Origin of the sequence: Actinoplanes awajinensis subsp. mycoplanecinus (assembly GCF_001509495.1) — a bacterium.
Classification (GTDB): domain Bacteria; phylum Actinomycetota; class Actinomycetes; order Mycobacteriales; family Micromonosporaceae; genus Actinoplanes; species Actinoplanes palleronii.
Genome location: NZ_LLZH01000278.1, coordinates 1 through 57077, shown reverse-complemented (window position 1 = coordinate 57077; position 57077 = coordinate 1). Strand labels below are relative to the sequence as shown.

Annotated in this window: 51 protein-coding genes (1 of these 51 running past the window's edge); 33 read left to right on the top strand and 18 right to left on the bottom strand. The window is 70.9% G+C overall.

Translation table 11 applies throughout. The annotated features are described in order from the left end of the window. A protein-coding gene (locus ADL15_RS27635; protein WP_083971814.1) for a tetratricopeptide repeat protein crosses the window boundary here: on the bottom strand, positions 1-1318 show its 5' portion. 158 nt of this gene lie to the left of the window's left edge; the window shows 1318 of its 1476 coding nt (coding positions 1-1318); the start codon lies at positions 1316-1318; its stop codon lies off the left edge, out of view. A gap of 227 nt (positions 1319-1545) precedes the next feature. On the opposite strand from ADL15_RS27635, the gene ADL15_RS27630 reads away from it, so the two are divergent. The 5 genes from ADL15_RS27630 (at position 1546) to ADL15_RS27610 (ending at position 7926) form a co-directional block, all read left to right on the top strand. Further along, complete coding sequence (locus tag ADL15_RS27630; RefSeq protein ID WP_067697277.1) at positions 1546-2580, top strand: SIS domain-containing protein; 1035 nt, start codon at positions 1546-1548, stop codon at positions 2578-2580. Positions 2581-2616: 36 nt separating this feature from the next. Then, a complete protein-coding gene (locus ADL15_RS27625; RefSeq protein WP_067697270.1) occupies positions 2617-4167 on the top strand; it encodes a sensor histidine kinase in 1551 nt (516 codons plus the stop codon). Between the two features lie 405 nt (positions 4168-4572). Further along, positions 4573-6264 carry a nitrite/sulfite reductase gene (locus tag ADL15_RS27620; protein WP_067697269.1) on the top strand — a complete coding sequence of 564 codons (1692 nt, stop codon included), beginning with the start codon at positions 4573-4575 and terminating at the stop codon, positions 6262-6264. A gap of 151 nt (positions 6265-6415) precedes the next feature. Further along, positions 6416-7180: a phosphoadenylyl-sulfate reductase gene (locus ADL15_RS27615; RefSeq protein ID WP_067697267.1), complete on the top strand. Its 765-nt coding sequence runs from the start codon at positions 6416-6418 to the stop codon at positions 7178-7180. Beyond that, positions 7162-7926 carry a sirohydrochlorin chelatase gene (locus ADL15_RS27610; protein ID WP_067697265.1) on the top strand — a complete coding sequence of 255 codons (765 nt, stop codon included), beginning with the start codon at positions 7162-7164 and terminating at the stop codon, positions 7924-7926. The genes ADL15_RS27615 and ADL15_RS27610 overlap by 19 nt, the downstream gene beginning before the upstream one ends. Before the next feature lie 405 nt (positions 7927-8331). Here the strand turns inward: ADL15_RS27610 and ADL15_RS27605 are convergent, their stop codons facing one another. Further along, positions 8332-8586, bottom strand: a complete 255-nt coding sequence (locus ADL15_RS27605) for a WhiB family transcriptional regulator (RefSeq protein WP_067697263.1) — start codon at positions 8584-8586, stop codon at positions 8332-8334. Positions 8587-8995: 409 nt separating this feature from the next. After that, on the bottom strand, positions 8996-9946 hold the full coding sequence (locus tag ADL15_RS27600; protein WP_067697261.1) for a diacylglycerol/lipid kinase family protein: 951 nt from the start codon (positions 9944-9946) through the stop codon (positions 8996-8998). 52 nt (positions 9947-9998) lie between these two features. Between ADL15_RS27600 and ADL15_RS27595 the strand changes: the two genes are divergently transcribed. Beyond that, a complete protein-coding gene (locus tag ADL15_RS27595) occupies positions 9999-10394 on the top strand; it encodes a hypothetical protein (protein WP_067697259.1) in 396 nt (131 codons plus the stop codon). A 38-nt stretch (positions 10395-10432) separates the two neighbouring features. Beyond that, positions 10433-11140: a FadR/GntR family transcriptional regulator gene (locus ADL15_RS27590; protein WP_067697258.1), complete on the top strand. Its 708-nt coding sequence runs from the start codon at positions 10433-10435 to the stop codon at positions 11138-11140. Here ADL15_RS27590 and ADL15_RS27585 read toward each other — a convergent pair. Together ADL15_RS27585 and sodN are read right to left on the bottom strand one after the other, a co-directional pair. After that, on the bottom strand, positions 11118-11525 hold the full coding sequence (locus tag ADL15_RS27585) for an ATP-binding protein (RefSeq protein ID WP_067697254.1): 408 nt from the start codon (positions 11523-11525) through the stop codon (positions 11118-11120). The genes ADL15_RS27590 and ADL15_RS27585 overlap by 23 nt on opposite strands. A gap of 113 nt (positions 11526-11638) precedes the next feature. Continuing rightward, a complete protein-coding gene (gene sodN / locus ADL15_RS27580) occupies positions 11639-12043 on the bottom strand; it encodes a superoxide dismutase, Ni (protein ID WP_067697252.1) in 405 nt (134 codons plus the stop codon). An 88-nt stretch (positions 12044-12131) separates the two neighbouring features. On the opposite strand from sodN, the gene ADL15_RS27575 reads away from it, so the two are divergent. The 4 genes from ADL15_RS27575 to ADL15_RS54480 all read left to right on the top strand — a co-directional run bounded on the left by ADL15_RS27575 (position 12132) and on the right by ADL15_RS54480 (position 15455). Next, complete coding sequence (locus ADL15_RS27575) at positions 12132-12440, top strand: S26 family signal peptidase (RefSeq protein WP_067697251.1); 309 nt, start codon at positions 12132-12134, stop codon at positions 12438-12440. Positions 12441-12578: 138 nt separating this feature from the next. Continuing rightward, positions 12579-13811 carry an NAD(P)-dependent malic enzyme gene (locus ADL15_RS27570; RefSeq protein WP_067697319.1) on the top strand — a complete coding sequence of 411 codons (1233 nt, stop codon included), beginning with the start codon at positions 12579-12581 and terminating at the stop codon, positions 13809-13811. Between the two features lie 290 nt (positions 13812-14101). Continuing rightward, positions 14102-15043 (top strand): zinc-binding dehydrogenase, encoded by a 942-nt coding sequence (locus tag ADL15_RS27565; protein ID WP_067697249.1) that lies wholly within the window; start codon positions 14102-14104, stop codon positions 15041-15043. 256 nt (positions 15044-15299) lie between these two features. Then, positions 15300-15455 carry a hypothetical protein gene (locus ADL15_RS54480; RefSeq protein WP_198171042.1) on the top strand — a complete coding sequence of 52 codons (156 nt, stop codon included), beginning with the start codon at positions 15300-15302 and terminating at the stop codon, positions 15453-15455. Positions 15456-15510: 55 nt separating this feature from the next. On the opposite strand, the gene ADL15_RS27560 is transcribed toward ADL15_RS54480, so the two are convergent. From ADL15_RS27560 to ADL15_RS27545, 5 genes are all read right to left on the bottom strand, one after another. Continuing rightward, positions 15511-16620 carry an acetate/propionate family kinase gene (locus ADL15_RS27560; RefSeq protein ID WP_067697247.1) on the bottom strand — a complete coding sequence of 370 codons (1110 nt, stop codon included), beginning with the start codon at positions 16618-16620 and terminating at the stop codon, positions 15511-15513. Next, the gene (gene pta / locus ADL15_RS27555) at positions 16617-18689 is read right to left on the bottom strand and encodes a phosphate acetyltransferase (protein WP_067697245.1); all 2073 of its coding nucleotides are present in this window, start codon (positions 18687-18689) and stop codon (positions 16617-16619) included. Before pta ends, ADL15_RS27560 begins: the two co-directional genes overlap by 4 nt. Before the next feature lie 234 nt (positions 18690-18923). Further along, positions 18924-19100, bottom strand: a complete 177-nt coding sequence (locus ADL15_RS54475; protein ID WP_198171041.1) for a DUF6104 family protein — start codon at positions 19098-19100, stop codon at positions 18924-18926. 58 nt (positions 19101-19158) lie between these two features. Next, positions 19159-22875 (bottom strand): multifunctional oxoglutarate decarboxylase/oxoglutarate dehydrogenase thiamine pyrophosphate-binding subunit/dihydrolipoyllysine-residue succinyltransferase subunit, encoded by a 3717-nt coding sequence (locus tag ADL15_RS27550; RefSeq protein WP_067697243.1) that lies wholly within the window; start codon positions 22873-22875, stop codon positions 19159-19161. Between the two features lie 140 nt (positions 22876-23015). Continuing rightward, entirely contained in the window at positions 23016-23669 is a 654-nt protein-coding gene (locus tag ADL15_RS27545) for a hypothetical protein (protein WP_067697241.1), read from the bottom strand. Positions 23670-23762: 93 nt separating this feature from the next. On the opposite strand from ADL15_RS27545, the gene ADL15_RS27540 reads away from it, so the two are divergent. From ADL15_RS27540 to ADL15_RS27500, 9 genes are all read left to right on the top strand, one after another. Beyond that, complete coding sequence (locus ADL15_RS27540) at positions 23763-24524, top strand: GNAT family N-acetyltransferase (protein WP_067697239.1); 762 nt, start codon at positions 23763-23765, stop codon at positions 24522-24524. After that, positions 24521-25300, top strand: a complete 780-nt coding sequence (locus ADL15_RS27535) for a lysophospholipid acyltransferase family protein (protein ID WP_067697237.1) — start codon at positions 24521-24523, stop codon at positions 25298-25300. Before ADL15_RS27540 ends, ADL15_RS27535 begins: the two co-directional genes overlap by 4 nt. 82 nt (positions 25301-25382) lie before the next feature. Then, positions 25383-26096 carry a response regulator transcription factor gene (locus ADL15_RS27530; protein ID WP_067697235.1) on the top strand — a complete coding sequence of 238 codons (714 nt, stop codon included), beginning with the start codon at positions 25383-25385 and terminating at the stop codon, positions 26094-26096. Positions 26097-26106: 10 nt separating this feature from the next. Further along, positions 26107-27651, top strand: a complete 1545-nt coding sequence (locus ADL15_RS27525; RefSeq protein WP_067697233.1) for a sensor histidine kinase — start codon at positions 26107-26109, stop codon at positions 27649-27651. A 186-nt stretch (positions 27652-27837) separates the two neighbouring features. Further along, on the top strand, positions 27838-29493 hold the full coding sequence (locus tag ADL15_RS27520) for a S1C family serine protease (protein ID WP_067697231.1): 1656 nt from the start codon (positions 27838-27840) through the stop codon (positions 29491-29493). Positions 29494-29714: 221 nt separating this feature from the next. Further along, the gene (locus ADL15_RS27515; RefSeq protein ID WP_067697229.1) at positions 29715-32873 is read left to right on the top strand and encodes a cyclic nucleotide-binding protein; all 3159 of its coding nucleotides are present in this window, start codon (positions 29715-29717) and stop codon (positions 32871-32873) included. An 87-nt stretch (positions 32874-32960) separates the two neighbouring features. After that, entirely contained in the window at positions 32961-33116 is a 156-nt protein-coding gene (locus ADL15_RS27510; RefSeq protein WP_232344362.1) for a hypothetical protein, read from the top strand. Positions 33117-33153: 37 nt separating this feature from the next. Further along, the gene (locus ADL15_RS27505; RefSeq protein WP_067697226.1) at positions 33154-34008 is read left to right on the top strand and encodes a patatin-like phospholipase family protein; all 855 of its coding nucleotides are present in this window, start codon (positions 33154-33156) and stop codon (positions 34006-34008) included. After that, complete coding sequence (locus tag ADL15_RS27500) at positions 34008-35051, top strand: 1-acyl-sn-glycerol-3-phosphate acyltransferase (RefSeq protein WP_067697224.1); 1044 nt, start codon at positions 34008-34010, stop codon at positions 35049-35051. Before ADL15_RS27505 ends, ADL15_RS27500 begins: the two co-directional genes overlap by 1 nt. 7 nt (positions 35052-35058) lie before the next feature. On the opposite strand, the gene ADL15_RS27495 is transcribed toward ADL15_RS27500, so the two are convergent. Beyond that, positions 35059-35868: an LppX_LprAFG lipoprotein gene (locus ADL15_RS27495; protein WP_067697222.1), complete on the bottom strand. Its 810-nt coding sequence runs from the start codon at positions 35866-35868 to the stop codon at positions 35059-35061. A gap of 188 nt (positions 35869-36056) precedes the next feature. Between ADL15_RS27495 and ADL15_RS27490 the strand changes: the two genes are divergently transcribed. Continuing rightward, on the top strand, positions 36057-37205 hold the full coding sequence (locus ADL15_RS27490; RefSeq protein WP_067697220.1) for an FHA domain-containing protein: 1149 nt from the start codon (positions 36057-36059) through the stop codon (positions 37203-37205). Positions 37206-37263: 58 nt separating this feature from the next. On the opposite strand, the gene rocD is transcribed toward ADL15_RS27490, so the two are convergent. The 4 genes from rocD to ADL15_RS27470 form a co-directional block, all read right to left on the bottom strand. Then, entirely contained in the window at positions 37264-38478 is a 1215-nt protein-coding gene (gene rocD / locus ADL15_RS27485) for an ornithine--oxo-acid transaminase (protein WP_067697218.1), read from the bottom strand. After that, positions 38475-39272 carry a dimethylargininase gene (gene ddaH, locus ADL15_RS27480; RefSeq protein WP_067697216.1) on the bottom strand — a complete coding sequence of 266 codons (798 nt, stop codon included), beginning with the start codon at positions 39270-39272 and terminating at the stop codon, positions 38475-38477. Before ddaH ends, rocD begins: the two co-directional genes overlap by 4 nt. 280 nt (positions 39273-39552) lie before the next feature. Next, positions 39553-40149 carry a hypothetical protein gene (locus ADL15_RS27475; RefSeq protein WP_157441637.1) on the bottom strand — a complete coding sequence of 199 codons (597 nt, stop codon included), beginning with the start codon at positions 40147-40149 and terminating at the stop codon, positions 39553-39555. A 116-nt stretch (positions 40150-40265) separates the two neighbouring features. Next, positions 40266-40871 carry an ATP-dependent Clp protease proteolytic subunit gene (locus ADL15_RS27470; RefSeq protein ID WP_067697212.1) on the bottom strand — a complete coding sequence of 202 codons (606 nt, stop codon included), beginning with the start codon at positions 40869-40871 and terminating at the stop codon, positions 40266-40268. 172 nt (positions 40872-41043) lie between these two features. Between ADL15_RS27470 and ADL15_RS27465 the strand changes: the two genes are divergently transcribed. Next, a complete protein-coding gene (locus ADL15_RS27465) occupies positions 41044-41859 on the top strand; it encodes an Fpg/Nei family DNA glycosylase (RefSeq protein ID WP_067697209.1) in 816 nt (271 codons plus the stop codon). Here ADL15_RS27465 and ADL15_RS27460 read toward each other — a convergent pair. Beyond that, positions 41849-43030 carry a polysaccharide deacetylase family protein gene (locus ADL15_RS27460; protein ID WP_067697207.1) on the bottom strand — a complete coding sequence of 394 codons (1182 nt, stop codon included), beginning with the start codon at positions 43028-43030 and terminating at the stop codon, positions 41849-41851. The genes ADL15_RS27465 and ADL15_RS27460 overlap by 11 nt on opposite strands. Before the next feature lie 466 nt (positions 43031-43496). Then, positions 43497-44657 carry a carboxylate-amine ligase gene (locus ADL15_RS27455; RefSeq protein WP_067697206.1) on the bottom strand — a complete coding sequence of 387 codons (1161 nt, stop codon included), beginning with the start codon at positions 44655-44657 and terminating at the stop codon, positions 43497-43499. A 165-nt stretch (positions 44658-44822) separates the two neighbouring features. Between ADL15_RS27455 and ADL15_RS27450 the strand changes: the two genes are divergently transcribed. The 3 genes from ADL15_RS27450 to ADL15_RS27440 all read left to right on the top strand — a co-directional run bounded on the left by ADL15_RS27450 (position 44823) and on the right by ADL15_RS27440 (position 48890). Next, on the top strand, positions 44823-46190 hold the full coding sequence (locus ADL15_RS27450) for a carbohydrate-binding protein (RefSeq protein ID WP_067697204.1): 1368 nt from the start codon (positions 44823-44825) through the stop codon (positions 46188-46190). 178 nt (positions 46191-46368) lie between these two features. Further along, positions 46369-47664, top strand: coding sequence for a chitinase (locus tag ADL15_RS27445; RefSeq protein ID WP_067697202.1), 1296 nt, complete (start codon positions 46369-46371; stop codon positions 47662-47664). A gap of 26 nt (positions 47665-47690) precedes the next feature. Then, the gene (locus ADL15_RS27440; protein ID WP_067697200.1) at positions 47691-48890 is read left to right on the top strand and encodes a glycosyl hydrolase family 18 protein; all 1200 of its coding nucleotides are present in this window, start codon (positions 47691-47693) and stop codon (positions 48888-48890) included. On the opposite strand, the gene ADL15_RS27435 is transcribed toward ADL15_RS27440, so the two are convergent. Further along, complete coding sequence (locus tag ADL15_RS27435; protein WP_067697317.1) at positions 48874-49566, bottom strand: DedA family protein; 693 nt, start codon at positions 49564-49566, stop codon at positions 48874-48876. The two genes, ADL15_RS27440 and ADL15_RS27435, sit on opposite strands and share 17 nt — an antisense overlap. Before the next feature lie 66 nt (positions 49567-49632). On the opposite strand from ADL15_RS27435, the gene ADL15_RS27430 reads away from it, so the two are divergent. The 8 genes from ADL15_RS27430 to ADL15_RS27395 are packed head-to-tail and all read left to right on the top strand — an operon-like array spanning position 49633 to position 56618. Beyond that, entirely contained in the window at positions 49633-49980 is a 348-nt protein-coding gene (locus tag ADL15_RS27430) for a PadR family transcriptional regulator (RefSeq protein WP_067697198.1), read from the top strand. After that, positions 49977-50900 carry a hypothetical protein gene (locus ADL15_RS27425; protein ID WP_067697196.1) on the top strand — a complete coding sequence of 308 codons (924 nt, stop codon included), beginning with the start codon at positions 49977-49979 and terminating at the stop codon, positions 50898-50900. Before ADL15_RS27430 ends, ADL15_RS27425 begins: the two co-directional genes overlap by 4 nt. Further along, positions 50897-51874 (top strand): hypothetical protein, encoded by a 978-nt coding sequence (locus tag ADL15_RS53285; protein ID WP_067697194.1) that lies wholly within the window; start codon positions 50897-50899, stop codon positions 51872-51874. Before ADL15_RS27425 ends, ADL15_RS53285 begins: the two co-directional genes overlap by 4 nt. Next, complete coding sequence (locus ADL15_RS27415; RefSeq protein WP_067697192.1) at positions 51867-53513, top strand: alpha-amylase family protein; 1647 nt, start codon at positions 51867-51869, stop codon at positions 53511-53513. The genes ADL15_RS53285 and ADL15_RS27415 overlap by 8 nt, the downstream gene beginning before the upstream one ends. Positions 53514-53567: 54 nt before the next feature. Beyond that, positions 53568-54332: a 3-oxoacyl-ACP reductase FabG gene (gene fabG, locus ADL15_RS27410; protein WP_067697190.1), complete on the top strand. Its 765-nt coding sequence runs from the start codon at positions 53568-53570 to the stop codon at positions 54330-54332. A gap of 49 nt (positions 54333-54381) precedes the next feature. After that, positions 54382-54780, top strand: coding sequence for a hypothetical protein (locus tag ADL15_RS27405; RefSeq protein WP_083971808.1), 399 nt, complete (start codon positions 54382-54384; stop codon positions 54778-54780). A gap of 7 nt (positions 54781-54787) precedes the next feature. Beyond that, positions 54788-55150 (top strand): hypothetical protein, encoded by a 363-nt coding sequence (locus tag ADL15_RS27400; protein WP_157441636.1) that lies wholly within the window; start codon positions 54788-54790, stop codon positions 55148-55150. Positions 55151-55154: 4 nt separating this feature from the next. Continuing rightward, the gene (locus ADL15_RS27395; protein ID WP_067697184.1) at positions 55155-56618 is read left to right on the top strand and encodes a glutathionylspermidine synthase family protein; all 1464 of its coding nucleotides are present in this window, start codon (positions 55155-55157) and stop codon (positions 56616-56618) included. Positions 56619-57077 lie beyond the last annotated feature (459 nt).

Here is a 57077-nt window from a genome sequence, read left to right as displayed (position 1 = left end):
CCTCGGTGAACCGCCCGGCCACCACGGCCGCCACGTCCGCGCGCGCGGCCGGATCCACCCAGGCGTACGTGACGAGTGCGAACAGGGCCGCCTGGGTGACCCGGTCGACGCCGCCGTCGAGCAGGCCGAGCAGCAGCCGCCGGCGGGCGGAGTCCAGCCACGGCTCGTCGGTGCCGTGGTGCAGCAGGCCCAGACAGGCCCAGATCTCCGCGGCGCCGGGCTGTTTCGCCCCGGTGACCGACGGGTGGCCGAGCAGGGCGAGCAACTCCCACGGCTCGACCAGGACCAGGCCGAGCGCCCGGTCGTAGGCGGCCGGCGGGTGCGGCCAGCCGGCCGAGGCGACCCGCAGCAGCCGGGCCACCGCGTCGTCGGACGGCTCCGCCTCGACCGTCGACCGGCCGGGCCGCAGCCGGGTCAGGCCGACCGGCACACCACCGAGCCACGCCGCGTTCCGGCAGCACTCGTCCAGGTCGGTGTGCTCGTGGGTGTCGTCCGGGTGGTCGCGGATGTAGTCGGCCAGCCCGATCAGGTGCGCCACGTCGCCGTCGGCGCGGTACCGCAGCCGGTGCGCGGTGTGCACCACGCAGTCGAACTTCGGGTCACGTTCCAGCGCCCGGGCGGTCCAGTCCAGCGCCTCGTCGAGCCGGCCGAGGTCGGCGAGGGTGGCCGCGACGTCGGCGTACACCGAGAGGTCGTCCGGGTCGTAGAGGACCGCGCGGCGCAGGGCCGCGAGCGCCTCCGGGATGCGGCCGGCGCTGCGGTACGCGTACCCGAGCCAGATCTCGCCGAGCTTCGACGGCCGGGAGCGGGCGCCGCGCTTGGCCCAGTCGACGGCCAGCCCGGCCTCGCCGAGCCGGCGGGCCAGCGCCGAGCCGGCGCCGAGCAGCATGGCGTGCTCGCCGTGCGCGTCGACGGCGTGCCGGACCACCGTCAGGTAGGGCCGCAGCGGGATCGCGGTGGCCTCCGGCGCCGGGTCGCCGACCGCGGTGCACAGGCGCATCACGGTGCGGGCCAGGGAGTCCGGGTCGATCCGGCCGCCGAGCACCGGGTCGCTGACCCAGGGGACACCGGCCCAGTCCACGCCGGGGGTGTGCCCGCTGGCCGCGGCGAGCAGGGTCAGCGCGTCCTCCTGGCGGCCGGCGGCGGCGAGCAGGTGGGCGTGCGCCGCCACCCGGCCGGCCGGCGCGTGCGCGTCCAGCGGGAACAGGTCGAGGCCGCCGTGCGAACCGGCGGCCAATCGGCTGAGCAGCTCGTGGATCTCCGGAAGGGTGGGTGCGTGGGCGAGTGCTCCGGCCAGGTGGCGGGCGGCCTGACTCATCTCCCCGCGGTCGAGGGCGGCGCGGGCGAGGGTGAGGTCGTGGTGGACCTGGGGGTGGGCATCCACGAGTGAAGACAGTACGGGCACCCGGACGATCTGTCAGTCCTCATGTTTGCGCAGTTGTGCTCGAAAGATTGACTTACCAAGCTTTTTCTTGCAAGACTGCGCATCTATTGCGCGAGAACTGCTCATCTCGGGAGGATGACGTGACACAGCGAGGCCACGGGATGGCGGCGGACATTGCGGAACAGCCGGAAGGTTTCGCCCGCCTGCTGGACGGACCGCACGCGGACGCGATCGCCGAGGTCGCGGCGCAGATCGCGGCCCGCCGTCCGCGGAACGTGCTCTTCGTCGGACGCGGCACGTCCGACCACGCCGCGCTGTACGGGGCGTACCTGACCGAGATCCGGCTGGGCCTGCCGGTGGCCAGCGCGTCACCGAGCGCGATCACGCTCTACGGCGCCCGCCCCGACTTCACCGACAGCCTGGTCATCGGGGTCAGCCAGAGCGGCGGCTCACCCGACCTGACCGGGGTGCTCTCCACCGCCCGGGAGACCGGCGCGCTCACCCTCGCGGTCACCAACAACCCGGAGTCGCCGCTGGCCCGGGCCGCCGAGCTGTCCGTGGACGTGGCGGCCGGGCACGAGCGGGCGGTCGCGGCGACCAAGTCGTACACCGCCGAGCTGCTCGCGCTGCTGGTGCTGATCGAGGGGATCCGGGCCGGCGACGGACGGCTGCCGGAGTCCGAGCGGGCCGCGCTCGCCGCCCTGCCCGGGCTGGCCGAGGCGGCGCTCGCCGACCGGACCGCTGACGACCTGGCCCAGCGCTACCGGTTCGCGCCGCACATGGTCACCACCGGCCGGGGGTTCGGCTACCCGACGGCCCGGGAGGCCGCGCTCAAGCTGATGGAGACGTCGTACGTGCCGACCCTGGCGTTCTCCGGCGCCGACCTGCTGCACGGCCCGCTCGCGATGACCGACGCCGACGTGCCGGTGCTGGCCGTGGTCGGCGAGGGCCCGGGCGGCCGGGCCATGCAGGACGTGATCACCCGGCTCGGTGAGCAGCGGGCCGACGTGGTCACCATCGGGGCCACCGACGTGCCCGGCGCGGCCGGCCGGCTGGCCGTCCCGGCGGTCGACGAGCGGTACAGCCCGCTGCTGGACATCCTGCCGCTGCAGAAGCTGGCGCTCGCGCTGGCGCTGGCCCGCGGCGAGGACCCGGACGCGCCCCGGGGTCTGAAAAAGGTCACCAGCACCCTTTAGAGAACTGACGAAACATCGGCGTGGCAGGCTTGGCGCGTGTCCACCCTGCGCGACCTCGTCGAGGAACACACCAACCTGGGTTCCGCCGACATCGACCACCTGCACCGGCTGGCCGGTGACTGGCAGCTGCTCTCCGACCTCTCCTTCGCCGACCTGCTCCTCTGGGTGCCGATCAAGGGGGAGCAGCCCCGGCAGTTCCTCTGCGTCGCCCAGGTGCGCCCGACCACGGCGCCCACGGCGTACCAGGACGACCAGGTGGGCAAGATCTTCGGCGGACCCGAGGTTGCCCACCTGGACGTGGCGTTCACCCAGGAGCGGATCTGGCGGGAGGGCGACCCGGTCTGGTACGGCGACACCCCGGCCCGGCACGAGGCGATCCCGGTGCGCCGCCGCGCCGAGAACGACCACGAGGAAGGCCGCAGCGAGGTGATCGCGGTGATCGGCCGGGACACCAACCTGAGTACCGCCCGGACACCCAGCCAGCTCGAGCTGAACTACCTGACCACCGCGGACGACCTGGCCCAGATGGTCGCCGACGGCACGTTCCCGCCGACCAAGCAGCCCGGCGAGGTGACCACCTCGGCGCCCCGGGTCGGCGACGGCCTGATCCGGCTGGACGCCTCCGGCAAGGTCACCTACGCCAGCCCGAACGCGCAGTCCGCGTACCGGCGGCTCGGTTTCAACGCGCACCTGGTCGGCGAGGAGCTGGCCGTGCTCTCCAGCCGGGTGGCCGCCGACCCCCTGGAGGGCAACGACGCCGCCGAGCGGATCCGGCTGGCGCTGCGCGGGATCACCCCGCCCCGGATGGAGTTCGAGGCGCGCGGCGCGACGGTGCTGACCCGCTCCCTGCCGCTGCTCCCGGCCGGTGTGCCGATCGGCGCGCTGGTGCTGGTCCGCGACGTCACCGAGGTGCGCCGCCGGGACCGCGCCCTGATGACCAAGGACGCCACCATCCGGGAGATCCATCACCGGGTGAAGAACAACCTGCAGACCGTGGCCGCGCTGCTGCGCCTGCAGGCCCGCCGGGTGGACGCGCCGGAGGCCCGGATGGCGCTGGAGGAGTCGGTGCGCCGGGTCGCGTCGATCGCCCTGGTCCACGAGACGCTCTCGATGTCCAGCGACGAGGCGGTCGAGTTCGACGGGATCGTCGACCGGGTGGCCACCGCGGCCACCGAGGTCGCCTCGACGAGCGTCTCGGTCCGGATGCGCCGGGAGGGCACGTTCGGCGTGCTGCCCGCGGAGATCGCCACCTCGCTGGTGATGGTGCTGAACGAACTGCTGATCAACGCGGTCGAGCACGGCTTCCCGGCGCCGGACGAGGACGTGCCGGAACCCGTGCCGGCCCCGGACGCGCCGGCCCCCGAGGTGGTGGTGGCCGCGCACCGGTTCCGCAAGCAGCTGCACGTGACGGTCGCCGACAACGGGCGGGGGCTGCCGGAGGGCTTCCGGCCGGACGCGGGCGGGCGGCTCGGGCTGCAGATCGTCCGGGCGCTGGCCACCGGCGAGCTGCGCGGCAGCATCGAGATGCGCAACCGGGCCGGCGGGGGCACCGAGGCCGTGCTGGTGGTCCCGCTCGGCAAGCGCTGACCCGGCGCCGGTCGATGCCCGAGGGTTGCCTGGTGGACCCGTACGTCTAGATCGTGATCGATGGGTCCACTGCCGCCACCTCCGATGTAACGACTTTGTAACGACAGTAGGAGAAGTCCGCCAAGTGCCGTGGACCACACTCCCGGATTGTGGACCTCGCTGGCCCACATTCGATTCGCGTGAGAGGCTTACCGGCATGACCGCTGCAATTGACCGCCGCTTCGTGGCCCGCCGCCACGTCGACTACGGCCGTGTCTTCAGCGCGATGTGTCCGGCTTCCTGACGCCGCCCCAAAGAGATTCGGGCGCGGAAGACAAGCCGGCCCTTCCCCGACGCTGATGTCGCGGAGCCTCCAGGTGGCCGCGAGTGTCCTCCGGTGCCCACGAAACCCGGAGGACCGCCGCCATGGCGCCCAGCAACACACCCGCAACACCCGCAGCTCGCCCCCGCAAGGCGCGCGGCGAGGGTCAGTGGGCGCTCGGACACCGCGAGCCGCTCAACCCCAACGAGCGCAGCAAGAAGGACGACAACCCGCTCAACGTCCGGGCGCGGATCGAGAACATCTACGCCCACGGTGGTTTCGCCTCGATCGACCCGGCTGACCTGCGTGGCCGGTTCCGCTGGTGGGGGCTCTACACCCAGCGCAAGGCCGGTATCGACGGTGGCCGCACCGCGGTGCTGGAGCCGGAGGAGCTCGAGGACGAGTTCTTCATGCTCCGGGTCCGGATCGACGGCGGCGCGCTGAGCCTGGCCCAGCTGCGGGTCATCGCCGGGATCGCCACCGAGTTCGCCCGCGGCACCGCCGACTTCACCGACCGGCAGAACATCCAGATGCACTGGATCCGGGTCGAGGACATGCCGGAGATCTGGCGCCGGCTCGAGTCGGTCGGCCTGCAGACCACCGAGGCCTGCGGCGACTGCCCGCGGATCGTGCTGGGCAGCCCGGTGGCCGGTGTCTCGGTCGACGAGGTGATCGACGCGACGCCGGCGATCGACGAGATCGTCAAGCGGTACGTCGGCGACCCGGCCTACTCCAACCTGCCGCGCAAGTTCAAATCGGTCATCTCCTGGCTGCCGGACGGGCCGTACCAGGCGAACGACATCTCGTTCGTCGGTGTCGAGCACCCGGAGCACGGCCCCGGCTTCGACCTCTGGGTCGGCGGCGGGCTCTCCACCAACCCGCGGCTGGCCGAGCGCCTCGGCGTCTGGGTGCCGCTGGAGGAGATCCCGGACGTCTGGGAGGGCGTCGTCGCGATCTTCCGGGACTACGGCTACCGCCGGCTGCGGCACCGCGCCCGCCTGAAGTTCCTGCTCGCCGACTGGGGTGTGGCGAAGTTCCGGGAGGTGCTGGAGAAGGAGTACCTCGAGCGCGCCCTGATCGACGGGCCGGCGCCGGTGCTGCCGGAGAAGCCGATCGACCACATCGGCGTGCACAAGCAGCGCGACGGGAAGAACTACGTCGGCGCCGCGCCGGTGGTCGGCCGCTCCTCCGGTGAGCAGCTGACCAAGCTGGCCGACCTGGTCGAGCAGCACGGCTCCGGCCGGGTGCGGCTCACCGCGTACCAAAAGCTCCTGGTCCTTGATGTTGCCGACGACCAGGTGGAATCCCTGATCAGCGGGCTCAGCGGGATCGGTCTGGAGGCGCGGCCGTCGGCCTGGCGCCGCGGCACCATGGCGTGCACCGGCATCGAGTACTGCAAGCTCGCGATCGTCGAGACCAAGGCGCGCGGCGCGGAGCTGGTCACCCGGCTCGAGGAGCGGCTCAAGGACTTCGACGCGGACATCTCGGTGCACATCAACGGCTGCCCGAACTCCTGCGCCCGCACCCAGGTCGCCGACATCGGCCTCAAGGGCCAGCTGGTGATGAACGCGCAGGGCGAGCAGGTCGAGGGGTTCCAGATCCACCTCGGCGGCGCGCTCGGCATGGCCAAGGGCGAGACCGCCGGGTTCGGCCGCAAGCTGCGCGGCCTGAAGGCCACGGCCGACGAACTTCCCGAGTACGTCGAGCGGGTCGCCCGCAACTACCTGGACGGGCGCTCCGAGTCGGAGACGTTCGCGACCTGGGTGATGCGGGCCGAAGAGGAGCTCCTGAAATGAGTGACGCCAGGTCAGCTCCGCTCTACTGCCCCTACTGCGGTGAAGAGGACCTCCGCCCCAACGAGTCCTCGCACGGTGCCTGGGAGTGCCACTCCTGCGCCCGCGTCTTCACGGTCAAGTTCAACGGGTTGCTGTCCAAGGGAGCTACATCATGAACCTCCTGAACGCCTCCGGCCTGGGCCTGATCGACCTGGGCGCACCTGTCGCCCCCGCCGACCCCGCCCGTCGCACCCCCGAGCAGCTGCGGGAGCTGGCCGTCGCGGCCGCCCGTGACCTCGAGGGGAGCTCCGCCGAAGAGATCGCCACGTGGGCGACCGACACCTTCGGCGCGCGGTTCTGCGTCACCAGCTCGATGGCCGACGCCGTCGTCGCGCACATCTTCTCCCGCGTCGCGCCCGGCGTGGACGTGGTCTTCCTGGACACCGGCCTGCACTTCCCGGAGACCCTCAAGGTCCGCGACACGGTGGCCCGCACGATGAACGTGAACGTCCGCTCGATCCGCCCGCGGATGACGGTCGGCCAGCAGGACGGCGAGTACGGCCCCCGGCTGTTCGCCCGCAGCCCCGACGAGTGCTGCTTCATCCGCAAGGTGGAGCCGCTGGAGCGGGCCCTGAGCGAGTACGACTCGTGGGCCACCGGTCTGCGCCGCGACGAGTCGCCGACCCGCGCCAACACGCCGGTCGTGGCGTTCGACGCGAAGAAGGGCAAGGTCAAGGTCAACCCGATCGCGGCCTGGACCGAGGCCGACGTGGACCGCTACATCAGCCGGTGGAACGTGCCGGTCAACGAGCTGTTCAAGAAGGGCTACGGCTCGATCGGCTGCTGGCCGTGCACCCGGCGCACCAAGGCCGGCGAGGACCCGCGCGCCGGCCGCTGGGCGATGTTCGAGAAGACCGAATGCGGTCTGCACGTCTGATCACGGCGGCTCGGCCCGCCGTGGTGCTGGTGGCACACGGCAGCCGGGATCCCCGGGCCGCCGCGTCGACCGAGGCGCTGGCCCGGGCGGTGCGCCGGGCCCGGCCGGAGTGGCTGGTCCGGGCGTCGTACCTGGACCACGCCGGGCCACGTCCGCTGGAGGTGCTGGGTTCGCTCGGCGCCCGGCGGGCGGTGCTGGTGCCGTTGCTGCTGACCGAGGCGTTCCACGGCCGGGTGGACCTGCCGGCGGTGCTGGCCGGAGCGGCCGGCCTGCCGGTCGACGTCACGCTCGCCGGTGTGCTCGGGCCGCGGTCGGCCGGTCCGGGGCGGACGCGGATGCCGCGGCTGCTGCTGGAGGCACTGGTGCGGCGACTGCCGGCCGGTGCTCCGGACGCGGTGGTGCTGGCCGCGGCCGGCACCCGGGATCCGGTGGCGCGCGGGACGGTGGAGCACGCCGCCGCGGTGCTGGGCGAGCGGCTCGGTGTCCCCTCGGCGGTGGCGTACTCGTCCGGGGTGGGACCGCGCGCCGGTGAGGCGGTGCTGGCGCTCCGGGAGGCCGGGGCGCGCCGGGTGATGGTGGCCGGGTACTTCCTGGCGCCCGGGCTGCTCTACGACCTCGCGGTGGCGTCGGCACTGGAGGCCGGTGCGGCCGGGGTGGCGGAGCCGCTCGGCGATGCGCCGGAACTCGTCGGGCTGATCGGCGAGCGGGTGGCGGCGGCCGGCGTGCGGATGCTCGCGGCGGCCTGAGCGCCCCTGTCCTTTTGTTTCACGTGTCAGAGCCCGCTCCAGCGGGCTTCTGGCGGCTCTGCAGGCCCGGCTGGTCGTCCGGGGTGTCTCCCGGCGCTCCGCGGATCAGCCGGCCTCTCCAGGGGCTCACGCATCGATGTATCGAGGAAGTGGGTAGCTCTCCGTGACGATCACTCTGCGCTATGCGACCGGGAAGTCGTCATTGGATCGTCCACAGCGGAGTGTGCGTGACTCGCGACAGAAACCGATCCGCGAGCCATTTCGAGATCATTTCGGGAGTACGGGTAAACGTACGGTGATCGAATTGACGCACTGCGGAATGGGAACGGGGGGTAAGCGACCCGAAACAGCAAGACGCCCCGGAGCCGAGAGGCCCGGGGCGCAAATGCTGTGTGGGGGATTGATTCAGGCGGTGGGAGCGGAGACCCGAAGGCCGCCGCGACGCTTGACCGCGCGCCGCTCGTCCTCGCTCATCCCGCCCCATACGCCGGCGTCCTGGCCGGACTCGAGTGCCCACTGGAGGCAAGACTCGGTCACAGGGCACCGCCGGCACACGGCCTTGGCCTGCTCGACCTGCAGGAGCGCGGGGCCAGACGTCCCGATCGGGAAGAACAGCTCCGGGTCCTCGTCGCGGCAGATCGCATCGTGACGCCAGTCCATGGCGGCAAACTCCTTGTTTCGGATGGGGTAATGAAAAAGTGCTGTTTACCTATATGCATGAGCAGTGGTGTCGACCGGGTGTACCCGTACACTCACCAGTGCGTCAGCAAGCCTTTGTGTTTGGTAGCCGTTCTGCGCTTCTAGATTAGGAACGCGCACAAGCGGCAACCGGTTACTTCTTATCGCTTGTGAATGCTTTCACGAACTCTCGCGATGTCAAGGGTAGCGCTGGAAGTTTCTTCCAGCGGGTGAGCTGCCTCACGCACCCTTATGTCCGATTCTCCCGCTCCTCTCGGAGCCGGTTCACGAACGCTCCCATCAATGTAGTACGGTCCGGGCCACTTCGCCGACCTTTTGCCCGTGTTTCTGTAACGGATCGTGAGCATGTCCCGAAAGACGTACCCACAAGTCAGCAGATCACACGCAGCGCTGATGGGACGGACACGAAGTGCACCTTCTGCCGCTCGCCGAGATAGTCGCCGTCCAGCTGGAACGCTTGGGGTCGGGACGAGACCACGGTGAACTCGGCAAGGTCATGAAGCCGAAACACATGTTTACCGTGTGGATCACCGGATCGCCACGCGAGTTGTGTCACCGTCCTCGCTGTTGCCGAAACCTTAAGTCGGCGTAACGCGAGGAGATCCAGCCCGAGATCGAAGGAAGCGTCCGGATTCGGATCCACCGGACGGTCACCCACATAGGTCCAGGGGGCGGTGTTCTGCACGATGACCGTGCCGAGACCGGGCTCCGAAGATTCACCCGGGCGTTCCAGGGTCAGCGGCGGATCCGCGCGGTCGGCGCCGGTGAAGACCTGGCCGGCCAGCGCGCGCAGGTAGAGACCCGGCGTCGACGTCCGGCCGCGCAGCCGGGCCTGCTCCACCCGGCGGACCACCGCGGCGTCCAGGCCCAGGCCGGCCGTGAAGGTGAAATAACGATCGTCGGCGCGACCGAGACTGATCACCCGGTGCCGCCCGTCGCGGAGTCCGTCCAGGATCACGCTGGTCCCGTCCGCCCAGCCGCGGGGCAGACCGAGCGCGCGGGCGAAGACGTTCGTCGAGCCACCCGGGACCACGGCCAGCGCCGGCAACCGGAACGCCGGCGGCCCGGCCAGCCCGGCGAGGGCGGCGGGCGCGGTCATCAACCCGTTCACCGCCTCGTTCACCGTGCCGTCGCCGCCGAGCGTGACCACCACGTCGACGCCGCTCTCGGCAGCCGCGCGGGCCAGCGTGGTGGCATGCCCGCGTCGCTCCGTGTAACGCACCGTGAGGTCGACGGCGCTCTCCAGCGCCCGGACCAGAATGTCCCGGCTGCGCTGGGTGGTCGCCGTCGCCCGGGGGTTGACCACCAGCAACGCACGCATGGGCGGCACCTTACCCGGCAGAACGGCGCCGGACTGTCGGTATGGTGCAGCAGTGACAGGTGAGAATTCCGTTACGGCGGCGACCGCACCCCTCGACTGGGGGGTCCGGTTGCTCTACCTGCAGTTCGCCGGGCTGGCCGCGCTCACGGCGTACCTTCTGGTCCTTGATCTGACCGGTGACTTCGCGAACCTCGGCGTGGCGGCCTCGCTCACCGTGATGGCGGCGCTGGCCGCGGCGGCGGTCTTCCTGGTCGCGCGCGCCCTCGGGCGCCGCCAGGTCCGGGCCCGCGGCCCGGCCGTCGTGGTGCAGCTGTTCCTGCTGGCCACCGGGGGTTTCCTGCTCCAGGTCGGGCCGGTCTGGCTGGGTGTCGTGGCGCTGGTGCTGGCCGCGGTCACCGCGGTGCTGGTGCTGCTCCCGGCGAGCAGCCGAGCGTTGGGCGTCGATTAGCGGGTCCGATCCGGCCGATCTGGGCCTAACCTGGATGAGTGACCGGCTCAGTGGTGCGCCCGCCCGCCTATCAGCAGCTCGCGGATGACTTGCGTGCCGACATCACGTCGGGGCGCCTGCAGCCGGGTGAGCGGCTGCCACCCGAGCCCGAGCTGTGCGTGAAGATCGGTGTCAGCCGCAGCACGGTGCGCGAGGCGTTGCGCCTGCTCGCCAGCCAGCATCTGATCGTCACCACCCGCGGCGTGACCGGCGGGAGTTTCGTCGCACACCCCGACGCGGGGCAGCTCGCCGAGGGGTTGTCCACCGGGTTCACCCTGCTCACGCACTCGGCCGGGGTCGGCATGGCCGACCTGCTCGAGCTGCGCCGGGCGCTGGAGGTGCCGGCTGCCGGGCTGGCCGCGGTCCGGCGTACCGAATCGCATCTGGCCGAGCTGCGCGGTGCGCTCTTCGACCCGCTGATCGACGACCTGGACACCATGCTGGCCGCGCACTCGGCGTTTCACCGGGCGCTGGTCAAGGCGACCGGGAATCCGTTGTTCGAGCTGGTCGGGCGGCCGCTCTATCAGGCGTCCTACGGTGAGGAGCTGGTCCGTGACCTGCCCGCGGACTACTGGCACCAGATCGACGCCGACCACCGGCAGTTGCTGGCCGAGCTGGCCGCGCAGGATGCCTCGGCGGCCACCGGGACGGCCGTGCGGCACCTGGATTACATCGCGCTGACGACTAGTACTCCGTCCGGCGGGTGAGCAGCCGGATCGTCGCGTGCTGCCCGTTCGCCTCGGCGGACGCCGAGGTGGTCAGCGCGGTCAGCACCTTCCACGCGAAGGACGACTCGGAGGGCAGCCGGGCGCCTCGGACCGTGGAGACGGTCACCTCGACGGTGAGCGCGTCGTCGGTCACCGCGAACCGGCACTCCAACTCGGCACCGCGGGTGGCGATGGCCAGCAGCATGGCGCAGGCCTCGTCCACGGCGATGCGCAGGTCCTCGATCTCGTCGAGGGCGAAGTGCAGGCGGGCCGCGAGGCCGGCGGTGGCCGTCCGGAGCACGCCGAGATAACCACCGTCGGCCGGAACCGTCAGCAGGACGACGTCGTCTCCGACCTCCGGCTCCGCATGGGTCAGCTGAGTCACTTGAACTCTCCTCCGGTAGGTCTCCCGGTCTCCGTGCTTGCAGACTCTAACCGGTTACAGCCAGTGACGGGAGCGGCCGGCACGCCTCGGTGGGCGTACCGGCCACAGGCACGTCAGGCCTGCTTGGTCTCCCAGAAGATCTTGGTGATCTCCTCGATCTTGCCGAGCAGCTGGTCGGCGACCGCGACGTCCACCGAGCCCTTGGCGCCGGACGCGCCGGCGAGCTTGGTGGCCTCGTTGAACAGCTGGTGCAGCTGCGGGTACTTCTCGAAGTGCGGGGCCTTGAAGTAGTCGGTCCACAGCACCCACAGGTGGTGCTTGACCAGCTCGGCCCGCTGCTCCTTGATCAGGATCGCCCGGGTGCGGAACTCGGGGTCGGTGTTCGCCGCGTACTTCTCGGCGATGGCCTTGACCGACTCGGCCTCGATCCGGGCCTGAGCCGGGTCGTAGACGCCACACGGCAGGTCGCAGTGCGCGCTGACGACGGTGCTAGGCATGAGGAAACGCGGAAGTCGCATCAGGACTACTCCTCCATTAAGTTTGCGATGATCCAGGACTGACAGTACCCCTTACATCCCGGGCCTAACGCGACGGAGGCTTGATGCCTTGAGGTGGCAGTTACCACTGTTCGCCGTCTTGGTGAGCGGCCCGTCCATGGCACCAGTGCTGCACCACGGCGATGCTCTGATCGTTCGTCGCGGCGCGACGGTAAGGACCGGCGACATCGTGGTCGCACGCTTCCGTTCCCGCCCCGGCCTGCTCGTCGTTAAGCGGGTGGTGCGGGAACAGGACGGCGGCTGGTGGCTGGAGGGGGACAACACTTTCGTCCAGGACGACTCGAGGTCGTACGGGGTGGCGGATGTCATCGGGCGTGTGTTGTTTCGCTACTACCCCGGCCCCTGGCGATTAAGTTAGTCTCCAGTATCCCCAGCGCACACCCGCGCTGCGGTCGCTTTCCCGGGTGACCCCCGCATCGCACCGCCCCCTGGCGCATACTCGCGACCAGGTAGTGCAGGTGCCACGTATCAATGTCGATGCCGTGTGGAGTTCACCGTGTCTTTCTTCAGTTTCGAGCTCGATCCTGCCCTCGCCGCCGATCCGGTCTTCGACCTGCACCGCCGGGGCAAGATGACGATGAGCGCGACCATCCCCCTGGCCAGCCGGGACGACCTGTCGCTGGCGTACACCCCGGGTGTCGCCCGGGTCTGTGAGGCCATCGCCGAGGACGAGTCGCTCTACCCCGACTACACCTGGACCGCGAACACCGTCGCCGTCGTCACCGACGGCTCCGCGGTGCTCGGCCTGGGCAACATCGGGCCCAAGGCCGCGATGCCCGTCATGGAGGGCAAGGCGATCCTGTTCAAGCAGTTCGGCGGGGTCGACTCGATCCCGATCTGCCTGGACACCCAGGACGTCGAGGGGATCATCGCGACGGTCAAGGCGATGGCCCCGTCGTTCGGCGGGATCAACCTGGAGGACATCAGCGCGCCGCGCTGTTTCGAGATCGAGCGCCGCCTCGACGCCGAGCTCGACATCCCGGTCTTCCACGACGACCAGCACGGCACCGCGGTGGTCACGCTCGCCGCGCTGCGCAACGCCGCCGCGCTGCTCGGGCGGACCTTCGCCGACCTGCGCGTGGTCGTCAGCGGCGCCGGCGCGGCCGGTGTCGCGATCACCAACACCCTGATCGCGGCCGGCGTCCAGGGCGCCAACATGATCGTCGTCGACTCCCGGGGGATCATCCACGGCGAGCGCGGCGACCTCGGCGGGATGAAGGCGGAGCTCGCCGCGACGACGAACATCTCCGGTCGCACCGGCGGCATCACCGAGGCCCTGATCGGCGCGGACGTGCTGGTCGGCGTGTCCGGCGGCACCATCGCGGAGGAGGCCCTGGCCGGCATGGCGCCGGGCGCGATCATCTTCGCGCTGGCCAACCCGACGCCGGAGGTCCTGCCCGCGGTCGCCCACAAGTACGCGGCGATCGTCGCGACCGGCCGCAGCGACTTCCCCAACCAGATCAACAACGTGCTCGCGTTCCCGGGGATCTTCCGTGGTGCCCTGGACGTGCGCGCCTCGACGATCACCGCGGGGATGAAGGTGGCCGCGGCCGACGCGATCGCCGCGATCGTCGCGGACGAGCTGCGTCCGGAAGCGATCGTTCCGTCGCCGCTCGACCCGCGGGTCGCTCCGGCGGTGGCGGCGGCTGTCGCGGCGGCTGCTGTCCGGGACGGGGTGGCTCGGCGGCTTCCGGCGGCCGCGCCGGTCCAGGTTCGTCAGACGGTCTGAGCTGCTGGTTCTTCCGGTTATATCGGATTTGTTGCGCGCCGCTTCGCCTTTTGGGCGGGGCGGCGCGCGACTTCCGGTTCTTCCCGGGCCGTGGCGCGGCCTTTTTGGGTACGGCGGTGGTTGCGGTCGGCGGGTCGGTTGCGGTCTTCTCCGGTCCGGTTGCGGTCTCTTTTGTACGGCGGTGGCCGCGGTCGGCTGTCCGCTTCCGGTCTCTTCCGGTACGGCCGATGCCGTGACGCCGGGCTGCTCGACAGCGGGCGCGGGCGGCCGGTGGGGTTTAGGGTCGGCTCATGCGCGCCGCCTATGTCTCCTCGCTCCAGCCCGACGCGCCGCTGAGCGGCCTGACCGTCGGTGACCTGCCCTTCTCCGCACCGGACGGCTGGGTGCCGGTCACGGTCCGGGCGAGTTCCCTCAACCAGCACGACATCTGGTCGCTGCGCGGCGTGGGACTGCCCGCCGACCGCCTCCCGATGACGCTCGGCTGCGACGCGGCCGGCGTGACCCCGGACGGCGACCCGGTCCTGGTCTTCCCGGTGGTCGAGGACAAGGCCGACCCCCGGGGCTATTCGCTCTTCTCCGAGCGGCACCCCGGCACGCTCGCCGAGCAGGTCGCCGCACCGCGGGAGAACCTGCTCACGATCCCGGAAGGGGTGCCGTTCGCCGAGGCGGCGTGCCTGCCGACGGCCTGGCTCACGGCGTACCACATGCTGGTGACCCGCGGTCGCGCCGCGGACGCCGGAGCCGTGCTGGTCCAGGGCGCCGGCGGGGGTGTCGCCACCGCCGCGGTCGCTCTCGGTGTCGCCCTCGGCAAGCGGGTCTATGCCACCAGCCGCGACCAGTGGAAACGCGACCGGGTCGCCGAGCTGGGCGCGATAGCCCTGGAACCCGGCGTCCGCCTCCCGGAACGCGTCGACGTGGTGATCGAATCCGTCGGCGAGCCGACCTTCGAGCACTCGATGAAGTGTGCCGCCCCGGGCGCCCGCATCGTGGTCTGCGGCGCCACCGGCGGCCACCTGGCCCGGATCGACCTGCGCCGGGTCTTCGCCATGCAGCTGGAGATCCTCGGCAGCAGCATGGGCACCCCGGCCGAACTCGCCGAACTCCTCCGCCTCTGCGCCACCGGCCAGATCCGCCCGGTGATCGACTCCACCTACCCGTTCGACGCGATCCCGGACGCGTTCACCCGCCTCTCCTCCGGCGACGTCTTCGGCAAGGTCGTCATCGAGCACTGACCCCGCCGGTCCGTGCCAACCCTTTCCGGTACGACCGTGCCGCCCCGCCCGGCGGCAGCCCAGCTGGCGCTGAGGGTTGTCTCACGGCCGCCGAGGCAGCCGCCAGCACCAGCCGGGCGGGTTCGGCTGGTTCCTGGGGGTGCCTCGGCCACCGTGAGGCACCCCGGAGAGCCAGCCGGGGTGGGGACGCACACTTTGTCCGTCGGGTGGGTGGTGTCTTGGCGCGGACGTGCGTTATGTGGCTAGGGTCGTGCGCATGTCTGACAACAGCGTCGACCCGAGCGGCAACACCGAGGCGTTCCGAGCTTTCACCGGTCCACCGGAGTCCGCGGCGCCGTCCAAGGCGCCCTACGTGATCGGCGGCGTGGTCGCCGTCGCCCTGATCGTGCTGATCGCCTGGCTGGCCCTTTGACGGGCTTGCACCGCAGAACGCCACGAGGCCGGACCGGCCTCGTGGCGTTTTCTGATCAGAGCGAGAGCGCGCGGCGGGACTGGTCGGCGATCTCCAGCTCCTCCTCGGTGGGTACGACGCAGACCGTGATCGGCGCGCCGGGCGGGGAGATGATCAGATCGTTGGCCCGGTTGCGGGCCTCGTCGATCCGGATACCGAGGGGCTCCAGGCCGGACAGGGCGGCCGCCCGGACCTCGGCGGAGTTCTCGCCGACACCGGCGGTGAACGTGATCGCGTCGACCCGGCCGAGCACGGCCAGGTAGGCGCCGACGTACTCGCGCAGGCGGCGGGTGTAGACGGCGAAGGCCAGCGCCGCGTCCGGGTCGCCGGCGGTGACGCGCTCCAGGACCTCGCGCATGTCGTTGGCGCCGGTCAGGCCGAGCAGGCCGCCGTGCCGGGTGAGGGACTCCTCGATCTCGTCGAGGGACATGCCGGCCTCGCGGTGCAGGTGGAACACCAGGCTCGGGTCGATGTCACCCGATCGGGTGCCCATCACCAGGCCGCTGAGCGGGGTCATCCCCATCGAGGTGGCCTCGCACCGGCCGCCCCGGACCGCGGCGGCGCTGGCGCCGTTGCCCAGGTGCAGGGTGATCACGTTGGTTTCGGCCACCGGTGTGCCCAGGACCCGGGCGGTCTCCCGGGAGACGTACGCGTGCGACGTCCCGTGGAAGCCGTACCGCCGCAGGCCGTAGCGCTCGGCCAGGTCGCGGTCGACGGCCCAGAGCACACCCTCCGGCGGGATGGTGGAGTGGAACGCGGTGTCGAAGACGGCCACCTGCGGCACCTCCGGCAGCAGCTTGCGGGCCACCCGGATGCCGGTCAGCGCGCCCGGGTTGTGCAGCGGCGCCAGCGGGATCAGCTCCTCGACCGCGGCCACCACCTCGTCGGTGATCACCGTGGACGTGGTGAACCGCTCGCCGCCGTGCACCACCCGGTGCCCGACCGCGGCCAGCCCGCTCAGGTCGAGCCGGTCCATCAGCGTCCGCAGCGCCTCGTCGTGGTCGGCCGCGTCGCCGCCGGACTCGCCGATCCGCTGGACCAGGCCCTTGGCCAGCACGTCGCTGCCGTCGTAGAGGCGGTAGCGGACCGACGAGGAGCCGCAGTTGAGCACGAGCACCCGGGTCATTTCGCTCCCGCCTGAATCGCCGTGATGGCGACAGTGTTGATGATGTCCTTGACCGTCGCGCCGCGGGACAGGTCGTTCACCGGACGGCGCAGGCCCTGCATGACCGGGCCGACCGCGACCGCGTTCGCCGAGCGCTGCACGGCCTTGTAGGTGTTGTTGCCGGTGTTCAGGTCGGGGAAGACGAACACCGTCGCCTGGCCGGCCACCGTGCTGCCGGGCAGTTTGGCGGCCGCCACCGCGGGGTCGATCGCCGCGTCGTACTGGATCGGGCCCTCGACCGGCAGGTCCGGGCGGCGTTCCCGGACCAATGCGGTGGCCGCCGCGACCTTCTCCACGTCGGCGCCCGCGCCGGACTTGCCGGTCGAGTAGGAGAGCATCGCGACCCGCGGCTCGATGCCGAACGCGGCCGCGGTCGTGGCCGAGGAGAGCGCGATGTCGGCGAGCTGGGCGGCGTCCGGGTCGGGGTTGACCGCGCAGTCGCCGTAGACCAGCACCCGGTCGGCCAGCAGCATGAAGAACACGCTGGACGCCACGGACACCTCCGGGACCGTCTTGATGATCTCGAAGGCCGGGCGGATGGTGGCGGCCGTGGTGTGCACCGAGCCGGAGACCATGCCGTCGGCATAACCCGAGGCCACCATCATGGTGCCGAAGTAGTTGACGTCGCGGACCACGTCGTAGGCCAGCTCCAGGGTGACCGCCCGGCCCTTGCGGATCTCGGCGTAGCGGGCCGCGAAGTCGTCCCGCCACGGGCTGGTGGCCGGGTCGATCAGCCGGGCGTCACCGAGGTCGACACCCAGCTCCCGGGCCCGGCGGGTGATCTCGTCGGGGTCGCCGAGCAGGGTCAGGCCGGCCACCCCGCGGCGCAGCAGGGTCTCGGTGGCGCGCAGGATCCGCTCCTCGGTGCCCTCCGGGAGCACCAGGTGGCGGCGATCGGCGCGGGCCCGGTCGATCAGGTTGTTCTCGAACATCAGCGGGGTGACCTTCGACGAGCGGGCCACGTCGAGCACCGTGGAGAGCGCCGCGGTGTCCACGTTCGCCTCGAACACGCCGAGCGCGGCCTCCACCTTGCGGGGCGTGCCGAGCCGGGCCTCGACCCGGTCGGAGGCGGCGATCGTGTGGAAGCTGTCGGACTTGGTGACCAGCATCGCGAGGCCGGTGTTGAGCCTTTCGATGACCTCCACCACGCGCGGGTCGGGCGGCTCGCCCAGGGTGAGCACCAGCCCGGCCAGGGTGACCGTGCCGGCCGCGTGCGCGGCGCTCGCGGCCACCAGCAGGTCGGCCCGGTCGCCCGGGGTGATCAGCAGCGCCCCGTCGGTCAGGTGCGCCAGGACGGTGGGCACGTGCGCCGCGCCGACGACGTAGTCGAGCACGTCGCGGTCGAGGGCGCCGGGGGTGCCGGAGAGGACCGTGGCGTCCAGCGCGTCGGCGACCTCACCGACCGTCGGCGCGGCCAGGACCGGGAACTCCGGGATCGCCCAGAACGGCACCGGAAGACCCGGCGCCGGGCCGCCCGAGGCGGCCGGCGGCACCCGGTTGGCGATCACCGCGGCGACCGTCGCGCCGAGGTCGGCGAGTGAGTGGTACGCACTGCGCACCGCCCCGGCGAGGGACTCCGCGCTCCGGCCCTCGCCGCTCACCACCGGGATCACCACGCTGCCGAACTCGGTCGCGAGGCGGGCGTTGAAGGCCAGCTCGCGGGGGAGTTCGTCGCGGCCCTCGTCGGTGTTGTCGGAGAAGTCGCTGCCGATGATCACGACGGCGGTGCTCAGCCGTTCGACCGCGCGGTACCGCTCGACGATCCGGCCGATCAGCTCCTCGCGCTTGCCGTCGGCGATCAGCGCGGACGCCTCGGCCATCGTGACGCCGAACGAGTCCGCCGCGGGCACCGGCCCCGGATAGCGCTCCTGCAGCGACGTCACCAGGGGGTCGCTGCCGGCGCCCGAGACCAGCGGCCGGAACACCGACACCCCGGCCACCTGCCGGGACAGCAGCTCCACGATCCCCAGGGCGACAGCGCCCTTGCCGACACTCGGACCCAAGCCCACTACATAGACACTGCGCGCCACGTCCTCAACCTACCGGCCCGGGTCGGCCCCCGCCGGGCCGAAGGTCCCCCGGCCGAGGAGCCCATCGGCCCGGCTGTGACTCAGGGGTGCCTCCCGGCACGGGAGGCACCCCTGAGAACCAGCCAAGACCGGGAGTCGCGCCACGGCCCGGACCGGCCGCGGTGTCGCGCGGGACCACCACGGGACGCGGCTCGTAGCCTGCGGACGGGCGCTCGGTATTCGTACCGAAAAGGGTTATTCGTCGTCCTCGTCGTGGCGAGCGAGCCAGGTGGCGAAGCGCTCGATCGGGGTCTCGAACTCGGGGTTGATGTCGACGAAGGTGCGCAGCTGCTCGGCGAGCCACTCGATGGTGACGGTCTCCTCGCCGCGCCGCTGCGTCAGTTCCTCGATGCCCCGATCGGTGAAGTACATGCACGGATAGTAAAAGGGGGCGCCCCGCAAACGCGGAGCGCCCCCTGTCACCAGCGGATCATGGGCGCGGCAACGACGCCTCGATCAGAGCCTGCTGCTCGGCCTCGTGCATCTTGGCCGAACCGACCGCCGGAGCAGCCGCCGCCGGGCGGGAGATCCGCCGCAGCCGCACACCCTCCAGGTGCTCCAGCAGGTTGAGCGCCACGAACGACCAGGCACCCTGGTTGGCCGGCTCCTCCTGGACCCAGGCGAAGTCCTCGGCGTTCGGGTACTGCGCCAGGATCGCCTTGAGCTCGTCGACGGGCAGCGGGTAGATCTGCTCCATCCGGATGATCGCGGTGTCGGTGATGCCGCGGTCGGCCCGGGCCTGGAACAGGTCGTAGTAGACCTTGCCGGAACAGAGCAGCACCCGCTTCACCGCGCCGGCGTCCAGCGGCTGGCCGTTGACACCGGCGTCGCCGAGGACCGGCTGGAAGGCACCCTGGGTGAAGTCGGACACCTGGGACACCGCGAGCTTGTGCCGCAGCAGCGACTTCGGCGAGAAGACCACCAGCGGCTTGCGTTTGCTGGACAGTGCCTGACGACGCAGCAGGTGGAAGTAGTTCGCCGGGGTGGTCGGGTTCGCCACCCGCATGTTGTCCTGCGCGCAGAGCTGCAGGAACCGCTCCGGGCGGCCGGACGAGTGGTCCGGGCCCTGGCCCTCCTGGCCGTGCGGGAGCAGCAGCACCAGCGACGAGATCTGGCCCCACTTCACCTCGCCGGAGGAGAGGAACTCGTCGACGATCGACTGGGCGCCGTTGACGAAGTCACCGAACTGGGCCTCCCAGAGGACCAGCGCGTCCGGGTTCTCCACCGAGTAGCCGTACTCGAAGCCCATCGCGGCGTACTCGGAGAGCAGCGAGTCGTGCACGAAGAACCGGGCGTTCCCGGTGGCCAGCGTGCCGATCGGCAGGAAGTCCTTGCCGGTCTTGGAGTCCACGATCGCGGCGTGCCGCGAGGTGAACGTGCCACGCCGGGAGTCCTGACCGGCCAGCCGGACCGTGACGCCCTGCGCGAGCAGCGAGCCGAACGCGATCAGCTCGCCGAAGCCCCAGTCGATGCCGCCGTCGCTGGACATCTTGGCGCGCCGGTCGAGCAGCTGCTGGACCCGCTTGTGCGGGGTGAAGCCCTCGGGCAGCTCGACGTGCGCCTGACCGACCGCCCGGACCGCGTCGGCCGTGATCGCGGACTCGACCTCGGGCTCCGGCTCCTCGGTGATCAGATGCGGTCGCGGCGGGTTGCCGGCCGCGTCCCGGGTGGCCTTGAAGACCTCCTCGAGACGGGACTGGTAGTCGCGCAGCTGCTCCTCGGCGTCCTGCACGGTGATGTCACCGCGGCCGATCAGCTCCTCGGTGTAGAGCTTCCGCACGCTGCGCTTGGTGTCGATGATCTGGTACATCCGCGGGTTGGTCATCGACGGGTCGTCGCCCTCGTTGTGACCGCGGCGGCGGTAGCAGATCATGTCGATCACGACGTCCTTGTTGAACGTCTGGCGGTACTCGAAGGCCAGCTTGGCGACCCGGACCACGGCCTCGGGGTCGTCACCGTTCACGTGGAAGATCGGGGCCTCGACCATCCGGGCCACGTCGGTGGAATACATCGACGAGCGGCTGTACTCCGGAGCCGTCGTGAAGCCGACCTGGTTGTTCACGATCACGTGGATCGTGCCACCGGTGCGGTACCCGCGCAGCTGGGAGAGGTTCAGCGTCTCGGCGACCACGCCCTGACCGGCGAACGCGGCGTCGCCGTGCACCAGCACCGGCAGCACCGTGTACCCGTGCAGGCCCAGGTCCAGGCGGTCCTGCTTGGCCCGGACGATGCCCTCCAGGACCGGGTCGACGGCCTCCAGGTGGGACGGGTTGGCGACCACGCTGACCGTGGTGGAGTGCTGGCCGTCCGGCGTGGTGTATTTGCCGGTCTGGCCCAGGTGGTACTTCACGTCGCCGGAGCCGTGCGCCGACTTCGGGTCCATCCAGCCTTCGAACTCGTTGAAGAGCTTCTCGTACGGCTTGCCGACGATGTTGGTGAGCACGTTGAGCCGGCCGCGGTGGGCCATACCCATCACCATCTCGTCCAGCCCGGACTCGGCGGAGAGCTGCAGCACCGAGTCGAGCAGCGGGATCAGCGACTCGCCGCCCTCCAGCGAGAACCGCTTCTGCCCGACATACTTGGTCTGCAGGAACGTCTCGAAGGCCTCGGCCCGGTTGAGCCGGAGCAGGATCTGCTTCTGCTCGTCGTTGTCCGGCTTGGCGTACTTGACCTCGATGCGCTCCTGGACCCAGCGGCGCTCCTCCGGGTCCTGGATGTGCATGTACTCGATGCCGATCCGGCGGCAGTAGCTGTCGCGCAGCACGCCGAGGACGTCGCGGAGCTTCATCTTCTGCTTGCCGGCGAAGCCGCCGACCGGGAACGTGCGGTCCAGGTCCCACAGGGTCAGGCCGTGCTGCAGCACGTCCAGGTCGGGGTGCTTGCGGATGGTGAACTCGAGCGGGTCGGTGTCGGCCATCAGGTGACCGCGCACCCGGTACGCGTGGATCAGCTCGATCACCCGGGCGGCCTTGTCGATCTGCCCCTCTGACGTCCGGGCCACGTCGCGCACCCAGCGGACCGGCTCGTACGGGATACGCAGCGACGTGAAGATCTCGTCGTAGAAGTCGTGCCCGCCGAGCAGCAGCTCGTGCATCACCTTGAGGAACTCGCCGGACTGCGCGCCCTGGATGACCCGGTGGTCGTACGTGCTGGTCAGCGTGGTGACCTTGCTGACGCCGTGCTCGGTCAGCGTCTCGTCGCTCATCCCGGCGTACGGCGCGGGGTACTCCATCGCGCCGACGCCGATGATCGCGCTCTGCCCGTTCATCAGGCGCGGGATGGAGTGCACCGTGCCGATGCCGCCCGGGTTGGTCAGCGAGATCGTGGTGCCGGAGTAGTCCTCCATGGTCAGCTCGTTGCGGCGGGCGCGCCGGACCACGTCCTCGTACGCCTGCCAGAACTGCCGGAAGTCCATCCGCTCGCAGCCCTTGATGGACGGCACCACCAGGGTGCGGGTGCCGTCCTTCTTCGCCAGGTCGATCGCGATGCCCAGGTTGATGTGCTCCGGGTCGACCAGGGTGGGCTTGCCGTTGATCTCGGCATAGCTGTAATTCATCTCGCGGTGCGCGACGACCGCCCGGATCAGCGCCCAGCCGATCAGGTGGGTGAAGCTGACCTTGCCACCCCGCCCGCGGGAGAGGTGGTTGTTGATCACGATGCGGTTGTCGACCATGAGCTTCGCCGGGACCGCGCGCACCGACGTGGCGGTGGGGACCTGCAGCGAGGCTTCCATGTTCTGAACGATCTTGCCGGCCACGCCGCGGAGGACCGTGGTCTTGGCGCCCGCCGGAGCGGTGCCGTTCGCGGCGGGCTTGGGCGCGGGCTTCTCGGCCGGCGCCTTGGCCGCCTCGGGCTTCGCGGCCGGTGTGGGCGGCGTCACCGTCTTGGCGGGCGCGACCGTGGCCGCGGCAGGCGCGTCAGTACCCGCCTTCGCCGCGGACTTGGTCGCGTTCGCCGCGGTCGCCTCGTCGGGCGTCGCGATCGAACCCTTGGCCATCGCCGGCTTGTAGTCCGCGAAGAAATCGTGCCAAGCAGGGTCGACGCTGGTCGGATCGGCCAGGTACCGCTGATACATCTCGTCGACGATCCACTCGTTGGGACCGAAGTCCGCGAGTGGATTGTCCTGCGAAGTCTGCTGCGTCGACACTGCCGCGTTCGCCTCTTTCACCGTGTTTGTCATCACGTGACATCTCCGTCACGCGGGACGGGCTAGGATCCGGTGTCTAGGCTACGCCGTGCGCGAGCGTCGCCCGTCCGGACGTCCGGTCTGTGACTCGATCCTCGGTCCTACGCCGTCCTGATCCAGGTGGCCCGGGCGACCGCGAGCCGCTGCCCGTCCGGGCCGTGCACCGCCGAGTCGACCAGCGCCTTCCGGCCCGTGAGCTCGACGACCGCCCCGGTGATCACGCAGTGCGCACCGGGTTCGGGAGGAGTGGCGAGGGCCACCGCGATCCGGCCCAGGACGTAGGCCTGTCCGGGTGTGATCGCGGTCCAGCCGCCGGGGCAGTCCAGCGCGGCCCAGAGCAGTGGCGCGGACACCTCGTCCGGGACCGTCCAGGGCGCCGCGGTGCGGCCGTCCGGCAGCGGGCCCGGGAAGATCCGCAGACCGTCGCCCTCGGCCCGTTCCGGCCCGCAGACGAAGCAGGTCGGGAACGGGTGGGCGGTGAAGCCGGGGTAGTCCCGCGCGGCGGTGACCGCGGTGTCCCATCCGACCGGGTCGACGCCCGGGCCCGCGTCGGGGACGTCGGCGAGTTCGGCGATCAGGGAGCTGCCCGCGTACACGAGATCGTCGCGGACCTCGAGGTCGGCCTCCAGCGGCGGAGGCAGCCGGAGGGTGACCTGACGGATGCCGGAGCCGGGCGCGGCGGCGGCGAAGACGCCGGCCGACCAACCGCCGTTTCCGGAGCCGGGCGGGCCGTTGAAGCGTGCCGGGATACGCATCCACCGACCTTCGCACAAGCCGTTCATCAACCGGCCACGCATCGCCTCCTGGCGCGACACGCCATCGGCAGGTGTCACCCTTACAAAAATCACATGGCAGTTCTGATGACCGCTGCTGCACCCACCGGGACCAGCGGCTACACGCTTCTCATCGCCGACGACCAGACTCAGGTCGAGGCCGCGCAGAGACTGCGTCACAACGTCTTCGCGGGCGAGCTCGGCGCGACCCTCGCGCCCGGCGCCCCGGGACTCGACGTCGACGAGTTCGACGCCTACTGCGATCACCTCATCGTTCGCGACGACGCGACCGGTGACGTGGTCGGCACCTACCGGATGCTCCCGCCGCGCGCCGCCGACCTGGCCGGCCGGCGGTACGCCGACTCCGAGTTCGACCTGAGCGCCCTGCGCCCGCTGCGCGAGCAGCTGGTGGAGATCGGCCGCTCCTGTGTGCACCCGGACCACCGCTCCGGCGCCGTGGTCAACCTGATGTGGGCCGGCATCGCCCGGTACCTGCACCTGAACAACCTGCGCTGGCTCGGCGGCTGCGCCTCGGTGCCGCTCGGCGACGGCGGGGTCACCGCGGCCGGCGTCCGGGCCCGGATCAACGAGAAGCACCTGGCGCCGCCCGCGCTGCGGATCCGCCCACGCACGCCGTGGACGCCGCCGGAAGGCCTGGTCGCGAACCCGAAGGTGGCGGTCCCCGCGCTGCTCAAGGGGTATCTGCGGCTGGGCAGCTGGGTGTGCGGCGAGCCGGCCTTCGACCCGGCCTTCGACTGCGCCGACTTCTACGTGCTGTTCTCGATGGACCGGCTGGACCCGCGGTACCGCCGGCACTTCCTGGGCGCGACCCGATGACCGCGCCCGGTACCGCACTCTGGCAGCCCGCGTCGGGCTGTGGCGACCGCTGCCGGCCCGGCGACGCCCCGGCCGCCGGGGCCTGGACCGCCGGGTGGCGGGTGGTGGGCGTGTTCGGCGTACTCCTGATCGGTCTTCTCCCGGCGGCGCTGCTGCGTGGCGCCGCGCTGCGGACCCTGGCCCGCAGCCTGCTCGCGGTCCTCGGGGTGACGCTCGTGGTGCGGGGCCCGGCGCCGCGCCCGGGCAGCCTGCTGGTCGCCAACCACATCTCCTGGCTGGACATCCTGGCGCTGGTCGCGGTGACGCCAGTGCGGCTGGTGGCCAAGCACGACGTGCGCTCCTGGCCGGCGCTGGGGGCGACCGCCAGCCGCAGCGGCGCGATCTTCATCGACCGGACCAGGCCGAGCACGCTGCCGATGACGGTGGGCGAGGTCGCGGCCGCGCTGCGGGCCGGGCGGTCGGTTGCGGCTTTTCCCGAGGGTACGACGTACTGCGGCGCCGAGCGGGGCGACTTCCGTCCGGCGCTGTTCCAGGCGGCGATCGACGCGGGCGCCCCGGTGGTGCCCACCTCGATCACCTACGACACCACCGAGGCGTCGTTCATCGGCGACGACACACTGCTCGCCTCGATCCGGCGGATCGCCCGGGTGCGCCGGACCACGATCGCCGTGATCACCGCTCCGGCGCTGCGGCCGATGCCGGGCGCGGATCGGCGGGCGCTGGCCCGGGCGGCGCAGCGCAGCATGGCCGGCCACGGCTACCGGCTGGCCGCTTAGCACCTCCGGACGCGGTAAGCCTCACAGATAATTTTCAGCAAGCCTGCAGCAAGGGCGCAGGGGGCGGGGAAAGAATGGCCGCATGGCCGTTCAGACCCAGCCCAAGCAGAGCGAGGCGAAGCTGCTCGTCGTCGAGGACGACGCGAACATCCTCGAGCTGCTCTCCGCCAGCCTGCGCTTCGCCGGGTTCGACGTCACCACGGCGACCAGCGGGAGCGCCGCGGTCAGCGCGGCACGCAGCGCGGCGCCCGACCTGGTCGTGCTCGACGTGATGCTCCCCGACCTCGACGGCTTCGAGGTGATCCGGCTGATGCGTGAGGGCGGGCAGCGCACCCCGGTGGTCTTCCTGACCGCCCGCGACGGCACCGACGACAAGATCCGTGGGCTCACCCTGGGCGGTGACGACTACGTCACCAAGCCGTTCAGCCTGGAGGAGCTCACCGCCCGGATCCGGGCCGTGCTGCGCCGCACCACGGCCGGCGAGGAGCAGCCGTCCCGGCTGGTCTTCGCGGACCTGGAGCTCGACGAGGAGACCCACGAGGTCTACCGGGCGGGCAGCCGGGTGCAGCTCTCGCCGACCGAGTTCAAGCTGCTGCGCTACCTGATGCTCAACGCCAACCGGGTGCTCTCCAAGGCGCAGATCCTCGACCACGTGTGGAAGTACGACTTCCGCGGTGACGACAACATCGTCGAGTCCTACATCTCGTACCTGCGGCGCAAGGTGGACAACGTGCAGCCGCGCCTGATCCACACCCTCCGTGGCGTGGGTTACGTGCTGCGCAAACCGGCCGTCTAAGCCGGGCTCGATGTCACTCACCGAACGGGTCCGCACCGCGCTCCCGCAGCAGACGAGCCTGCGCAAGGCCTCGCTCCGGACCAAGCTGGTCGCGTCGGTGCTGGTGCTGGTGTTCGCGGCGCTGACCCTGATCAGCTCGGCGAGCACGATCGCGCTGCACACGTACATGGTCGACCGGCTGGACAACCAGCTCAGGGCCACTTACAAGGACCTGGGGCTGCTGGCCGACACCAACTTCCGGGTCTACGCGCCGATGGAGTGGATGTTCGCGTACACCGCGATGAGTGGCATCGGACCGGTGCTGAGCGGCCGCAACGTTGCCGAGGAGGACCTGCCGCCCTTGCTCAAGGGTGTGGAGGAGGTCGAGTCGCACGCCGACACCCCGTACACGGTGCGCTCGGTGAACGGCAAGTGGATGTGGCGTCTGCTGGCCGAGGTCAACGACAACGGCACGGTGGTCTACGTCGGCCAGCGGATGACCGGTATCGACGCGGTGATAGCCCGATTGGTCTGGGTGGACGTGCTGGTCGGCGTCGGGGTGCTGCTCGCGCTCGCGATCGTCGGTGCGGCCCTGGTCCGGCAGAGTCTGATCCCGCTGCTGCAGATCGAGCGGACCGCCGGGCGGATCGCGGCCGGTGACTACAGCCAGCGGGTGCCCGACCCGGAGTCGGACGGCGGCGAGCCCACCACCGAGCTGGGCCGGCTCTCCACCGCGCTGAACACGATGCTGGCCCAGATCGAGGCGTCGTTCCACGCCCGTGCCGCCTCCGAGCGGCAGGCCATGGCGGCCGCCGAGTCCGCGAAGCTCTCCGAGAGCCGGGCGGTGCGCTCCGAGGAGAAGATGCGGCAGTTCGTCGCGGACGCCTCGCACGAGCTGCGCACGCCGCTGACCACCATCCGCGGGTTCGCCGAGCTGTACCGCCAGGGCGCGGTCTCCGACCGGGAGGCGGTGGCCCGGCTGGTCCGGCGGATCGAGGACGAGGCGTCCCGGATGGGCCTGCTCGTCGAGGACCTGCTGCTGCTCGCCCGCCTTGACCGGGAACGACCACTCAACCTGGCGCCGGTCGAGCTGCCGGTGCTGGCCATGGACGCGGTGCAGGCGGCCCGGGCGACCGCGTCGGACCGGGTCGTGGAGCTGGACGTGAGCGACGATCCCGAGCGGCTGGTGGCGTACGGCGACGACGCCCGGCTGCGCCAGGTGATCGGTAATCTGATGACGAACGCGCTGGTGCACACGCCGCCGGACGCGACGGTGACGCTGCGGGTGTACCCCTCCGGCGACGACCACGCGGTGGTGGAGGTGGCCGACAGCGGGCCCGGCCTCACCCCGGAGCAGCAGGCGCACGTGTTCGAGCGCTTCTACCGGGCGGACGGCGCGCGGACCAGGAACACCGAGCGGGAAGCCACCGGGACCGGCCTCGGGCTGGCCATCGTGGCGGCCATCGTGGCGGCGCACGAGGGCACTGTGGAAGTGCTGAGTGAACCGGGCCGGGGCGCGGTGTTCCGGGTGCGGTTGCCGACGCTCTCGAAACTGGAATCCGCCGACGGGGAATGAGAAGTCGCACCCCTTTTATTCGGCGCGTATTGCCTGTTCAGAGGCGTTGTGAGGCCATTTCTGAAATGCACGGGGGTGATCGGTTTGAATAGTCAAAATCACTGATGCCGGCGGCCGTCGAGGCTTCCAGTAAACGCTCAGGGGCAGCACAGGTAGATACGAGTACGACGGGGCAGAGTAGGCGACATGAACGAGAACGAGACCAACCCGCGGCCCGCGGACGCCGGCGCTGAGTTCAGCAGCACGGAGCGGGTGGAGTCTGAGCAGCCGACTGCAGCGCAGCCGCCGGTTGCCTCGCAGCCCGCCGCTCACCAGTCCGCGGCACCCACCTCCGGCGCGCACCCCACGCCGCCGCAGTACGACGCGCAGCCCACTGCGCACCATTCCCCGCAACTGCTGCACGACGCGCAGCCCACCGCGCCGAGCGCCTGGGCCCAGCCCGCCGCTCACCAGCAGTCCGCCGACCCGCAGTCCTACCAGCCGGCCGCACCGCAGCCGCCGCACGCGCCCGCGTCGCCGTGGCAGCAGCCGGCGCCGGTCTCCGCGATCCCGGTCACCAGCCAGCCGTATGCCGCGGGTTACTCCCCCTACGCCGCCCAGCAGCAGCCCGGCTACGCACAGACCGGTTATGGCCAGCCTGCGGGCTACCAGCACACCGGCGCCTGGCAGCACGGCGCGACACCGACACCGCCCGAGGGCGTCGTCCCGGTCTGGGCGCAGGGTCCGGGCGCCCAGCCGCCGCGCAGCGGCCGGGGCCGCAAGATCCTGATGGCCGGCGCGGCCGCCATCGTGATCGCGCTGCTCTCCGGCGGCGTCGGCGCCGCCACCGTGATGGCGATGGACGACAACGGCTCGAACCCGACGGTCCAGACCGGCAACTCCTCGGTCACCCGGGTGGTGGACCGTTCCTCGCTGGCCCAGATCGCGGCCGCGGTGCAGGACAGCGTCGTCTCGATCACCACCGGCTCCGGTGAGGGCTCCGGCGTGGTGATGAGCGCCGACGGCTACATCGTGACCAACAACCACGTGGTGGCCTCGGCCTCCGGCGACACCGTGAACATCATCTTCGCGGACGGCAAGAAGGCCACCGCGAAGATCGTCGGCACCGACCCGCGGACCGACCTGGCCGTGGTCAAGGCCGACGGTGTCTCCGGGCTCAAGGCCGCCACCTTCGGCGACAGCTCGAAGATGGAGGTCGGCGACACCGTGCTGGCGCTCGGCAGCCCGCTGGGCCTGGAGGGCTCGGTCACCGCCGGCATCATCAGCGCCAAGGACCGCACCATCGAGTCCAGCAGCGAAGAGGACCAGCAGGAGCAGCAGAACCCGCTCGGCCAGTCGCAGCAGCAGCAACAGCAGCCGTCGACCAGCACCACGATGACCGGCCTGCTGCAGACCGACGCCCCGATCAACCCGGGCAACTCCGGCGGCGCGCTGGTCAACACGAACGGCGAGGTGATCGGGATCAACTCGGCGATCGCCACCTCCGGCTCCAGCTCCGGCAACATCGGCCTCGGCTTCTCCATCCCGAGCAACAAGGCGGTGGACGTCGCCAAGGCGCTGATGGCGGGCACGAAGGTGAGCCACCCGGCGCTCGGCGTCAGCGTGACCACCGCGGAGAACGGCGGCGCCCTGGTCAGCCAGGTGACGTCGGGCAGCGCGGCGGCCAAGGCCGGCCTGCAGCAGGGTGACGTGATCACCAAGGTGGACGGCAAGGAGATCAGCGAGTCGGACGACCTGGTGGCCGCGGTGCAGGCCGGCTCGGTCGGTCAGCAGATGAACATCACCTTCACCCGCAACGGCGCCGAGAAATCGGTGACCGTCACGCTCGCCGAATCCAAGTAGACCTCAATCCTTTCGCTGCGGCGGGTGACGTGACCAGGGGTGGGCACGTCACCCGCCGCATTCCTGTCTACTGCCGCTATTCAGGACTTTCGCGACCAACGGGCAGGTTTCTCCGCCGGGGACTCGCGTTCGGCCAGGGTTCCGCCTAATCTCCTTTCGCCATCGGCAGAGCCCTCGCCGTCGGCGCGGTTTCGCTTCGGCGGAGTGAGAGGCCCAGCGAGTTGACGTACGTCGAGACCCGGACCAGTGTCTGGGAAGCCCTGGCCGGTCGGGCCCCTGGCGCGGAGTCCGGCCCCGCCGACGCCGGCCTCTGGCACGCCGTCGCCGACCGGTTGAACCCGTCCCGAGCCCGTCCCGAGCTGCGCGGCGGCATCGAGGTGCGGCACCGCACCACGGTCCGCGGCGGCCGGTACGTGATGCTCCGCTCGCCCGACGACGGCGGCCGCAGCTGTTACCTCCGGCTCACCCCGGAGGAGTACCAGCTGGCCCTGATGATGGACGGGGTCAGCACGGTGGCCCGGCTGGTCGCCGAGTTCGCCCGGATCGCCGGCCGGCTCGCACCGGACCAGGTCCGCCGGGTGGTCGCCGACCTGGCCGGCAACCGGATGCTGGAGGACCTCCCCGGGGACGCGTTCCGCCCGCTCCGCGAGATGAGCCGGGAACCGCTGCCGAAACGGGTCGGCGGATCGCTGCTCGGCGCCCTGCGCGGCCGCCGGATGATCTCGGTGCACGCCGACGGCGCGCTCACCGGCCTCTACAACAGTGTCGGCAAGCTGCTCTTCACCCGGCCGGCGGTCTGGCTCGGCACGCTGCTGGCGATGGCCGGTGCGGTGCTCTTCGTGATGACCTGGCAGCGCGGCGGGCACGCGCTGTTCCTGGCCGGCGACTCGTACCTGCTCGGCGCGCTGGCCCTGCTGCTGCTCAACGTGATCGCGCTCGGCCTGCACGAGCTGGGGCACGCGCTCGCCGCGAAACGGGTCGGCCGGGAGGTGCCGGTCGCCGGGCTGATGCTGCACTTCGGCCTGCCCACCGTCTTCGTCGACACCACCGACGTCTGGATGGCCGGTCGGCGGGCCCGGATCGCGGTCACCGCGGCCGGCCCGGCCACCGGGCTGGCCCTGGCCGGTCTGGTCCAGCTGGTCGGCCTGGCCGCGCCGGCCACCAGCGGCATCGCCTTCAAGCTGGCGTTCCTGTTCTACCTGCACTCGTTCTTCAACCTCAGCCCGCTGCTGCCGCTCGACGGCCAGTACCTGCTGATGGACTGGCTGGAGATCCCGGACCTGCGGGCCCGTGGCCTGGCCTGGCTCGGCGGCCGGCTGCGCCGCCGCGGGCCGCGCTGGTCGGTGCTGGACCGCGAGGGCCGGCTGATCGCCCTGTACGGCCTGCTCGCCCTCTTCTGGCTGGCCGCCGCGGTGGCCCTGGGCTACCGCCTGTGGACCGATCGCGTGCACGGCCTGGTGACCGGCCTCTGGTACGAGGGTGCCGCGTCCCGGGTGCTGCTCGTCCTGATGCTGCTCGGCCTGACCGCCCCGCCGCTCTACTTCCTGCTCGGCCGGATCGGCCGGGGCTGGCGCCGGTGGCGGCAGCGCGCCGCGGAGCGCGACCAGGAGAACGACATGCCCCGCCGGATGGCCGCGCTCTACGCCTCCGACCTGGGTGGCCTGCCCGACCCGGCGTTGCAGTCGCTCGCCGCCCGGGCCCGCTGGTCGCACCCGTCGGTCGGCCGCCAGCTCGTCCTCGCCGGTGAACACCAGCCGGTGGTGTACGTGGTGGTCGAGGGCGCCCTGCACGGCCGCCGCCCCGGCGACCCGGGCGGCACCATCCGGCACCATGCCGGACCCGGCACCGTGGTCGGCCTGGCCGCCGCGCTCACCGGCCGCAGCGCCGCGCTGGACTGGCACGCCGCCGGCAGCGCCGTCCTGCTGGCCGTGCCCACCTCGACGGTCACCACCGTGGTCGGCCCGCTGCCCGGTCCGCCGCCGATGGAGCGCGCCGAGGCCGAGGCGCTGTTCGCCGACACCCCGGCGCTCGCCGGCCTGGAGGAGGACCAGCAGCTCGCGCTGATCGCCGCCGCGCACCCGGTCGACCTGGAACCGGGCGCGCCGGTGATCCTGCACGGCCCCACCCACGCGGTGGTGGTCGAGTCCGGCGTGATCGCCATGCCGGACGGCGTCGAGCTGCGCCGCGGCACGCTCGTCGGCCCGGTCGGTGACGGCACGCCCGGCATGGTCGCGCAGACCCGTACCCCGGTCCGGCTCTGGATCATCCCGGACGCGTCGGACCTGCCGCCGCTCATCGGTTTCGAGGCCCGTCCGGGCGCGCCGATGCCGGGTGTCCGGCCGGGCGCCCCGCTCGCGGTGCGTCCGGGCGCCGTGCACCCGCCGCTGGCGGTGCCGCCCGGCCCGCCGCCGGAGAGCGACGAGGAGTTCGACGTCGACCGGCACTTCGAGAAGCGGATGTGGGTGTTCGTCAGCCTGCTGCTCGTGGTCGTGTTCGGCGGCCTGGTCCTGGACCTGGGCGCCGGACCGGCCTGGGCCGAGATGCCGACCGAGCGGGCGCTGCTCACCGTGGACCGCGGGCAGGCCACCACGCAGGACGGCGGCGACCGGCAGACGGTGCCGGCCGGGCAGCGGCGCTACCTGAGCGCCGGCGCCCAGGTCGAGGCACCGGGCAAGAGCCGGGCCCGGCTGACCTTCCCGGGCGGCGGCGCGGTGCTGCTCTGCCCGGGCGCCCGGATCACCCTGAACGCGGCCGCGGTGACGAGCGGCCGGCAGGCGGCCCCGTCCGGGCGGCTGACCCTGGAGAGCGGGCGGCTGCTCGCCGACACGGCCGGCACGAGCGGGGCGTACCAGCCGCTGCGCCTGACCATCGCCCGCGCGCAGGGCGACGTGTCGAACACCGGCGCGTCCTGGTACTCGGTCGACCCGTCGGCGGTCGCGGTCGCGAACGGCACGATCACCGCGGGCGGGGTGGAGAGCCCGGCCACCGGTGGTGACCTGACCTGTGGCGACGGGGTGAAGATCCCGCAGCCGGCCACCACCGAGGGCGACGATCCGTCCGAGGCGCCGTTCCCGTCGGACGAGCCGGTCGCGCCGTCCGCCTCGGCGGTGCCGAGCCTGAGCGTGAGCCCGAGCGCCAGTGTCTCGGCGAGCGCCAGCCCGAGTGCCTCGGCCAGCACGTCGCCGACCCCGAGCCGGACGCCGAACGGCGGCGCGACGACGGTGCCGGAGACGCCGACCACCCGGCCGACCAGCCGGAGCGCCTCACCGAAGCCGACCGCGACGACGAACTCACCGTCGCCGTCGCCGTCACCGAGTTCAGCGGCGCCGTCGCCGTCGGTGTCGACCACGCCGGTCACGGAGGAGTCGGATCCGGGCTAGGCCTCAGCCCCACCGGGAGGGGACGACATGTTGTGCTGGTTCTGTGCCGAGGGGGCCCGGGCCACGTGCCGGTTCTGCGGACGGGGCGTGTGCGCCGAGCACGCCCGGTTCGGGCCGTACCTGTTGGAGGTCAGCAGGTCGGTGGTCCGGGACCGGGCCGAGGCGCTGGTGGTGGAGGACGCCGTGCAGTGCGGCGCCTGCCACCCCCGGCCTCAGCCGGTGGCCATGCCCGAGCTGGACTGACGCGCCGCGACGCCGGACGCGTGGAACCATGGTGCCCATGGTCGACGGTCCGGTGGCGTTCGTTCTCGGCGGTGGTGGTGTGCTCGGCGCGGTCGAGGTGGGCATGCTGCGTGCCCTCTTCCGCGCCGGTTTCCGGCCGGACGTGGTGGTCGGCACGTCGATCGGTGCGGTCAACGGTGCCCTGGTCGCCGCCGAGCCCGGTGAGGCCGTCACCGACCGGCTGGTCCGGCTCTGGGCGTCCCCCGAGGCGGCGGCGGTCTACGGCGACTCGATCGGCCGCCAGCTGCGCCGGTTCGCGGCGCGCACCCACCTGCACTCGCCGTTGCCACTGCGCCGCCTGCTCGAGGGCGAGCTGGGCACGGCGGCCACCTTCGCCGATCTGAAGGTGCCGTTCCACTGCTGCGCGGCCAGCATCGAGCGGGCCGCCGAGCACTGGTTCGACAGTGGCCCGCTCGTCGACGCGGTGCTCGCCTCGTCCGCGGTGCCCGGCCTGCTGCCACCCATGGAGATCCACGGGGAGCACTACGTGGACGGCGGGATCGTGAACTCGATCCCGATCAGTGAAGCGGTCCGGCTCGGCGCGCGGCTCATCTTCGTGCTCCAGGTGGGCCGGGTGGAACGGCAGCTCAGCGTGCCCCGACGGCCGTGGGAGGTGGCGCAGGTGGCGTTCGAGATCGCCCGGCGGCACCGGTTCGCCCGGGACATGGCGTTGCTGCCCGGCGGCGTCCGGGTGCACGTGCTGCCCAGCGGCAGCGGCGAGGGTGGCGACGACTCGCCGTGGGCCTACCGGGACATGGCCCGGGTGGGCCGCCGGATCAGCCGGGCCTACACCGCCTCGCGGCGCTACCTGGCCGCCAATGTCCACCCGCTGCCGGAGCCGGGCGTCCGCTGATGAGCCTGCCGCCGCCGTGGGTCCGCCGTCTGGTGATCGGCCCGGCCGTCGTGCTGCTCGCCGCGATGCTGCTGACCACGCTGCCGATCTGGCTGCTGTTCGCGCTGGCCGTGTCGCCGCTGGTGCCCGGCCGGCTGCGGGTGCCACGGCTGGTCTTCCTGCTGATCGTCTACATGGTCTGGGACGCCGCGGCGCTGATCGTGATGGCGGCGCTCTGGCTGGCCTCGGGCTTCGGCCGGTGGATCCGCACCCCGTTCTTCCAGCGCGCGCACTACGTGGTGACCGGCTGGTTCCTGCGTACCCTGTTCTGGTTCGCCAGGTGGTCGTTGCATCTGGCGATCGACGTGGTCGGCACCGACCCGGACACCGCGCAGCCGGGCCGGCCGGAGATCGTGGTGAGCCGGCACGCCGGGCCGGGTGACTCGTTCACCCTGATCCACGCGCTGGTCAACTGGTTCGCCCGGGAGCCGCGGATTGTGCTGAAGGCCGCGCTGCAGTGGGATCCGGCGGTCGACGTGCTGCTCAACCGGTTGCCCAACCGGTTCATCACGCCGGGCCGGACCGGCACCGCGACGCTGGAGGAGCAGATCGGTCAGCTGGCCACCGGGCTGGACGACAACGACGCCTTCGTGATCTTCCCGGAGGGCGGCAACTTCACGCCGCGCCGCAAGGTCAAGGCGATTGCCCGGCTGCGGGCCAGCGGGCTGGACGAGATGGCGGAGAAGGCCAAGAACCTGCGGCATCTGCTGCCGCCGAAGCCGGGCGGTCTGCTCGCGGCGATCGAGGCGGCCCCGGACGCCGGGGTGATCTTCGTGGCGCACACCGGCCTGGACCGGATGATCACGATCGGCGACGTGTGGCGTGAGCTGCCGATGGACAAGCGCCTGGTGATGCGGTTCTGGAGCGTGCCGCCGGAGGAGGTGCCGGACACCGAGCAGGAGCGGATCGACTGGCTCTATGCCTGGTGGGCCCGGATCGACGCGTGGGTCGAGGAGAACCAGCCGGCGCCGCGGCCACTGTGGATGGACCGCGGCGCCGCCTGAGAGTCGCTTACTTACCGCCGAGCGCCGTGTAGACGCTGGCCGGGGCCTCGGTGATCTGACCGGCCGGGGGCCGCTGGGCGGTCACCGTCTGGCCGTAGTCGCTGTACTTGATCACCAGGGGCTGCGCCGGGGTGTTGTTCACCGCGGGCAGGTTCAGGGTGAGCGTGTCGAGCCGGCTGTCCTTGGTCAGGGTGGCCTCGAACGGCACCTTCTGGGCGTCCGCGCCGTAGCCGTCGACGGTGACCTTGTCGACCCCGGCCACACCGGCGGCCTTGGTCAGGTCCAGGGTGCCGGCGTACGAGCCCTCACCGGACATCTGCGCGTTGGTGGTGGCGCTGAGCAGGTTCGCGGTGTTCGCCGGGTCGATCTGGCCGGGCTTGAGACCGATGTTCGCGCCGTCCGGCAGCCGGGCCATGTCCAGGTGGGTCCAGGTGTCGCCCTGGGTGATGCCGGGGATCTGGGCATACAGGTCCTGGCCGAACAGCAGCGTCTTGACGGTGAGCGCGGTGTTCGCGCCCTTGGCGCTCATCTCCGCGGTGCCGTTGCCCTTCGGGGCGTCGATGTCCGCGGTGAGCTGGAAGCCCGCGCCGCTCGTCATGGTCATCTTGAAGCTGGTGTCGCCGAGGGCCGCGGCCGCGTCGGAGAGCGCCTTGACCGCTGCCGGGTCGGCGCTGCTCGTCGGCGCGATCGATGCCGCCGATGCCGCCGGGGTGCCCGACGCCGAGGTGACGGGCGTGGTCCCGTTGGTGCAGCCGACCATCGCGAACGCGGCCGCAGCCGCCGCGACGCTCAGACCGGCGAGCCGTGGTGTCCGCATGAGTGTCCTTCCTGCCGTGTCGGCTTTCAGAAACGCCGATCGATGGTGAACTTCCCGATCGAGGGAATCGGCAAACGGACACCTGCGGGCAAAGCATGGCGTGGTTCCCGCCCGGTTGGCCGCGAGGATCACGCGCCGGGCAGAATGAGCCGCAGGTAATCCGTACGTGCAGGACAGGGGGAGAGCTCGTGAGATTCGAGGTCAGCAAGGTCCTCGACGCCATCGAGGTCCGGCTCACCACCGATCCGGCACTCGCCCGGGCCGTGGTCGATCTGTCGGAAGTCGTCCGCTACGCCGATCTCGACGGCGGCCGCCCGGCGAGTCTGGTGCGCCTCGGCCTGCTGGTCGACGCGTTCGGACGCTACGCCGCCGAGGAGAACGTCCCGGTCTACGTGATCGCTCCGCGCGGTCTGCTCTCGGACACCGACCTCACCTCCAACGAGCGCATGGTGGTGCGCCGCTGGGCCGACGACGGCAAGGTCGAGGTGGTGCCGCAGATCGAGGACCGGGTGCTGGAGGTGGCCGAGATGCTCGGTCTGCCGGTGCTCACCCGGGACCGGGAGGACCGGTTCCGCGGCACCCGTCCGTGGGTGGCCGAGCCCGGCCGGCTGCTGGCCCTGGTGTCCCAGCAGGGCGGCCCGGCGCTGGTGGCCCGGGTGGGGCGGGGTGAGTCGGTGCCGCCGACGCCACGGTCGCCGCTGGGTGAGCGGCTGCTCTCCCGGATCTGGCGCTGCCCCGACACGAACTGCACCACGTTCGGCACCGGCGGGGAGTCGGACAGCCCGTTCGCCGACATGCGTACCTTCACCAACCCGGTGGCGCAGCCGCCGCCGGCGTTGCGGGCCGGCGTGCCGACCTGTCCGCGGCACGGCGACCGGCTCAAGGACGCCGGTCCGCGTCCGGCCACCGAAGTTTTTTCGGTACGCATCGACGGCATCATCCGGCAGCGTTTCACCGTGTCGGAGGATCAGCCGGTGGTGGTCGGCCGCGCGCCGGAGGGCAACGGCGGGGTGATGCTCGGCCAGTGGCTCACCCAGGAAGCCCGGAAGTGGATCAGTCGCGGGCACGTCCGGTTCGCGCTGCGGGCCGGGGAGATCACCGCGAAGGACATCAGCACCAACGGCACCGGGGTCCGCCCGGGCGGCTCACCCGACGACGATCAGCGGATCACGCTGCACCGCGACGAGAGCCGGGTGCTGGACGCCGAGGACATCGTCGAGCTGTACGCGAACGTGCACGTCGGCCGGTCGAAGCTCTGGTCGACCGGTGGCGTGGTGCAGCCGCAGTCGGTGATGGCCGAGGCACCGACCATGGCGATCCGCCCGGTCGGCCGCTGACCAACCGTGCGTGTGAAGTTTCGGTGCGGAGCGCACCGAAACTTCACACGCACGGGGTTCAGCTTGCTAGCACCGCGGCGAGCTGGGCGACGGCGTGGTCGAGGTCGGCCTCGGTGACCACCAGCGGCGGCGCCAGCCGGATCGTCGACCCGTGGGTGTCCTTGGCCAGCACACCTCGCTCAGCGAGCCGCTCACAGGCCTGCCGCCCGGTCATCAGCGCCGGGTCGATGTCCACCCCGGCCCACAGCCCGCGGCAGCGGACCGCGACGAGCCCCTTGCCGATCAGCCCCTCCAGCCCGGCCTGCAGGTGGGCGCCGAGGCGCGCCGACCGGTCCTGGAACTCGCCGGTGCCCAGCAGGTCGAGCACCGCGCTGCCGACCGCACAGGCCAGCGCGTTGCCACCGAAGGTGGAGCCGTGCTCGCCCGGCTTGAGCACGCCGAGCACGTCCCGGTTCGCGGCGACCGCGGAGACCGGCACGATGCCGCCGCCGAGGGCCTTGCCGAGCACGTACATGTCCGGTACGACACCCTCGTGCTCGATCGCGAAGGTCTTGCCGGTGCGGCCCAGGCCGGACTGGATCTCGTCGGCGATCAGCAGCACGTTCTGCTCGGTGCACACCTCGCGGACCCGGGTGAAGTAGCCGGCCGCCGGGATCAGCACGCCGCCCTCGCCCTGGATCGGCTCGACCAGCACGGCCACCGTGTTCGGCGTGATCGCCGCGGCCAGGGCCTCGGCGTCGCCGTAGGGCACCACCACGAACCCGGGGGTGTACGGCCCGAAGTCGGCCCGCGCCTCCGGATCGGTGGAGAAGCTCACGATCGTGGTGGTCCGGCCGTGGAAGTTGCCGTCCGCCACGATGATCTCGGCTTGCCCGTCCGGCACGCCCTTGACCTGGTAACCCCACTTGCGGGCCACCTTGATCGCGGTCTCCACGGCCTCGGCGCCGGTGTTCATCGGCAGCACCAGGTCCTTGCCGCAGAGCTCGGCGAGGCTGCGGCAGAACGTGGCGAACTGGTCGTGCACGAACGCCCGGCTGGTCAGCGTGAGCCGGTCGAGCTGGGCGTGCGCGGCGGCGACCAGGTCGGGGTGCCGGTGCCCGAAGTTCAGCGCGGAATACCCGGCGAGCATGTCCAGGTAGCGGCGGCCGTCGACGTCGGTCACCCAGGCGCCCTCGGCTTCGGCGACGACGACGGGCAGCGGGTGGTAGTTGTGCGCGGTCCAGCGCTCGGCCTCGGCCAGCGCGTCCGGCGTACGGAATTCCACAGTCGTCACGAGCGGACCTCCAGCGTGCAGCACTTCGGGCCGCCGCCGGCCTTGCGCAGCTCGGACACGTCGACCCCGATCGGGTGGTAACCGCCCTTGCGCAGCGCCTCGGCGAGCTGGACGGCCTGCACCGGCAGGACCACGTTACGGCCGTCACTGACCGCGTTGAGGCCGAGCACGGCGGCATCCTCGGGCGTAGCGATGATCGCATTCGGGAAGAGCTGGCGGAGGACGGACTGCGAACCCGGTGAGAAAGCGGACGGCAGGTACGCGATGTTCGTCTCGTCCAGCACGCAGAGCGCGGTGTCCAGGTGGTAGTACGCCGGGTCGACGAGCTGCAGCGTGATCACCGGACGGCGCAGGAACTCCTGGGTCTCGGCGTGCGACGCGTGCGAGGTGCGGAAACCGGTGCCGGCCAGCAGCAGGTCACCGGAGAGCAGGATGTCGCCCTCGCCCTCGTTGGTGTGCTTGGGCATCTCGACCTCGAAGCCGGCCGCCCGGAACCAGTCCGCGTACGCCGGCGCCTCGTCGGCCCGCTCGGCGTCCCGGAACTGCACGCCCAGCGCCCGGCCGTCGATGATCGTGCCGCCGTTCGCGGCGAAGACCATGTCCGGCAGCCCGGGCAGCGGGTCGATCAGGTCGACGGTGTGACCCAGCTCGAGGAAGACCTTGCGCAGGTTCTCCCACTGGCTGACGGCCAGCGCGTTGTCGTACGGCGCCGTGGGATCCATCCATGGGTTGATCCGGTAGGTGACGGCGAAATGGGTGGGCCGGCACATCAGATAGCGGCGCTTGGCGGTCATGCAGGAAACGGTAGGGGCGGATGACCTCCGCACACCCCGGTGCAACCATGCGTACCGCGGCGGAACGTTGCGTGATCACCGGGTCTCGCGGTGAATCGTTGTGCACATGCCACACGGGCGTCGGGGGCGGCGTTCACACACCACCCCCGACGCCCGTGTGGAGTCCGGCGAACCGCCGGAGCCCTGGCGAACCGCCGGGAATTCGGGGCGGGCCGACGCGAGGTCGTCCCGGTTCCGAGGTACCGCCAGCGTATCGCTGCCGGTAAATGTCATGTACCCGTCAGAAACGGTTCGCAAACTGTGCGTCAAGCCACTCGCGCAGGCTGGTCGCCGGCTGCGTGTCGGTGCCCAGCCAGTAGATCTGACCCTCCAGGGCCAGGATGCCGAGCACGATCGCGCCCAGGGCCACCACGACGCCGATCAGCGCGTCGGTCTTGCCGGCCACGTGCTGCTTGCGGGTGGCGCTCAGCCCGGCCAGCGAGAGGACCAGGCCGAGACCGGCGACGCCGATGCCCCAGCCGGCCAGCGGGCCGGAGAGCACGAGCGCGATACCGGCGACGCTGACGATCAGGCCGAGCGTGGCGAGCAGGCTGGCCCGCGGGCGGCGGGTCGCGACCGGAACCACGGCCGGGGTGGCCGGGGTGGCCGGCGAGACGGGCGTGACCGGGTTGGCGACCGTGATCGGCTTGCGCTGCGCCGCGGTCGGCGGGGTGACCGTGCTGGTGGACGGCTTGTTGATGTCCTGCGTGGTGGGCTCGGAGCGCTCCCGGGTGATGTTCTGCGTGGTGGCGTCGTCGGTGCGGCGCGGCTGCACCGGGGTACGGGGGGTCTCGGCGGTCTCGGTTGTAGCCGTTCGCGCGAAGGTCGGCAACCTCACGTCAGCACCTCCATGGCGGGGATTCTCGGGTATGTATGTCTGCCCTATACCCGGCCCGCCCGGAAATGACACGAGGGACGCACGAACGTGTGCGCCCCTCGTGGTCGATCGGCAGGTCAGACCAGCGACGAGACCGCGTTCACGTCGGAGGCCTTGCTGATCACGTGGTCGACCAGGCCGTAGTCCTTGGCCTGCTGAGCAGTGAACCAGCGGTCCCGGTCGGAGTCGCGCTCGATCTCCTCCGGGGTGTGACCGCTGTGGAACGCGATCCGGTCGTTCATCACGTGCTTGATGTGCAGCATGCTCTCGGCCTGGATGGCGATGTCGGCCGCGGTGCCGCCGATGCCGCCGGAGAGCTGGTGCATCATCACCCGGGCGTGGGGCAGGGCATACCGCTTGCCGGGGGTGCCGGCGCAGAGCAGGAACTGGCCCATCGAGGCGGCCATGCCCATCGCGATGGTGGCCACGTCGTTCTTGATGTACTGCATGGTGTCGTACACCGCCATCCCGGCGCTGATCGAGCCACCGGGGGAGTTGATGTACAGCGCGATGTCGCGCTCGGCGTCCTCCGAGGCGAGCAGCAGCATCTGGGCGCAGATCCGGTTGGTCACCTCGTCGTTGACCTCGCTGCCGAGGAAAATGATCCGTTCCCGGAGCAGCCGCTCGAAGACCTGATCGTCGAAGGACGCGCCGCCACCGCGCATGGTCGTGTCAACAGTCATGAGCCCAACCCTTTCGCATCCGCTCTTCTACGTCTCACACCTTCTCCCAAGGGGCGTGTCATAACCCAGTGATTCCCCTCAGGGCGAATCCGCTTACGGCAGAATGACCCCCCTTGGTGGCGCTGATCACGACCGATCGGTCGGCGGGCCACCCGCCGGTTACCTTTGGCGCGTGCCGGAGGGACATACCATTCACCGCCTCGCCACCCGCCATCGTGAGCTGTTCGCCGGTCATCCGGTGGGGGTCTCCAGCCCGCAGGGCCGGTTCGCGAGCGGCGCCGCGCTGCTCGACGGCCGCGTGCTGCGCGACACCGAGGCGTACGGCAAACACCTGCTGCACCACTACGAGGACGACCGCACCCTGCACGTCCACCTCGGCCTGTACGGCAAGTTCACCGAGGGTGAGCCCCCGCTGCCCGACCCGGTCGGCCAGGTCCGGATGCGGATGACCGGTCCCGCACACTGGCTCGACCTGCGCGGCCCGACCGCCTGCGAGGTGCTCGAGCCGCCCGCGGTGGAGCTGCTGCGGGCCCGGCTCGGCGCCGACCCGCTGCGCGACGACGCGGATCCCGCGGTGGCGTACACCCGGATCCGCTCCAGCACCAAGCCGCTCTTCGCGCTGCTGCTGGACCAGTCCATCGTGGCCGGTTGCGGGCTGATCTACGCGAACGAGGTGCTGTTCCGCGCCGGGCTCTCCCCGCTGACCCCGGGCACCCGGATCGACCGGGAGTTGTGGGCGGCGCTCTGGGACGACCTGCGCGCGCTGATGAAGGAGGGGGTGGCCCGTGGCCGGATCGACACGGTGCACACCCACCACACCCCGGAGGCGATGAGCCGGGCGCCGCGCGTCGACCGGCACGGCGGCGAGGTCTACGTCTACCGCCGCGCCGGGCAGCCGTGCCTGGTCTGCGGCACCGCGGTGTCGCTCGGCCCGCTGGCGGGCCGCAACCTCTACTGGTGCCCGGCCTGCCAACCCGCTAGGACGTAGTCGCGGCGGCCGACGGCGCCAGCGACGGTGCCGTCGTCGGCGTGGTGTCCGGGTCCGGCGGGCTGGTGCTCTCCGACGGCGACGGGGTGGCCGGGGTCGGCGTGGCGGGCGACGCCGGGGTGACCGGTGTCTCGCCGGTGCCGGTCGGCACGCCCAGCTCGAAGTTCTCCGCCAGCCACGGGATCAGTTCCTCGTACGCCTTGATGGTGTCCGGCTGGTTGAAGTCGTGGGAGAGGATGATCGCGCCCGGCTTGGTCTGCTTCTTCACCGTGGCGATCACGCGCTTGATGTGCGCGGCGTCGGTCTCGCCCTCGGTGTGCTCCCAGTCCCGCGGGTCGACCTCCCAGTAGAGCGAGGACATCCCGTCGGCGTAGGCGACCTTCACCAGCTTGTCGCTGAAGTTGCCGCCGGGCGCCCGGAAGAACGGGATCTGCGCGTCCGGCACCGCGGCCCGGATCGCCTGGTTGGTCTTCGCCAGGTCGGCGCGGATCTTCGCGGCGCTCTTCTTCCCGATCGTCAGATCGTGCGAGAACGTGTGGTTGCACAGCGTGTGACCGGCCGCGACGATGTCCCGCACCAGCTCCGGGTGTTTCTGTGCCTGCGTACCGACCAGGCAGAACGTCGCCTTGATCTGGTACTGCGCGAGCATCGCCAGGATCTTCGGGGTGAGTTCCGGGTCCGGGCCGTCGTCGAAGGTCAGCGCGACCTGCTGGGTGCCGGTGGTGAGTAGCGAGCTGCCCGGCCCGGCGCCCGCGGGCACTGCCCGGGACGGGTTGTACTCGGCCGGCTTGCCGGTCGCGGTGGCCTGCGGGGTAGGCTTGGCGGTGGCGCCGGCGGGCGGCTGCTCCGGGCTGTCGTCGCTCTGCTGCTCGCCACCACCGGCGTCGGTGGCCTTGTTCCGCTGGGCCGCCTGTGCGGCCTGCGCCGACGCCGCGGCCTGCACGGCGGCGGTGGTCAGCGCGCCGGGGCTGTTGGTGCTGGGCTGGGAGAGCGGCACCGCGGTGATCAGCAGGCCGGCCACGACCAGGGTGCCGAGCACGGTGGTCGGCCGGTTCTTCGCCGCTTCCAGCCAGGATTCCAGCGGGATGGTGTTGGGCGCGCGGTGCGAGCCGGTCGCCGACCGTTGTCCGTTCGACCGCTTCGGATCAGACCGCTTCGGCGCCGCCGGCATCAGCGCGGCGGAATGCCGGGCGCGCGCGGCCCGCGTCCTGGTGTCGGTCCGTCCGGCTTCGGTCCGATCTTTTTCGGTACGGACGGCGCTGTACGACCCCGTGTCACCGGCGCGGTGACGCGCGGACCGGGACGTGGCTGCAGCGGGTGACTCCCCGGTGGACGAGTCCACAGCGGAGCGAAGCGGCGACTCGAGGAACGCGGCGCGAGGGCGGGCCCACGACACAGCGGTCTCCGAGCCGGAGGCAGAGTCCGGCCGACGGTGCCGCCCACCCGTAACGGCTGCGTCGCCGGAGCTCGTCAGGTGCGGCGAGGTGTGCGGCGGCATTCGTCATGCCTACCGTGCGGCAAGATCCGGCGCGATACCGAATCGGTCATGGCATCGTCACGTATGGTTGTTATGCCAGTTCACGCAGGGTGCTTCCCTGTGCAATATCTGTGGGAATCCATGCGAGATTCCCGTCTCGTCACATCTCGCCGCGAGTTGTCCGGGCCAGCCAGTCCACCACGCCGGCCACCGGGGTGCCCTTGGCCAGCAGAGCGCGCTGCCGGGCCGCGCCGGTCCCGCGGGTGCGCAACCGGTCGATCAGGACGGTGACCAGCTCCGCGTCGCCGTGCCGCTCCAGCTCCGGGCGGACGTAGTCGACCAGCTGCCGCAGCAGTCGCCAGGCCGGGCGGGGCTCGCGGGTGGCCAGGTCGATGCCGGTCCCCTCGAGGCCGTCCTTGGCGGCCCGCCAGTGCGCGGCCATCAGCAGCGGGTGCGGCACGTCCGGCGCCACGGCTCCGGCGTGCACCTCCTGCACCAGGGTGGCGACCAGGCCCCGGGCCAGCGCGGCGAGCAGCATGGCGTCGTCGAGGGTGGGCATCACGTCGCCCATCCGGATCTCCACGGTCGGATAGCTCGCGGAGAGCCGGGCGTACCAGTAGAGCATCCCCTCGTCGAGCATCGCGCCGCTCGCCTGCAGGTCCGCGATCATCGTGAGGTACTGCTCGTGCGACTGCAGGTACGGCGTGGGGCCGACGGTCGGCCAGCGCTCCCACATCACCGAGCGCCAGCTGGCGTACCCGGTCTCGTGGCCGCCGAAGACCGGCGAGTTGGCCGTCGCCGCCTGCAGGGTGGGCAGCCAGACCCGCAGGTGGTTGAGCACCTGCACGCCGGTCTCGTCGTCCGGGATGCTGACGTGCACGTGGGTGCCGCAGGAGCCCTGGCCGGGGGAGAGGTCGCCGAAGCGCTCCCGCATCCGGTGGTACCGCGGGTTGTCGACGAGCCGCGAGTTCGGCCCGGAGGCCGGTCCGACACCGACCGCGACCAGCCGGGAACCGGCCCGTCCGGCGGCGTCGGCGAGCGTGGTGCGCAGCACGCGCATCGAGTCGTAGAGGCTGCTCAGCTCGAGCTGCGGCGGGCTGGCCACCTCGATCTGGCTGCGCAGGTACTCGTGCTGCACGCTGGCCCGCATCTGTTCGGGCACCTGGTCGATCACCTCGTCGACGGTCTCCACCGCGCGCGGTTCGACCGCGTCGACGAGCAGGTACTCCTCTTCGATGCCGAGGGTGTGCAGATCGCTCCGCTCGGCACGTTCGGCGAGTTGGGGTGAGATCGTCGTCGTGCCTTCGGCAGCGGGGTCCATGCGCGGGTGTTACCCGCCGCGATCTACCCGGAAACCGCAGGCCGGTCAGGGGAATCGGGCTCCATCCATCGACAACCGTTGACAAGTTCCGGAAACAAGCGTGCAATCTTTGCCAGAGAGCGCTCTCACGTCTGCACCTTCATCCCCCTCGGAAGGCGTGTTCCCATGGCAGCTCCTCGAAGACTCCTCGCGCTGGGCGCCGCGCTGCTGGCGGTCGCCGGATCCGTGACGTTCGTGGCACAGGCCGAGGCGGCCGTCCCGGCCCCGCCCGCCGGCATGTCCCTGGTGTTCAGCGACGACTTCACCGGCGCGTCCGGCACCGGACTGAACCGGTCGAACTGGCTCTACGACATCGGCACCGGATACCCCGGCGGCGCGGCCAACTGGGGCACCGGCGAGATCGAGACGATGACCGATTCCACCGCGAACGTCTATCAGGACGGCGGCGGCAACCTGGTGATCAAGCCGATCCGGGACTCGGCCGGCCGGTGGACCTCCGGCCGGGTGGAGACCCAGCGCACCGACTTCGCGGCGCCGGCCGGTGGCCGGGTGCGGATCGAGTCGCGCCTGCAGCAGCCGAACGTCAGCGGCGCCGCGGCCGCCGGGTACTGGCCGGCGTTCTGGGCGCTCGGGGACGCGGCCCGCCCGGTCGGCGCGACGAACTGGCCGAGCATCGGCGAGTGGGACATCATGGAGGACATCAACGGCCGGTCCTCGGTCTTCGCCGCCCTGCACTGCGGGACCAATCCGGGCGGCGTGTGCAACGAGACGACCGGCCTGACCAGCGGTGAGCGAGCCTGTTCCGGGTGTCAGACGGCTTTCCATACGTACGCCATGGAATTTGATCGCAGCACCTCGCCGGAGCAGTTGCGCTGGTATCTGGACGGCACCAACTACTTCACCCTGAACTCGTCCCAGGTCGACGCGACCACCTGGAACAACGCCACCCACCACGGGATGTTCGTGATCCTCAACGTGGCGATGGGCGGCGGTTTCCCGGCGGCGTTCGGCGGCGGACCGACCGCGGCCACCCAGTCCGGCGTGCCGATGCTCGTGGACTACGTGGCGGTGTACCAGTCCTCCGGCGGCACCACCACGCCGCCGACCACCACGCCGCCGACCGGCACCCGGGACGCCTACGCGCAGATCCAGGCGGAGTCGTTCAACGCCTCGGCCGGGGTGCAGGTGGAGACGTGCTCCGAGGGCGGGCAGGACGTCGGGTACATCGCGAACGGTGACTGGCTGCAGTTCAACAACGTCAACTTCGGCACCGGCGGGGTGAAGGACTTCGTGGCCCGGGTCGCCTCCGGCGCCGGCAGCGGGGTGAGCGGCCTGATCGAGGTACGGGTGGACAGCCGGAGCAACGCGCCGATCGGGAGCTTCGCGCTCGGCAGCACCGGCGGCTGGCAGACCTGGACCTCGATCCCGGGCAACGTGTCGAATGTGTCCGGAACTCACACGGTCTATCTGACCTTCACCAGCGGGCAATCGGCTGATTTCGCCAATGTGAACTGGATCCAGTTCCGCCGGTAATCATTTTTATCGACCGATAACGATGGGCTGTGGTCGCTGACCTGCGACGGCAGCCCATCGTTGTGCCCTGATCACGGATTGACTTTTAAGGATATTTAAGGTGCTCACCCTCTTTACATTTACTGTTAACAGTCCTAAAGATTGACGTATCTCATCGGAGGCGCAGGGAAGGACCACTATGCAGCGCTCCCGTTCGGTACTCCTCGCGACAGTCACCGCGGTCGCCGCCGCCGGCACCGCCACCTGGTTCGCGGGTGACGCCTCGGCGGCCACCGCCTGCGCCTCGGCGTGGAGCTCGACGGCGACGTACGTCAAGGACAACACCGCCTCGCAGAACGGCCACAACTACACCGCGAAGTGGTGGACCCTCAACGAGTCGCCGGCCACCCACAGTGGTCAGTGGGACGTCTGGATCGACGGCGGGGTGTGCGGCGGCACCGGCACGACGCCGCCGACCAGCTCACCCACCGCGTCACCGACGACGTCCCCCAGCAAGCCGCCCACCAGCTCGCCGACCGCGTCGCCGACGTCGTCACCCACGACGTCACCGACCGTGCAGCCGACCGGTTCCGGACAGCTGCCGGCCCACTTCCTCACCGGGTACTGGCAGAACTTCGTGAACGGCGCCGCGCCGCTCAAGCTGGCCGCCGTCCCCGGCACGTACGACCTGATCGCGGTCGCCTTCGCGGACGCCACCTCGACCCCGGGTGCGGTCACCTTCACCCTCGACCCCGGCCTGGCGAGCGCGGTCGGCGGCTACACCGACGCGCAGTTCAAGGCGGACATCGCCACGCTGCACTCGCGGGGCAAGAAGGTGATCATCTCGGTCGGCGGGGAGAAGGGCACCGTCGGTGTCGCCAGTGACGCCGCGGCCACCACCTTCGCCAACTCGGTCTACTCGCTGATCCAGACGTACGGCTTCGACGGCGTCGACATCGACCTGGAGAACGGGCTCAACCCGACCTACATGGCGAGTGCGCTGCGCAGTCTGCGGGCCAAGGCCGGCGCCAACCTGATCATCACGATGGCGCCGCAGACGATCGACATGCAGAGCGCCGGGTCGTCGTACTTCGCGCTGGCCCTGGCGATCAAGGACATCCTGACCGTCGTACACACGCAGTTCTACAACTCCGGCGCGATGCTCGGCTGCGACCAGATGAACGCGTACAGCCAGGGCACCGAGAACTTCCTGACCGCGCTGAGCTGCATCCAGACCCAGAACGGCCTGCGCCCCGACCAGGTCTCGCTCGGCCTGCCGGCCAGCACCCAGGCCGCCGGTGGCGGCTACGTCGCCCCGTCCGTGGTCAACGCGGCCCTGGACTGCCTGGCCCGCGGCACCAACTGCGGCACGTTCAAGCCGCCGGCGACGTACCCGGGCATCCGCGGCGCGATGACCTGGTCGATCAACTGGGACGTCACGAACGGCAACGGCTGGGCGAACACCATCGACCCGCACCTCGCCACCCTCCCCTGAACCCCTCCCACCCCTCGGAGATCCCCGTGAAGCTCAGCAGAAAGATCGCCCTCGTGTCGGCGGTCGCCACCGTGGGCACGCTTGCCGCAGTGCTCCCGATGGCGGCGTCCAACGCGGCGACCGCGTGTGCCGCCGCCTGGAGCAGCACCGCGACGTACGTCAAGGACAACAGCGCCTCGCAGAGCGGCCACAACTACACCGCGAAGTGGTGGACCCAGAACGAGTCGCCGGCCACCCACAGTGGTCAGTGGGACGTCTGGATCGACAACGGCACGTGCGGCGGCACCACGCCGACCACGCCGCCGACCACCACCCCCACCACGGGACCGACCACCACGCCGCCGACCTCCGGCACCAAGATGGCCTCGGCGCCGTACGTCTACCCGGGCTGGGGCAACCCGCCGGCGCCCGCCACGATCGTCAACGCCACCGGCATCAAGTCGTTCACCATGGCGTTCGTGCTGGCCAACGGCTGCAACCCGGTCTGGGACGGCGAGTCCGGCCTGACCGGCGGCGTGCACGCCAGCTACATCTCGCAGATCAAGGCGGCCGGCGCGGACGTCATCCCGTCGATCGGCGGCTGGAGCGGTAACAAGCTCGGCCCGAACTGCACCACCGTCGACGCCCTGGCCGGCGCGTACCAGAAGGTGATCAACGCCTTCGGTCTGAAGGCGATCGACATCGACATCGAGAACACCGACGAGTTCGAGAACACCGCGGTGCAGGACCGGATCCTCGGCGCCCTGAAGGTCATCAAGGCGAACAACCCGTCGGTGAAGACCATCGTCACCTTCGGCACGTCGCCGACCGGCCCGAACTACTACGGCACCCGGCTGGTCCAGCAGGCCAAGGCGCTCGGCGCGAACATCGACATCTTCACCCAGATGCCGTTCGACTTCGGCGGCGGCGCGGACATGTACGCCTCGACGGTCGGCGCGACCGAGGGCCTGAAGAACCTGGTGAAGACCACCTTCGGCCTCACCGACGCGCAGGCCTACTCGCGCGTCGGCATCTCCGGCATGAACGGTCTCTCCGACCAGCAGGAGGTCACCTCGGTCGACACCTGGACCCGGATCCGGGACTACGCCAAGAGCAAGGGCCTGGCCCGCTTCACCTTCTGGGCGGTCAACCGCGACCGCGGCTGCGCCGGCGGCGGCGTGGTCTCCGACTGCTCCGGCATCGCGCAGGCCGACTGGGCCTTCACGAAGGTCAGCGCGGGCTTCTGACCTGACCTTCGGAGTCCTCGGAGTTCTCGGTGCGCGGTCGCTCTCCGGAGCGGCCGCGCACCTTCTTGACCACCCACCAGCCGATGGCGGCCACGAAGAACGCCCCGATCGCGTAGTCGAACCAGTGGCCGTACTTCTCCACGTCCTGCCAGCGGGAGCCGAGCGCGTACCCGGCGCCGATGAAGAGCGCGTTCCAGACGCCGCTGCCGATCGTGGTGAACAGCGCGAACTGGCCGACCGGCATCCGGTTGGCCCCGGCCGGGATCGACACCAGGCTGCGTACCACCGGCGCGCAGCGGCCGAACAGCACCGCGGCCCGCTCGTGCTTCTCGAACCAGCGGTCGGCCTTGGTGAGGTCGTCCAGGTCGACCAGCGGGACCCGGTCCAGCCAGCGGCGCAGCCGCTCCTCGCCGAGGCCGCGGCCGACCCAGTAGAGCAGCAGCGCGCCGACCAGCGCGCCGATCGTCGCGGCGGCCCAGACCAGCACCAGGTTCACCCGGCCGGCACTCGCCAGATATCCGGCCATCGACAGCACGATCTCGCTGGGGATCGGCGGGATGAGATTTTCCAGGGCCACGAGCAGGCCGACGCCGGCCTCGCCGAGCGAGTCGATGACCGAGGCCACCCACCCGGTCAGCCCACTGAGTTGTCCGGGATCCACCTGTGCCATCACCAAGCAGTACCCGGTCGGTCCGGAGGCAACCACTTCCGTATATACCGATGATCGGTATATTCTCCGGCGATGAGCGACAGCCCCATGCGCGAGCCCACGTTCCTGGTGCTCACCGCGCTGGCCGCGGAACCCCGGCACGGTTACGCCGTGATCGAGGATGTGGCCCAGATGACCGCCGGGCGGGTCCGGCTGCGCGCCGGCACGCTCTACGCGGCCCTCGACCGCCTGCGCGTCGACGGCCTGATCGAAATCGACCGCGAAGAGGTCGTCCAGTCCCGGCTGCGGCGCTACTACCGGCTCACGGGGGCCGGCGAGCAGAGCCTGACCGCCGAGTCCGCCCGCCTGCGCGCCCAGGCCACCATCGCGGAGCGCCGCCTGCGCGCCCGCCGCACCGAGCTCGGGGGAGCCACCGCATGACCGAGATCCGCTATCGGCGGCTGCTGGCGCTCTATCCGAGGGCGTTCCGGCAGGAGTACGCCGAGGAGATGATCGGCGTGCTGATGGCCGATCCCCGGCCGGCTCCGGCGCAGGTGTTCGACCTGATCCGGAACGCGCTGATCGCTCGCCTCCGGCTGGCGGCGCCGGGTTCGGGCTGGGCCCGGTCGGCCCGGCTGGTGTGGTTCTTCGGCGCGACGCTGCTGCTGACGGTCACCGTGCGCCGGGTGGTCGGTGACATCCCGATCCCGGCCCATCCCGGCCGTTCGTTTCAGGGCGTCGTGCCGATGGACGCGCTGCGGCTGGCCGGCTGGGCGGTCGCGCTGCTCGCGGCGGTCCTCGGTCTGCGGCTCGTGGGTGCGCTCGGCGCGGTCGCCGGCCTGGCCGGCGAGATCGCCGCGCCCAGCCGGACCTACCTGGACACTCCGGCCACGGTGCTCAACGCCTACTGGCTGATCGTGGCCGCGTTCGTGGTGCTGTGCGCCGTCCTGGTGGCGGAGCGTGGCGCGCTCCGGCCGCGCGGCTGGGTGCCGATCGCGGCGGCCGGTGCGGTCCTGATCGCGCAGGGCCGTTCTCTGTTCCTCGCCTGGCCGCGCTCCGAGGCCTTCTCCCTCTGGCAGCTCCCCTCGGCGCTGCTCGCCGTCGCGGCCGGCCTGGTGGCGCTCGGCGTGCTCCGGCAGGAGGCGGCGGTGCGCCGCCGGTTGATCGCCTGGTCGGTGCCGATCCTGGTGACCTTCCCCCTGGTCCGGGCCGGCTTCGGCGGGTTCGTCGCCTACAACATGGGCCACCCCGACTCGCTACGCCTGATCGATCCCGGTCAGTGGACGCTGCTGCTTGTCGTGCCGCTGGCGGCGTTCGCCGCGGCCGCCGCGATCATCCGTCGTCTCGAGTCCCCGGCATGACCACATTGGAGGACCGCTACCGCCGGCTGCTGCGGATCTATCCGGCGGCGCACCGGGCGGCCTACGCCGAGGAGATGATCGGGGTGCTGCTGGCCGGTTCGCCGCCGGGCCGCCGTTTCCCGGCCCCGGCCGATGCGCTGGACCTGGTCCGCGCGGGCCTCACGGCCCGTCTGGGTCACGCTTTCCCACCCCTTTCCGGTACGACCTGGCGCGCGGCCGCCGGAGTGACCGCCCTGATCACCGCGCTCGTGATGGCGACCTACTCGGCGGCGGACTTCATCCTCGGCGTGCTCGTCCGGCAGCTCTGGGTCCCGATGCCGACCTTCTACTCGCCCGGCGATCTCGAACCGGGCGTGCGCGCGGCCGCCTGGTTCGCGGTCTGTGTCGCCGCGCTCCTCGGCCGTCGGCGCGCCGCCGTCTGGCTGTCCGGTGTCGTCGTCCTGGTCGAGCTCGGCAAGCTGGTGTTCTGGGTGGACCGGGTGCCGTGGACGACGGTCCGGGTGGCCTGGGAACCGTGCACGGCGATCCTGGTCGGCGCCGCCTTCGCCGCAGCCCGTCGGATGCCCCCGGTCCGCACGGTGATCGGCAAGCCGGGTCTCTGGCTGCTCGCCCTGGCCGCGCTCTCCGTCCTGGGTTCCCCGCTGACCAGGGAGTTCACCCTGGCTCAGGAGCTGTTCACCGACGGGCTGCCGTCGGTGCTGCTGGCCGGGGCGGTGGCCGCCCTCGACCCGCCGGTGCGCCGCCAGGTCGTGATGCTGTGCGCCGCGACGCTCGTCGTGCCGTTGGCTGCTCTGAGCGGCTGGGATTCACTGGTGCCACCCGGTCCCACCAGCGGCGTTCCGGAAACTGTCGCCCTGTCGGCCGTGGTGCGGAGCCTGGCGCCGGTGGTGTTCCTCGCGGCGGGTGTCCTGGTGTTGTGGGGTGGTGAACGTTTTGGGGTGCGGGGGCGCGGACAAGTAAAGGGCCATGAGTGACAGGTGGTATTCCAAGGCCGTCGTCTATTGCCTCGACATCGACACGTTCGCCGACTCGAACGGCGACGGTGTCGGTGACATCCCGGGCCTGATCGGGCGGCTCGATTACCTGTCCCGGCTCGGGGTGAACTGCATCTGGCTCAACCCGATCCACCCCACCCCGAACCGCGACGACGGGTACGACGTCGCCGACTTCTACAACGTCGACCCGCGCCTCGGCACCCTGGGTGACTTCGCCGAGCTGCTGCACCAGGCCGAGAACCGGGGCATCAAGGTGATCATCGACTTGGTGGTCAACCACACCTCGGATCAGCACCCGTGGTTCCAGTCGGCCCGATCGTCGCCGGACTCGCCGTACCGTGACTGGTTTGTCTGGTCGGAGACCGAACCGTCGGACCGCAAGCAGGGCATGGTCTTCCCCGGTGAGCAGGATGAGACCTGGAGTTACGACCGGACCGCGAAGCAGTGGTTCTACCACCGGTTCTACAAGTTCCAGCCGGACCTCAACATCAAGAACCCTGAGGTGCGCGAGGAGATCAAGAAGATCTGCGCGTTCTGGCTGCAGCTGGGTGTTGCCGGGTTCCGGATGGACGCGGTGCCGTTCATCATCGAGGAGACCGAGCCGGGCAACCCGAACTCGCCCAAGGACTTCGGCTACCTCACCGAGCTGCGCCAGCACGTGCAATGGCGCAAGAGCGACGCGGTGCTGCTCGCCGAGGCCAATGTGGAGCCCGCCGACCTGGTCACGTTCTTCGGTGACGAGGGCGGGTCGAGCAACCGGATCCACATGCTGTTCGACTTCATGCTGAACGCCAAGATGATCCTCGCGCTGGCCCGGGAGGACCCGGAGCCGATCATCGACGGGCTGCGGGACACCCCGAAGCTGCCGGCCGGCGGCCAGTGGGCGACGTTCCTGCGCAACCACGACGAGATCGACCTGTCCCGGCTCACCGCGGAGCAGCGGGCCGACGTCTTCGCGAAGTTCGGGCCGGAAAAGGAAGAGCAACTGTACGGCCGCGGCATCCGCCGCCGTCTCGCGCCGATGCTGGGCAACGACCGGCGCCGGCTGGAGCTGGCGTACGCGTTGCAGTTCAGCCTGCGCGGCACCCCGGTGCTGCGGTACGGCGAGGAGATCGGGATGGGTGACGACCTGGCGCTGAACGGCCGGGACGCGATCCGCACCCCGATGCAGTGGAACCGGCTGGCCAACGCCGGGTTCTCCACCGCCGACCCGAAGGACCTGATCCGCCCGGTCGTCACCGACGACGGGTACGGCTACGAGACGGTCAACGTGACCCACCAGCGGCACGACCCCTCGTCGCTGCTCTCCTGGTTCGAGCGGATGATCCGGACCCTGCGCGAGGCGCCCGAGGTGGGCAACGGCTCCTGCACCCACGTCGACGTCCCGGCGCCGCGCACCCTGCTGGTGCACCGCGCCGACGACACCACCGGCACGATGCTGTTCCTGCACAACCTCGGCCCGGACGAGGTGCGGATCGACCTGAGCTCGCTGGAAGGCGACGCGGAGCAGCCGAACGACGTGCTCGCCGACTCCGAGTACCCGGAGCCGGACAAGCTCGACGATCTTTCGGTGTCCGGTTACGGATATCGCTGGATCCGGCTGCGCAGAGGCATCTGATTCCGGCTATTGTCGGCCCGCAGGAGCCATGAAGATCGCTCATCGGAGGCCGCAATGTCGCAGTCCGCACCGTCCAGGGTCGCCGTCGTCACCGGTGCCGCACGTGGCATCGGCGAGGCGATCGCGCTTAAGCTCGCCGCTGACGGCCTCGCCGTCGCGGTGGTCGACCTGGACGAGGGCGCCTGCGCCAACACGGTCACCGCGATCCACGACGCCGGCGGCACCGCGGTCGCGATCGGCGCGGACGTCGCCGACGCGGCCCAGGTGACCGCCGCGGTGGAGCGGGTGGTGTCCGAGCTGGGCCCGCCGACCGTGCTGGTCAACAACGCCGGGGTGCTGCGCGACAACCTGCTCTTCAAGATGTCCGAGGACGACTGGGACACCGTGATGAACGTGCACCTCAAGGGCTCGTTCCTGTTCACCCGCGCGGTGCAGAAGCACATGGTCGAGGCCGGGTTCGGCCGGATCGTCAGCCTCTCGAGCACCTCGGCGCTGGGCAACCGCGGACAGGCCAACTACGCCGCGGCCAAGGCCGGGCTGCAGGGCTTCACCAAGACCCTCGCCATCGAGCTGGGCAAGTTCGGGATCACCGCGAACGCGGTGGCGCCCGGCTTCATCGTCACCGACATGACCCGGGCCACCGCGGCCCGGGTCGGCGCGGACTTCGCCGACTTCGAGAAGGCCGCGATCGGTCAGATCCCGGTGGCCCGGGCCGGCCGTCCGGACGACGTGGCGAACACGGTTTCGTTCCTCGCGAGCGAAGGTGCCGGTTTTGTCTCCGGTCAGGTGATTTACGTGGCCGGCGGGCCGCAGGACTGATGTTGCAAACTTGCTGAGAGCGACTACAAAGAAGCTTATGAACCGACGCATGAGTTCCCGCAGCGTGTCGCTGACCAGCACATTTCTGCTGCTCGCCGCGGGCGGCGCGGCGGCCTGCAGCAACGACAAATATTACGACGAGGGCTTCTACTGCGCCGACGAGAACGGTGTGATCGTCGACGAGGACTTCTGCGACGACAACGGCGGTCGCACCGGGGTCAGCAACGGCTACTACGGCGGCTACTACCTCTACCACTCGCCGAGTTACCGGTCCGGCTACCCGATCGGCACCAAGCTGCCCTCCGGCGGCAGCCGGTTCGCCTACAACGACTCGGCCTCCCGCAGCAGTTACGGCCTGCCGTCCAGCGGCCGGGTCGGCAACGGCACGGTCAAGTCGAGCGTTGTCGGCAAGGGTGGCAGCGGCAGCCACGGCTCGTCGGGCGGCTGACCCACCGATGACACGACGCTGGACGTCGGGGGCCGTCGTGCTGACGGCCTCCTTTCTCGCCCTGACCGCCTGCGGCTCGCCCGCCGACGACGACTACCGCACCACCGACATCGACCCGGTGTCCGGCACCGGCGGCTACTCCGGCGGCGGCCGCCCCGCCGCGCCGATGGTCCTGCCGACCACGAGTTCCCCGGCCACCCGGGCGCCGGGCGTCGCCAAGCCGGCCCGGACCGCTGCCAAGCCGACCCGGACCGTCGCCCCGGCGCAGACTCGCCGGACGGTCGCGCCGACGGTGGCCGCCCAGCCGGCGTCCACGGTCAAGACGAAGATCGTCGGAAGCGGCGGCGGCACCGGTTCGGTGGGAGGCTAGCGACATGCGGCGGATTCCGTACGGGCCGGTCCGGGATGGTTGGCAACTGACCAATTTCAGTCTCGGGCTCACCTACAACGACGACGTGCTGCCGGACGGGTCGATGTACTCGTACTGGCAGGAGGGTCCGTACTACGACTTCACCGCGGCCGAGATCGAGGAGCTGGAGACCGCCACCGCGACGCTCTACGACATGTGCCTCGAAGCCGGCGACTGGATGGTCGAGCAGTGCCCGCGGCACACCGTCGAAGGCCGTAAGCAGGGCTTCTTCAGCTCGGTCTGCACGCGTGAGGCCTGTTTCCTGACCCGGATCGGCATCCCGGAGTACACCCACGAGCAGATCATCCGAACCTGGCTGGACGGCGACGCGGAGACCTGGACGCACTACGACAAGGATCCGGAGATGCGGCTGCCGATGCAGACGCCGGACTTCTCGCCGACCGTCTACGGCCGCTTCGACCTCTGGTACAACGGGGCCGGCAGCACGCCCCGGCTGCTCGAGTTCAACGCGCAGACGCCCACCTCACTGGTCGAGGCCGCGGTCATCCAGTGGCACTGGATGGACCAGACCGGCGTGACCAAGCACGAGTGGCGGCAGTGGAACTCCATCCACGACCGGCTGGTCGGCTGGCCGGCCGAGAACGGTGAGCCGGCCGACCCCGGCGCGTGGCGGCGCAACATCGCCAAACTGCGCGAGGCCCGCACCTGGCTCCCGGAAAAACCCAAGATCTATTTTGCGTACGAGACGTCGGACACCTCGGGCGAGGACCGGATGAACGTCGCGTACCTGATGTCGACGGCGGAGGAGGCCGGCTTCCCGGTCGAGCTGATCGCGATGAGCCAGATCGGCTGGGACGTGGCCGGCGACCGGGTGGTGTACGTGTCCGCACCCGGCCGGGAGAACCAGGCCGTGCCGATCGACGTGATCTTCATGCTCTACCCGTGGGAGTGGTTCTGGCACGAGGAGGGCGGCAAGGCCTTCTTCCGGAACATGGCCGACCCGGAGAAGCGCGGGACGGTGTGGCTCGAACCGCCGTACAAGGCCGCGCTGCTCGGCAACAAGGCGCTGCTGCCGGTGCTGTGGAAGCTCTTCGGCGACGACCCGGAGCGGGGCAAGTACCTGCTGCCGGCGTTCTTCGCGGACTCCAAGGGCGCGAAGACGCTCACGTCGTACGCGAAGAAGCCGATCTGGGGCCGGGAGGGCGGCTCGGTCACCCTGGTCAAGGACGGCGTCCCGATCAGCGAGAACCCCTCCGAGTACGGCACCGACGGCCTCTTCGTCGTGCAGGAACTCTGCGAACTGCCGTCCTTCGACGGCCTGGAGGGCACGGTCCACCCGGTGATCGGCTCCTGGCTGATCGACGGCGAGCCGGCCGGCATGGGCATCCGCGAGGGCCTCGGCGTCGAGGGCCTGGTCACCAAGGACAACTGCAACTTCCTCCCGCACGCCATCGAGTCCGACAACTAACCCCGAGCGCCGCCGGCCCGCGCCGCGCCGTGCCGGGCACCGCCTCGCCGCGCCCCGTTCGCCGTGCCGGTCGGGCTGCGGGTCGGCGGTGGCTGGGGTTGGCTGCCAGGCGGGGTGGCGGTGGGTCGTGGTCCGTTGCGCCGCCCACTCTCCCAGTCGCCATATGTCCGTTTCAACGGCCGCCAGGACCAGCCGCGCGCCCCCGGCTGGCTCCAGCGGCCCTTATGTGCTTGTTTAACGGCCGTCAGGGCCAGCTGCGTGCCCCCGGCTGGTTGTGGCGGCCGTTATGTGCCTGTTTAACGGCCGTCGGGGCCAGCTGGGCGAGTTCGGCTGGTTGTGGCGGCCGTTATGGGGTCGGCATAAGGGCTCGTAAGAGAACAAGCCGTTGCTTGACTGATTTCGATTCGTTGATCTGTTATGGCGGTCACGGATGAGGTGCGGTCGATGTTGGCGGCGAAG

Coding starts and splice junctions, on each gene's coding strand:
- ADL15_RS27630 (WP_067697277.1), top strand. CDS start 1,546: ATGGCGGCGGACATTGCGGAACAGCCGGAAGGTTTCGCCCGCCTGCTG.
- ADL15_RS27620 (WP_067697269.1), top strand. CDS start 4,573: ATGGCGCCCAGCAACACACCCGCAACACCCGCAGCTCGCCCCCGCAAG.
- ADL15_RS27615 (WP_067697267.1), top strand. CDS start 6,416: ATGAACCTCCTGAACGCCTCCGGCCTGGGCCTGATCGACCTGGGCGCA.
- ADL15_RS27610 (WP_067697265.1), top strand. CDS start 7,162: ATGCGGTCTGCACGTCTGATCACGGCGGCTCGGCCCGCCGTGGTGCTG.
- ADL15_RS27605 (WP_067697263.1), bottom strand. CDS start 8,586: ATGGACTGGCGTCACGATGCGATCTGCCGCGACGAGGACCCGGAGCTG.
- ADL15_RS27600 (WP_067697261.1), bottom strand. CDS start 9,946: ATGCGTGCGTTGCTGGTGGTCAACCCCCGGGCGACGGCGACCACCCAG.
- sodN (WP_067697252.1), bottom strand. CDS start 12,043: ATGCGACTTCCGCGTTTCCTCATGCCTAGCACCGTCGTCAGCGCGCAC.
- ADL15_RS27565 (WP_067697249.1), top strand. CDS start 14,102: ATGCGCGCCGCCTATGTCTCCTCGCTCCAGCCCGACGCGCCGCTGAGC.
- ADL15_RS54480 (WP_198171042.1), top strand. CDS start 15,300: ATGTCTGACAACAGCGTCGACCCGAGCGGCAACACCGAGGCGTTCCGA.
- ADL15_RS27560 (WP_067697247.1), bottom strand. CDS start 16,620: ATGACCCGGGTGCTCGTGCTCAACTGCGGCTCCTCGTCGGTCCGCTAC.
- ADL15_RS54475 (WP_198171041.1), bottom strand. CDS start 19,100: ATGTACTTCACCGATCGGGGCATCGAGGAACTGACGCAGCGGCGCGGC.
- ADL15_RS27545 (WP_067697241.1), bottom strand. CDS start 23,669: ATGCGTATCCCGGCACGCTTCAACGGCCCGCCCGGCTCCGGAAACGGC.
- ADL15_RS27540 (WP_067697239.1), top strand. CDS start 23,763: ATGGCAGTTCTGATGACCGCTGCTGCACCCACCGGGACCAGCGGCTAC.
- ADL15_RS27535 (WP_067697237.1), top strand. CDS start 24,521: ATGACCGCGCCCGGTACCGCACTCTGGCAGCCCGCGTCGGGCTGTGGC.
- ADL15_RS27530 (WP_067697235.1), top strand. CDS start 25,383: ATGGCCGTTCAGACCCAGCCCAAGCAGAGCGAGGCGAAGCTGCTCGTC.
- ADL15_RS27525 (WP_067697233.1), top strand. CDS start 26,107: ATGTCACTCACCGAACGGGTCCGCACCGCGCTCCCGCAGCAGACGAGC.
- ADL15_RS27520 (WP_067697231.1), top strand. CDS start 27,838: ATGAACGAGAACGAGACCAACCCGCGGCCCGCGGACGCCGGCGCTGAG.
- ADL15_RS27505 (WP_067697226.1), top strand. CDS start 33,154: ATGGTCGACGGTCCGGTGGCGTTCGTTCTCGGCGGTGGTGGTGTGCTC.
- ADL15_RS27500 (WP_067697224.1), top strand. CDS start 34,008: ATGAGCCTGCCGCCGCCGTGGGTCCGCCGTCTGGTGATCGGCCCGGCC.
- ADL15_RS27495 (WP_067697222.1), bottom strand. CDS start 35,868: ATGCGGACACCACGGCTCGCCGGTCTGAGCGTCGCGGCGGCTGCGGCC.
- ddaH (WP_067697216.1), bottom strand. CDS start 39,272: ATGACCGCCAAGCGCCGCTATCTGATGTGCCGGCCCACCCATTTCGCC.
- ADL15_RS27470 (WP_067697212.1), bottom strand. CDS start 40,871: ATGACTGTTGACACGACCATGCGCGGTGGCGGCGCGTCCTTCGACGAT.
- ADL15_RS27460 (WP_067697207.1), bottom strand. CDS start 43,030: ATGCCGGCGGCGCCGAAGCGGTCTGATCCGAAGCGGTCGAACGGACAA.
- ADL15_RS27455 (WP_067697206.1), bottom strand. CDS start 44,657: ATGGACCCCGCTGCCGAAGGCACGACGACGATCTCACCCCAACTCGCC.
- ADL15_RS27450 (WP_067697204.1), top strand. CDS start 44,823: ATGGCAGCTCCTCGAAGACTCCTCGCGCTGGGCGCCGCGCTGCTGGCG.
- ADL15_RS27445 (WP_067697202.1), top strand. CDS start 46,369: ATGCAGCGCTCCCGTTCGGTACTCCTCGCGACAGTCACCGCGGTCGCC.
- ADL15_RS27430 (WP_067697198.1), top strand. CDS start 49,633: ATGAGCGACAGCCCCATGCGCGAGCCCACGTTCCTGGTGCTCACCGCG.
- ADL15_RS27425 (WP_067697196.1), top strand. CDS start 49,977: ATGACCGAGATCCGCTATCGGCGGCTGCTGGCGCTCTATCCGAGGGCG.
- ADL15_RS53285 (WP_067697194.1), top strand. CDS start 50,897: ATGACCACATTGGAGGACCGCTACCGCCGGCTGCTGCGGATCTATCCG.
- ADL15_RS27415 (WP_067697192.1), top strand. CDS start 51,867: ATGAGTGACAGGTGGTATTCCAAGGCCGTCGTCTATTGCCTCGACATC.
- fabG (WP_067697190.1), top strand. CDS start 53,568: ATGTCGCAGTCCGCACCGTCCAGGGTCGCCGTCGTCACCGGTGCCGCA.
- ADL15_RS27405 (WP_083971808.1), top strand. CDS start 54,382: ATGAGTTCCCGCAGCGTGTCGCTGACCAGCACATTTCTGCTGCTCGCC.
- ADL15_RS27400 (WP_157441636.1), top strand. CDS start 54,788: ATGACACGACGCTGGACGTCGGGGGCCGTCGTGCTGACGGCCTCCTTT.
- ADL15_RS27395 (WP_067697184.1), top strand. CDS start 55,155: ATGCGGCGGATTCCGTACGGGCCGGTCCGGGATGGTTGGCAACTGACC.